Source organism: Streptomyces sp. NPDC102490 (genome assembly GCF_044765285.1).
Lineage (GTDB): Bacteria > Actinomycetota > Actinomycetes > Streptomycetales > Streptomycetaceae > Streptomyces.
In genome coordinates this window covers 1-54,590 of the sequence record NZ_JBIWJU010000022.1, presented here as the reverse complement: position 1 = coordinate 54,590, position 54,590 = coordinate 1, and the positions used below count along the sequence as shown (strand labels likewise).

54 protein-coding genes are annotated in these 54,590 nt (G+C 71.2%); 36 read left to right on the top strand and 18 right to left on the bottom strand.

Translation table 11 applies throughout. The features are described 5' to 3' along the window. Window positions 1-130: 130 nt before the first annotated feature. A complete protein-coding gene (locus tag ACIRGB_RS35185; RefSeq protein ID WP_403873615.1) occupies window positions 131-772 on the bottom strand; it encodes a DUF305 domain-containing protein in 642 nt (213 codons plus the stop codon). A 120-nt stretch (window positions 773-892) separates the two neighbouring features. After that, window positions 893-1,294, bottom strand: a complete 402-nt coding sequence (locus ACIRGB_RS35180) for a DUF6153 family protein (protein WP_361573897.1) — start codon at window positions 1,292-1,294, stop codon at window positions 893-895. Window positions 1,295-2,132: 838 nt separating this feature from the next. Here ACIRGB_RS35180 and ACIRGB_RS35175 point away from each other — a divergent pair. The 3 genes from ACIRGB_RS35175 to ACIRGB_RS35165 all read left to right on the top strand — a co-directional run bounded on the left by ACIRGB_RS35175 (window position 2,133) and on the right by ACIRGB_RS35165 (window position 5,202). Then, on the top strand, window positions 2,133-3,284 hold the full coding sequence (locus ACIRGB_RS35175; protein ID WP_403873612.1) for a PLP-dependent cysteine synthase family protein: 1,152 nt from the start codon (window positions 2,133-2,135) through the stop codon (window positions 3,282-3,284). Beyond that, window positions 3,281-4,534: an MFS transporter gene (locus ACIRGB_RS35170; protein WP_403873609.1), complete on the top strand. Its 1,254-nt coding sequence runs from the start codon at window positions 3,281-3,283 to the stop codon at window positions 4,532-4,534. The genes ACIRGB_RS35175 and ACIRGB_RS35170 overlap by 4 nt, the downstream gene beginning before the upstream one ends. A gap of 317 nt (window positions 4,535-4,851) precedes the next feature. Next, window positions 4,852-5,202 carry an NADH-quinone oxidoreductase subunit A gene (locus ACIRGB_RS35165; RefSeq protein ID WP_403873606.1) on the top strand — a complete coding sequence of 117 codons (351 nt, stop codon included), beginning with the start codon at window positions 4,852-4,854 and terminating at the stop codon, window positions 5,200-5,202. Between the two features lie 365 nt (window positions 5,203-5,567). Here ACIRGB_RS35165 and ACIRGB_RS35160 read toward each other — a convergent pair whose 3' ends face one another. Further along, a complete protein-coding gene (locus ACIRGB_RS35160; protein ID WP_403873603.1) occupies window positions 5,568-5,717 on the bottom strand; it encodes a hypothetical protein in 150 nt (49 codons plus the stop codon). A 6-nt stretch (window positions 5,718-5,723) separates the two neighbouring features. On the opposite strand from ACIRGB_RS35160, the gene ACIRGB_RS35155 reads away from it, so the two are divergent. The 7 genes from ACIRGB_RS35155 to ACIRGB_RS35125 are packed head-to-tail and all read left to right on the top strand — an operon-like array spanning window position 5,724 to window position 13,126. After that, a complete protein-coding gene (locus tag ACIRGB_RS35155; protein WP_403873601.1) occupies window positions 5,724-6,521 on the top strand; it encodes a hypothetical protein in 798 nt (265 codons plus the stop codon). Continuing rightward, window positions 6,514-7,443 carry an NADH-quinone oxidoreductase subunit H gene (locus ACIRGB_RS35150; protein ID WP_403873598.1) on the top strand — a complete coding sequence of 310 codons (930 nt, stop codon included), beginning with the start codon at window positions 6,514-6,516 and terminating at the stop codon, window positions 7,441-7,443. Before ACIRGB_RS35155 ends, ACIRGB_RS35150 begins: the two co-directional genes overlap by 8 nt. 14 nt (window positions 7,444-7,457) lie before the next feature. After that, complete coding sequence (locus ACIRGB_RS35145; RefSeq protein ID WP_403873595.1) at window positions 7,458-8,027, top strand: NADH-quinone oxidoreductase subunit J; 570 nt, start codon at window positions 7,458-7,460, stop codon at window positions 8,025-8,027. Further along, complete coding sequence (locus tag ACIRGB_RS35140) at window positions 8,024-8,329, top strand: NADH-quinone oxidoreductase subunit K (protein WP_030871961.1); 306 nt, start codon at window positions 8,024-8,026, stop codon at window positions 8,327-8,329. The genes ACIRGB_RS35145 and ACIRGB_RS35140 overlap by 4 nt, the downstream gene beginning before the upstream one ends. Next, window positions 8,326-10,197 (top strand): NADH-quinone oxidoreductase subunit L, encoded by a 1,872-nt coding sequence (locus ACIRGB_RS35135; protein ID WP_403873592.1) that lies wholly within the window; start codon window positions 8,326-8,328, stop codon window positions 10,195-10,197. Before ACIRGB_RS35140 ends, ACIRGB_RS35135 begins: the two co-directional genes overlap by 4 nt. Window positions 10,198-10,202: 5 nt before the next feature. Next, window positions 10,203-11,708 carry a NuoM family protein gene (locus ACIRGB_RS35130; protein WP_403873589.1) on the top strand — a complete coding sequence of 502 codons (1,506 nt, stop codon included), beginning with the start codon at window positions 10,203-10,205 and terminating at the stop codon, window positions 11,706-11,708. Next, window positions 11,705-13,126 carry an NADH-quinone oxidoreductase subunit N gene (locus ACIRGB_RS35125; protein WP_403873587.1) on the top strand — a complete coding sequence of 474 codons (1,422 nt, stop codon included), beginning with the start codon at window positions 11,705-11,707 and terminating at the stop codon, window positions 13,124-13,126. Before ACIRGB_RS35130 ends, ACIRGB_RS35125 begins: the two co-directional genes overlap by 4 nt. Window positions 13,127-13,529: 403 nt before the next feature. Here the strand turns inward: ACIRGB_RS35125 and ACIRGB_RS35120 are convergent, their stop codons facing one another. The 3 genes from ACIRGB_RS35120 to ACIRGB_RS35110 all read right to left on the bottom strand — a co-directional run bounded on the left by ACIRGB_RS35120 (window position 13,530) and on the right by ACIRGB_RS35110 (window position 16,192). After that, window positions 13,530-14,828 carry a helix-turn-helix domain-containing protein gene (locus tag ACIRGB_RS35120; RefSeq protein WP_403873585.1) on the bottom strand — a complete coding sequence of 433 codons (1,299 nt, stop codon included), beginning with the start codon at window positions 14,826-14,828 and terminating at the stop codon, window positions 13,530-13,532. A gap of 258 nt (window positions 14,829-15,086) precedes the next feature. After that, window positions 15,087-15,314, bottom strand: coding sequence for a DUF397 domain-containing protein (locus tag ACIRGB_RS35115; RefSeq protein WP_361573919.1), 228 nt, complete (start codon window positions 15,312-15,314; stop codon window positions 15,087-15,089). Beyond that, window positions 15,311-16,192 carry a helix-turn-helix transcriptional regulator gene (locus ACIRGB_RS35110; RefSeq protein WP_361573921.1) on the bottom strand — a complete coding sequence of 294 codons (882 nt, stop codon included), beginning with the start codon at window positions 16,190-16,192 and terminating at the stop codon, window positions 15,311-15,313. The genes ACIRGB_RS35115 and ACIRGB_RS35110 overlap by 4 nt, the downstream gene beginning before the upstream one ends. Window positions 16,193-16,530: 338 nt before the next feature. Between ACIRGB_RS35110 and ACIRGB_RS35105 the strand changes: the two genes are divergently transcribed. The 7 genes from ACIRGB_RS35105 (at window position 16,531) to ACIRGB_RS35075 (ending at window position 23,643) form a co-directional block, all read left to right on the top strand. Then, a complete protein-coding gene (locus ACIRGB_RS35105) occupies window positions 16,531-17,442 on the top strand; it encodes an ATP-binding protein (protein ID WP_403873581.1) in 912 nt (303 codons plus the stop codon). Window positions 17,443-18,104: 662 nt separating this feature from the next. Next, complete coding sequence (locus tag ACIRGB_RS35100) at window positions 18,105-19,217, top strand: glycosyltransferase family 4 protein (RefSeq protein ID WP_403873578.1); 1,113 nt, start codon at window positions 18,105-18,107, stop codon at window positions 19,215-19,217. Further along, window positions 19,214-19,903 (top strand): hypothetical protein, encoded by a 690-nt coding sequence (locus ACIRGB_RS35095; protein WP_403873576.1) that lies wholly within the window; start codon window positions 19,214-19,216, stop codon window positions 19,901-19,903. Before ACIRGB_RS35100 ends, ACIRGB_RS35095 begins: the two co-directional genes overlap by 4 nt. Window positions 19,904-19,915: 12 nt before the next feature. Next, window positions 19,916-20,707 (top strand): class II aldolase/adducin family protein, encoded by a 792-nt coding sequence (locus ACIRGB_RS35090; RefSeq protein ID WP_403873573.1) that lies wholly within the window; start codon window positions 19,916-19,918, stop codon window positions 20,705-20,707. Window positions 20,708-20,796: 89 nt separating this feature from the next. Next, entirely contained in the window at window positions 20,797-22,116 is a 1,320-nt protein-coding gene (gene murA, locus ACIRGB_RS35085; protein ID WP_403873571.1) for a UDP-N-acetylglucosamine 1-carboxyvinyltransferase, read from the top strand. Window positions 22,117-22,184: 68 nt separating this feature from the next. Beyond that, window positions 22,185-23,336, top strand: coding sequence for a hypothetical protein (locus tag ACIRGB_RS35080; protein ID WP_403873568.1), 1,152 nt, complete (start codon window positions 22,185-22,187; stop codon window positions 23,334-23,336). After that, window positions 23,218-23,643: a helix-turn-helix domain-containing protein gene (locus ACIRGB_RS35075; protein ID WP_403873566.1), complete on the top strand. Its 426-nt coding sequence runs from the start codon at window positions 23,218-23,220 to the stop codon at window positions 23,641-23,643. The genes ACIRGB_RS35080 and ACIRGB_RS35075 overlap by 119 nt, the downstream gene beginning before the upstream one ends. Window positions 23,644-23,689: 46 nt before the next feature. On the opposite strand, the gene ACIRGB_RS35070 is transcribed toward ACIRGB_RS35075, so the two are convergent. The 5 genes from ACIRGB_RS35070 to ACIRGB_RS35050 all read right to left on the bottom strand — a co-directional run bounded on the left by ACIRGB_RS35070 (window position 23,690) and on the right by ACIRGB_RS35050 (window position 28,823). Then, a complete protein-coding gene (locus tag ACIRGB_RS35070) occupies window positions 23,690-25,432 on the bottom strand; it encodes a relaxase/mobilization nuclease domain-containing protein (protein ID WP_403873564.1) in 1,743 nt (580 codons plus the stop codon). A 15-nt stretch (window positions 25,433-25,447) separates the two neighbouring features. After that, on the bottom strand, window positions 25,448-26,014 hold the full coding sequence (locus ACIRGB_RS35065; RefSeq protein WP_403873627.1) for a plasmid mobilization protein: 567 nt from the start codon (window positions 26,012-26,014) through the stop codon (window positions 25,448-25,450). Between the two features lie 156 nt (window positions 26,015-26,170). After that, window positions 26,171-26,977, bottom strand: coding sequence for a DUF2637 domain-containing protein (locus tag ACIRGB_RS35060; protein ID WP_403873561.1), 807 nt, complete (start codon window positions 26,975-26,977; stop codon window positions 26,171-26,173). 207 nt (window positions 26,978-27,184) lie between these two features. Continuing rightward, window positions 27,185-28,441, bottom strand: coding sequence for a DUF3631 domain-containing protein (locus ACIRGB_RS35055; RefSeq protein WP_403873558.1), 1,257 nt, complete (start codon window positions 28,439-28,441; stop codon window positions 27,185-27,187). Window positions 28,442-28,586: 145 nt separating this feature from the next. Further along, window positions 28,587-28,823 (bottom strand): AlpA family transcriptional regulator, encoded by a 237-nt coding sequence (locus ACIRGB_RS35050; protein WP_224301088.1) that lies wholly within the window; start codon window positions 28,821-28,823, stop codon window positions 28,587-28,589. A gap of 420 nt (window positions 28,824-29,243) precedes the next feature. Here ACIRGB_RS35050 and ACIRGB_RS35045 point away from each other — a divergent pair, with 420 nt between their 5' ends. Both ACIRGB_RS35045 and ACIRGB_RS35040 read left to right on the top strand, forming a co-directional pair. Next, complete coding sequence (locus ACIRGB_RS35045; protein ID WP_403873554.1) at window positions 29,244-29,525, top strand: helix-turn-helix domain-containing protein; 282 nt, start codon at window positions 29,244-29,246, stop codon at window positions 29,523-29,525. A gap of 1 nt (window position 29,526) precedes the next feature. Next, window positions 29,527-30,849: a tyrosine-type recombinase/integrase gene (locus tag ACIRGB_RS35040; protein WP_403873624.1), complete on the top strand. Its 1,323-nt coding sequence runs from the start codon at window positions 29,527-29,529 to the stop codon at window positions 30,847-30,849. Between the two features lie 67 nt (window positions 30,850-30,916). Here the strand turns inward: ACIRGB_RS35040 and ACIRGB_RS35035 are convergent, their stop codons facing one another. Beyond that, on the bottom strand, window positions 30,917-31,543 hold the full coding sequence (locus ACIRGB_RS35035) for a hypothetical protein (protein WP_171987336.1): 627 nt from the start codon (window positions 31,541-31,543) through the stop codon (window positions 30,917-30,919). Between the two features lie 306 nt (window positions 31,544-31,849). On the opposite strand from ACIRGB_RS35035, the gene hemL reads away from it, so the two are divergent. The 7 genes from hemL to ccsB all read left to right on the top strand — a co-directional run bounded on the left by hemL (window position 31,850) and on the right by ccsB (window position 39,711). After that, window positions 31,850-33,166 (top strand): glutamate-1-semialdehyde 2,1-aminomutase, encoded by a 1,317-nt coding sequence (gene hemL, locus ACIRGB_RS35030; protein ID WP_403873550.1) that lies wholly within the window; start codon window positions 31,850-31,852, stop codon window positions 33,164-33,166. Next, window positions 33,163-33,852, top strand: a complete 690-nt coding sequence (locus ACIRGB_RS35025) for a histidine phosphatase family protein (RefSeq protein ID WP_403873547.1) — start codon at window positions 33,163-33,165, stop codon at window positions 33,850-33,852. Before hemL ends, ACIRGB_RS35025 begins: the two co-directional genes overlap by 4 nt. 153 nt (window positions 33,853-34,005) lie before the next feature. Further along, window positions 34,006-35,307: a hypothetical protein gene (locus ACIRGB_RS35020; protein ID WP_403873544.1), complete on the top strand. Its 1,302-nt coding sequence runs from the start codon at window positions 34,006-34,008 to the stop codon at window positions 35,305-35,307. A 66-nt stretch (window positions 35,308-35,373) separates the two neighbouring features. Further along, the gene (locus ACIRGB_RS35015; protein ID WP_403873541.1) at window positions 35,374-36,054 is read left to right on the top strand and encodes a TlpA family protein disulfide reductase; all 681 of its coding nucleotides are present in this window, start codon (window positions 35,374-35,376) and stop codon (window positions 36,052-36,054) included. A gap of 1 nt (window position 36,055) precedes the next feature. Further along, a complete protein-coding gene (locus ACIRGB_RS35010; protein ID WP_052839381.1) occupies window positions 36,056-36,826 on the top strand; it encodes a cytochrome c biogenesis CcdA family protein in 771 nt (256 codons plus the stop codon). 3 nt (window positions 36,827-36,829) lie between these two features. Then, entirely contained in the window at window positions 36,830-38,572 is a 1,743-nt protein-coding gene (locus tag ACIRGB_RS35005; RefSeq protein WP_403873538.1) for a cytochrome c biogenesis protein ResB, read from the top strand. Next, window positions 38,569-39,711, top strand: coding sequence for a c-type cytochrome biogenesis protein CcsB (ccsB, locus tag ACIRGB_RS35000; RefSeq protein WP_403873535.1), 1,143 nt, complete (start codon window positions 38,569-38,571; stop codon window positions 39,709-39,711). Before ACIRGB_RS35005 ends, ccsB begins: the two co-directional genes overlap by 4 nt. Here ccsB and ACIRGB_RS34995 read toward each other — a convergent pair. Continuing rightward, window positions 39,693-41,096, bottom strand: coding sequence for a condensation domain-containing protein (locus tag ACIRGB_RS34995; protein WP_403873532.1), 1,404 nt, complete (start codon window positions 41,094-41,096; stop codon window positions 39,693-39,695). The genes ccsB and ACIRGB_RS34995 overlap by 19 nt on opposite strands. A 167-nt stretch (window positions 41,097-41,263) precedes the next feature. After that, on the bottom strand, window positions 41,264-41,983 hold the full coding sequence (locus ACIRGB_RS34990) for a TioE family transcriptional regulator (protein ID WP_403873529.1): 720 nt from the start codon (window positions 41,981-41,983) through the stop codon (window positions 41,264-41,266). Window positions 41,984-42,025: 42 nt separating this feature from the next. Here ACIRGB_RS34990 and ACIRGB_RS34985 point away from each other — a divergent pair, with 42 nt between their 5' ends. Then, window positions 42,026-42,628 carry an O-methyltransferase gene (locus tag ACIRGB_RS34985; protein WP_403873526.1) on the top strand — a complete coding sequence of 201 codons (603 nt, stop codon included), beginning with the start codon at window positions 42,026-42,028 and terminating at the stop codon, window positions 42,626-42,628. A gap of 69 nt (window positions 42,629-42,697) precedes the next feature. On the opposite strand, the gene ACIRGB_RS34980 is transcribed toward ACIRGB_RS34985, so the two are convergent. Both ACIRGB_RS34980 and ACIRGB_RS34975 read right to left on the bottom strand, forming a co-directional pair. Beyond that, window positions 42,698-43,603 carry an alpha/beta fold hydrolase gene (locus ACIRGB_RS34980; protein WP_403873524.1) on the bottom strand — a complete coding sequence of 302 codons (906 nt, stop codon included), beginning with the start codon at window positions 43,601-43,603 and terminating at the stop codon, window positions 42,698-42,700. A gap of 348 nt (window positions 43,604-43,951) precedes the next feature. After that, window positions 43,952-44,815 (bottom strand): LysR family transcriptional regulator, encoded by an 864-nt coding sequence (locus tag ACIRGB_RS34975; RefSeq protein WP_403873521.1) that lies wholly within the window; start codon window positions 44,813-44,815, stop codon window positions 43,952-43,954. A gap of 80 nt (window positions 44,816-44,895) precedes the next feature. Between ACIRGB_RS34975 and ACIRGB_RS34970 the strand changes: the two genes are divergently transcribed. Both ACIRGB_RS34970 and ACIRGB_RS34965 read left to right on the top strand, forming a co-directional pair. Beyond that, window positions 44,896-45,420 carry a cupin domain-containing protein gene (locus ACIRGB_RS34970; protein ID WP_403873518.1) on the top strand — a complete coding sequence of 175 codons (525 nt, stop codon included), beginning with the start codon at window positions 44,896-44,898 and terminating at the stop codon, window positions 45,418-45,420. Then, on the top strand, window positions 45,417-45,779 hold the full coding sequence (locus ACIRGB_RS34965) for a DoxX family protein (protein ID WP_403873515.1): 363 nt from the start codon (window positions 45,417-45,419) through the stop codon (window positions 45,777-45,779). The genes ACIRGB_RS34970 and ACIRGB_RS34965 overlap by 4 nt, the downstream gene beginning before the upstream one ends. A 7-nt stretch (window positions 45,780-45,786) precedes the next feature. Here the strand turns inward: ACIRGB_RS34965 and ACIRGB_RS34960 are convergent, their stop codons facing one another. After that, complete coding sequence (locus tag ACIRGB_RS34960) at window positions 45,787-46,776, bottom strand: helix-turn-helix transcriptional regulator (RefSeq protein ID WP_403873513.1); 990 nt, start codon at window positions 46,774-46,776, stop codon at window positions 45,787-45,789. 102 nt (window positions 46,777-46,878) lie between these two features. Here ACIRGB_RS34960 and ACIRGB_RS34955 point away from each other — a divergent pair, with 102 nt between their 5' ends. Further along, window positions 46,879-47,286 (top strand): VOC family protein, encoded by a 408-nt coding sequence (locus ACIRGB_RS34955; RefSeq protein WP_403873510.1) that lies wholly within the window; start codon window positions 46,879-46,881, stop codon window positions 47,284-47,286. A 68-nt stretch (window positions 47,287-47,354) separates the two neighbouring features. Continuing rightward, on the top strand, window positions 47,355-49,142 hold the full coding sequence (locus tag ACIRGB_RS34950; RefSeq protein ID WP_403873507.1) for a LamG-like jellyroll fold domain-containing protein: 1,788 nt from the start codon (window positions 47,355-47,357) through the stop codon (window positions 49,140-49,142). A 32-nt stretch (window positions 49,143-49,174) separates the two neighbouring features. On the opposite strand, the gene ACIRGB_RS34945 is transcribed toward ACIRGB_RS34950, so the two are convergent. After that, on the bottom strand, window positions 49,175-49,489 hold the full coding sequence (locus ACIRGB_RS34945) for a PLD nuclease N-terminal domain-containing protein (protein WP_403873504.1): 315 nt from the start codon (window positions 49,487-49,489) through the stop codon (window positions 49,175-49,177). An 87-nt stretch (window positions 49,490-49,576) separates the two neighbouring features. Here ACIRGB_RS34945 and ACIRGB_RS34940 point away from each other — a divergent pair, with 87 nt between their 5' ends. The 5 genes from ACIRGB_RS34940 (at window position 49,577) to mqnE (ending at window position 54,376) form a co-directional block, all read left to right on the top strand. After that, window positions 49,577-51,034, top strand: coding sequence for a menaquinone biosynthesis decarboxylase (locus ACIRGB_RS34940; protein ID WP_403873501.1), 1,458 nt, complete (start codon window positions 49,577-49,579; stop codon window positions 51,032-51,034). Further along, window positions 51,031-51,936, top strand: a complete 906-nt coding sequence (gene mqnP, locus ACIRGB_RS34935) for a menaquinone biosynthesis prenyltransferase MqnP (RefSeq protein ID WP_403873498.1) — start codon at window positions 51,031-51,033, stop codon at window positions 51,934-51,936. Before ACIRGB_RS34940 ends, mqnP begins: the two co-directional genes overlap by 4 nt. Window positions 51,937-51,991: 55 nt before the next feature. Next, window positions 51,992-52,642: a UbiX family flavin prenyltransferase gene (locus tag ACIRGB_RS34930; RefSeq protein WP_403873621.1), complete on the top strand. Its 651-nt coding sequence runs from the start codon at window positions 51,992-51,994 to the stop codon at window positions 52,640-52,642. A gap of 67 nt (window positions 52,643-52,709) precedes the next feature. Beyond that, window positions 52,710-53,168 (top strand): Lrp/AsnC family transcriptional regulator, encoded by a 459-nt coding sequence (locus ACIRGB_RS34925; RefSeq protein WP_403873618.1) that lies wholly within the window; start codon window positions 52,710-52,712, stop codon window positions 53,166-53,168. A 44-nt stretch (window positions 53,169-53,212) separates the two neighbouring features. Further along, window positions 53,213-54,376 carry an aminofutalosine synthase MqnE gene (mqnE, locus tag ACIRGB_RS34920; protein ID WP_087789939.1) on the top strand — a complete coding sequence of 388 codons (1,164 nt, stop codon included), beginning with the start codon at window positions 53,213-53,215 and terminating at the stop codon, window positions 54,374-54,376. Window positions 54,377-54,590: the final 214 nt, after the last annotated feature.

Sequence of the window (54,590 nt, the reverse complement as noted above, 5' to 3'; positions counted from 1 at the left end):
CGCCGCCCGCGGCGGCCCTCTTTTCTGTGTGGTGGGGGGCGCGGGGGGGGGGGGGGGGGGGGGGGGGGGGGGGGGGGGGGGGGGGGGGGCGCCGCCCGCCCCCCCCCCCCCCCCCCACCGACGTGAGCGATCAGCCCTTGCCGAGCAGTCCGTTCATCTGCTCGATCTCCGCGCTCTGCGAGCTGATGATCTCGCCGGCCATCTTGGTGGCCGGTCCGTAGGTGCCGTCGGCCTGCTCGGTCTTCGCCATGTCGACCGCGCCCTCGTGATGCTTGATCATCATCTCCATGAAGGCGGTGTCGAACGCCTTGCCCGAGGTGTTCTCGAGTTCGGTCATCTCCTCGGCCGTCATCATCCCGCCCATGTCGTGCATGGAGTGGTCCACGGCACCCTCGGCGGGCACTTCCTCGCCCCAGGAGGTCAGCCACCCGGAGAGCGTCTTGATCTCCGGGTCCTGGGCCTTCTTGATGTCTGCGGCGAGCTTCTTCACCTCGGCCGACTGCGCGCGGTCGGGCGCGAGGTCGGCCATTTCGATGGCCTGGCGGTGGTGGGGGATCATCCCCTTCGCGAAGGCGACGTCGGCGGCGTTGTGCTGCCCCTGCGACGCCGATGCCGACGCCGGGGCGGACGAGGAGGTGGTGGCGTTGTGGCCGTTGTGTCCGGCCGGGCTGTCGCCGTCGCTGTTGCCACCGCAGGCGGCCAGGACGAGTGCTGCCGCACCCGCGGCAGCAACGGCGGCGGTACGGCGGACGAGGGAACGCTTGCGGATCATGGTGGTGCAACTCCTTGGCGCGCCGTCGTCGGCGCGCGGTGGGAAGAGATGTCAGGGCGTGCGAAAGCACGGCACCCGTCACCGGAAGACACCGGCTACAGGGGTACCGAGCGAGCCGCTCTATATCCGCAGGAGTTGCAGCTCGGAAAGATCGGGTGGGGCCCGGCCGTCATGCGGCGACCCGGAGAACGTCGCGGCGGGCGCAGGGGTGGGCGGCGCGTCCAGCAGGGCGCCGGTCAGAGCGGGCGGCGTGTACGCCGAACCCGTGCCGGCAGCCGCACATGTCCCGTCGGCGTGATCGAGATGGCTCGACCCGCCATCCGTGTGCGTACATCCCCCGTCCGCGTGTGGAACGCCGTCCGCCGCGGCCATCACCATGTCGTGGCCTGCGCCCTTCTGCGCAGCCGGCGCCGCCCCGGGGGCGAGGCCATGCATGCCCAGCACGCCGGCCAGCACCGCCATCACCAGCAGCACGAACAGCCGCCCGGCAGGGCGGCTGCTTGATCGGGGGCTCCTGGTCACGGCACCCATCGTACGGGCCCCTCGTGTAAGCGGCAGGTGTGACGGTGCGATCGGGGGCTGCCCCTGCCGGCGTCTCCGGGCACGCCCTTCGCCCAGGTGGCGAGGGGACTCACCCGATCCGGTGATCGGCAGCACTCGTATGTGCCGTGAAGCCGAGGCCGCCTTGAGCCACATATGCGGACGTCCCAGCCCGCGCCCAACCCGGAGAGCGCGTCACCCGGACCTCAGGCGGCCGCTCGGCACGTAACGACCGCATGCATACAAGCCGTTACAGTCCGTATTGATGTCTGTCTGGTCGGTATTGCCGTGCACTCGGCCCGTGGCGCGCACCGCGGCGCCGCTGGTCGTGCTGCTTGCTGTGCTGGTGCACCTGCTGGCCTGCGCGCATGGACCGGCCACGACCGGGATGGCACGGGCGGAAACCGCGCACAGCGCAGGAGCGTTCCGTGGGCACGCACCGGAACCGGCCGACGCGGAGACCGCTCTGCTGCAGAGCGCGCCGACGCATGATCACCAGCCGCAGTGTTGTGATCTGGACGAACCCACGGTGCAGCCCTCGCGCGACATTCCCCTCGCCGACGGCCCAGCCCTCCATGTCCTCCGCGTTGAACACCCCGGCACCCAGCCGTCGGCCCCACGGGCCGGCGAGCACCCACCGGCTTCCCGCCCAAGTGGCTCGTCCAAGGGACATACGCGGTCCCGTCTCGGCGTGTGGCGGACCTGATCGACCAAGTCCCGCGGTCCTTCACCCGGCTGCGGCCCACCAGTCGATCACCTCCACCTCCCTCTACAAGCGGCCTGTCGCTGTTCACGGCACCGGCTGCCGGAGAACCACGCCATGAAACACCTGACCTGCACGTCTGTCCTGGCTGCGCCGACGCAGCCGCTCCCCGAAGCCAAGCGCCCGACGCACACTCCCGCCGGCCTGGTCGGCAACACGCCCGTCCTCCACATCGGTGCTCCCTTCACCACGCCGGGGCACGGCTTCTGGGCCAAGATCGAGGGCCACAACCCGGGCGGCATCAAGGACCGCACCGCACTGCACATGGTGCGAGCCGCCCGCGAGCGCGGACAGCTCCTGCCCGGCGCCCGCATCGTCGAGTCTTCCTCCGGCACGCTCGGTCTCGGCCTGGCTCTCGCCGGCGCGACCTACGGTCATCCGGTCACCGTCGTCACCGATCCGGGCATGGAGCCCTTGATGACGGGACTCCTCACGGCCTACGGGGCCGTCGTGGACGTCGTCGACACCCCGCTCGCCTGTGGAGGCTGGCAGGGCGCACGTCGTCAGCGCGTCGAAGAACTCCTCGCCGTCCATCCCGACGCCTGGTGTCCTGATCAGTACAACAACCCGGAGAACGTGGCCGCGTACGCTCCGCTCGCCCACGAACTCGTCGCCCAGCTCGGCCGGATCGACACGCTTGTCGTGTCCGTCGGCACGGGCGGCCACTCCGCCGGGGTCGCCTCCGTCCTGCGTGGGTTCTTCCCCCGCCTGCGGGTCGTGGGGGTGGACACCTGCGGCTCGACCATCTTCGGACAGCCCGCGGCACCCCGTCTGATGCGGGGTCTGGGCAGCAGCATCCATCCGCGCAACGTCGCCTACGACCTGTTCGACGAGGTCCACTGGGTTGCCGCGCCGGAAGCGGTGTGGTCGGCACGCAGGCTGGCCCGTGACCACTACGCCACCGGGGGCTGGAGCGTCGGCGCGGTCGCGCTCGTCGCCCGGTGGGCGGCGCACACCCTGCCGGTCGAGAACCGGATCGTCGCGATCTTCCCCGACGGCCCGCAGCGGTACGTCGGCACGGTCTTCGACGACGCCTACTGCCGTGAGCACGGCCTGCTCGACGACCCACCCGCCGACGAACCCGAGGAAGTCGTCCGTCCGGGAGATCGGGTGGTGACCCGCTGGACGCGCTGCACCCACGTCACCGATCCCCTGGCTCCCGCCGGCGCACAGGATGTGGGAGACAGGACTGTAGGAGTCGCGCGATGAAGCACCTGTGGCAGCAGTCCCGCTCGTTCCCTGCCCCGATCCGGCTCTTGATGGCCAACCAGTTCGCCATCAACCTCGCCTTCTACATGCTGATGCCCTACCTGGCGGCTCACCTGGCCGGCGGGCTCGGGCTGGCGGCCTGGGCCGTCGGACTCGTCCTGGGCGTCCGCAACTTCTCCCAGCAGGGCATGTTCCTCATCGGAGGCACGATCGCCGACCGATACGGCTGCAAAGCCCCGATCATGGCGGGCTGCCTGCTCCGCACCGTCGGCTTCGGCCTGCTCGGCTGGGTCGACAACCTGCCCGCCCTTGTCGCCGCTTCGGCGGCCACCGGCTTCGCCGGTGCCCTGTTCAATCCCGCCGTACGGGCCTACCTCGCTGCCGAAGCCGGCGAGCGGCGGGTGGACGCCTTCGCGACCTTCAACGTCTACTACCAGGCCGGCATGCTTCTCGGCCCCCTGGTGGGCCTGGCTCTGCTGGCCGTCGACTTCCGGCTCGTCTGCACGGTCGCAGCCGCGATCTTCACCCTGCTGACCGTCCTGCAGTGGCGTGCCCTGCCCGCCCGCCGCGGCGATGCCCCCGGCGCGACGCCGGGCAACGTCCTGACGCAGTGGCGCACGGTCGTGGCCAACCGGCCCTTTCTCCTCTTCGCCCTCGCGATGATCGGCTCCTACGTCCTCACCTTCCAGGTCTACCTGGCGCTGCCCCTGGCTGCGGCCGACGTCCTCGGTGCGAAGGGCACCTGGGCGACCAGCGGACTCTTCGTCATCTCCGCCGCGGTCGCCGTGATCGGGCAACTCCGGCTCACCGGCTGGGCGAAGCGACGCTGGACCCCCGCTCAGGCCCTCGTCCGCGGACTCACCGCCATGGGAATGGCCTTCGTGCCGCTCGCACTCGCACCACCCGAAGCTCCCGCCGCCGTACTCACCGCTCTGGTTCTGGCCGTGGCTCTCCTGGCCGTCGGCGGTGCCATCGTCTATCCGTTCGAAATGGACACCGTCGTCACGCTCTCGGGCAACCGGCTCGTGGCCACCCACTACGGGCTGTACAACACCGTTTCGGGCCTCGGCATCACCCTCGGCAACCTCGTCACCGGAGTCTTGTGGGACTTCGCCGCGCGCGCGGACGCCTTCTGGCTGACGTGGTGTTCCCTGGCCGCGACCGGACTGGCCTGCGCGGCGTCCGTCGCCGCCCTGGAACGTAGCGGGCGCCTGGTCGCGCGAGCAGAGGCACCGCTTGCCCCCGCATGACGCGCCGGCACACCCGCGGGGCACCGATGGACTCGGTCGCCTCGCGGGGTGTGCGCGCGTCGGGCACCGTGGCTGTAGCACTCGACGCCGGGTGACTGGGCGCACCGACTGCCGTCTCCGGGTCTGCGCCCCGTTGCGGCTCGTGCCCTTCGGGACTGCGCATGCCTCCCCGGGGTACCCCCCACGCTTCCGGTACGGGCGGGAAGGGAGCGGCAGATGTGTACGACGCGGAGGGCGGGCGGGAGAGCGCCCGCCAACGGACGTCCCGGCGCGCGGGTGACGGGGCGTGAGAGGGGCCTCCCGAGTGGTGGCATCCGGTGAGCGGCTTCACCGCCGCACTGTCCTTGCTGGGCCTGGCTCTCCTGGCGGTGGCCGGAGCGTACGGCGCGGCCTGGGCGCTGCGGATCTCCTCCGATCCGCTGCCCGCTCAGCCGTTCGGGTCGGGACTGGAGCCGACGGAACACGCGGTCAGCCGTTTCCACGTGCGCTGGTACACGGTGACGATGCTCTTCCTCGCCTTCGACATGGAGATGGTCTTCATGTACCCGTGGACGCTCGTGATCTCCGCGATGGGGCCCAGCGCGGTGATCGAGATGTTCGTCTTCCTTGCCGTCCTGCTCACCGGCGTGATCTACGCCTGGCGGGAAGGAGCGCTGCGGTGGGCCTGACCGCCGTACTGACCCACGCGGCGGCCCTCCGGCCACGCGTCCTGCTGGTGACCATGCCGGGCGGCACGCCGGTGCGACTGGCCGCCGAGGAACAACTGCGTGCGCGGGACTGGCCGTCGGCGCCGACCCCGGCTGGAGCCGACCTGATGCTGGTGGCAGGTCCGGACTGCTCCCGGCTCGGCCCGGCGCTGGACAGGCTGTGGCAGGACATGCCCCGGCCATGTGTGCGCGTGCGGGCGGTGGCGGCGGACGAAGTGGCGCCGGTTCTCGACGCTGGTCGCACCCGGCTCGGTGCACCGGGCGGAGAACCCGGCGAGACCGACCGCGGCGTGGGGACGAACGGGCACGGATCCGCTGAGCCCGGGTCAGCGGGAGGGCCGGACGGAGAACCCGCGCGGGCCCATCGGGAGGAGCACACAGAGGGAGAGCACGACGTTCGCGGCGTCACGGGTCACGAGGAAGGCGAGCACGACCACGCCGGTCATCCCGATCACGGTCACCCCGGTCACGGTCATGGCGACATGGAGATGCCGGGCGGACTGGCCATGGCCGAGCCGGGGGAGGACCGCGACGGTCTGACGCTGGACCGCCTGCACGTGGCATTGGGCCCGTTTCTGGCCGACTGGCCCGCCGGGCTGACCCTCCGTGTGGTGCTTCAGGGCGACGTCATCCAACGGGCCGACCTCGACGAGCCGGCAGTCGGCAGGCCGGGCGACCCCTTCTGGAGCCGGCCGTGGATCCGAGCCGCCACGGGTGAGCCGGTGGGCGTGGGGGAGGCCGCCCGGCTGCGGGCGGCGGCGCACCTGGACAGTCTGGGCCGACTGCTGTCGGTGGCGGGCTGGCCCGCCGAGGCGGTGACGGCCCGGCGACTGCGCGACGATCTGCTGGACGGGGCGCCCGCCTCCGCGGTCCTGCCACGCGTGGAGCGCTTCGCCCGGCGGGTCGGTCGGTCACGGACCCTGTACTGGCTGACGCGAGGCATCGGCCCGCTCAGCGTGGCCGACGCCCGAGCCGTCGGCGTCACCGGTCCCGCCGTACGGGCGGCAGGCGGAGACGTACCGGCCCGCTACCGGCAGTGGCTCGCCGATGTCGTGGTCGACGTACGGCGGATGAACGCAACTGCCCGCCTCGATCCGGTGGCGCAGGAGAGCCCGCGCGGACGGTGGGACGCCGAACACCCGCCGTCGGCCGCCCTGGCGACGCTGCTTCCCCACCTGCTGGTGGGAGCCGAGTTGGGCGCGGCCCGTCTCGTCGTCGCCAGCCTCGACCCGGACCCGGACGAACTGGCCGTCGGCCGGCTGGAGGCGGCCGGTGGCTGAGACGGGGACGTGGTGGGCGCTGCTGGTCGCTCCGGCGATGCTGCTCGGCTTCGCGGTGGCGGCCGTGTCAGCCGATGCGCTACTGGACGCCCGAAACGCGGGCCGCCCGATCACCGTCAGCACCGTCGTTCGGCCGCTTCTCGCTGTGCCGCGTGCGGTGTTGGCGCAGCCCCGGCGGTTGCCCGCGTCGGACCGGTTGCTGTGGCGGGCGGGCCTGATCACCGTGCCGGTGGCCGCGGTGCTGTCCACGCTGGTCATCCCCTTCGGTGACCACGTTGTCGCCGACCTGTCGGTCGGAGTGGTGTGGTTCAACGCCATGGAGGTGCTGACCTGGGCCGGGCTGTGGTTGGCGGGTTGGGGTCCGAACGCCGCGTTCTCCCTGGTCGGCGGCTACCGCTTCCTCGCCCAGGGCCTGGCCTACGAGCTGCCGCTGATGTTCGCGCTGATCTCGGCGGCCACGGGCGCCCAGTCCCTGCGGGTGACCGACATCGCCGGCGCCCAGCACGGCCTGTGGTACGCGGTGTGGATGCCGTTCGCCTTCGTCGTCTACCTGGCGGGCGTGCTGGCCTTCAGCTTTCTGGGCCCGTTCGCGTATCCGGCCGGACGCGATGTCACCGAGGGCGTACTGGGGGAGACGAGCGGGGTGGACCGGCTGCTGCTGGAGGCGGGACGGTGGCTGTGGCTGGCGGCGGGGGCGGCGATGGCGGTGCCGCTGTTCCTGGGCGGTGGCGCCGGGCCGGGGCTGCCGCCATGGGCGTGGTCACTGGTCAAGACGCTGCTCGTACTGGCGGTGCTGATCTGGCTGCTGCGGCGGCTGCCCATGGTCCGTGCCGACCGGTACGTGGAACTGGCCTGGGTGGTGCTCCTCCCTCTGTCCGTCCTTCAGACCCTGGTCCCGGCCTTGGTCGATCTCAGCCTCTAGGAAAGGAGCGCGGCATGGACACGGCGGGCATGGTGCTGCTGTGGGTACTGGGCGTGCTCGCCCTCGTCGGCGGGGTCCTGGTGTTCACCCTGAATTCCATGGCCCGGGTCACCTTCGCGCTCCTGGGCTCCCTGGTGTGCGTCGGCGGGGTCGTGACCGTGCTGCGGCTGCCGTATCTCGGCGTGGTGATCGTGCTGATGATGGTCATGGAGATGGTGATCATGGCGGTTTTCATGATCGCGTACATGATGAACCCGGCCGGTCTGATGCCGATGTCGATGCTCCACAACAAACGCGGCTCACTGGTCGTCAGCGGTCTCGTGTTCGCCGCCTTGGTCGCCGGGATCTTCCTGGTTCCGTGGCCCGACCGCGTGGGAGCGTGGCCCAGGGACACCACGTTCCAGGTCGGCATGTCGTTGATGGGCGACCAGATGCTCACCATGGTCACTCTTGGATTCGTTCTCCTGGCCACCATGGTGGGCGCCACCGTCCTCGCCACCCACCGCGGACGGTACGACCGCTTCGGCGACGACCTCGACCAGCGGCCCGCGAACGACCCGGCCGACGGGGGAGTGGGCCGATGACGTTCGAACTCCTCCTGGTCCTCGCCGCCGGCCTGTTCTCCACCGGCCTGTACGGTGCCCTCTCTCAGCAGTCCATCGTGATGATCATGATGGGCGTCGAGCTGATGATCGGCGGGGTCATCGTCGCCGCCGCCGACTTCTGGTACTTCCTCGCGCCCGCTGCCGGCAGTGGCCAGGTGGTGATCGTGGCGGCTGTGGTGGCGATGGCCGTGGAGATGGCCATGGGCTTCGCCGTCACCACCGCGATCTACCGCGCCCGGCAGGTCGACATGACCGACATGGCCGAGGACCTGAAGGGATGAGCGCGGTGCTCTGGCTGCTGATCGCTCTCCCCATCGGGGCGGGAGCGGTGCTCGTCCTGACGGGACCCCGCCGCAACCGACTGGTCCCTGGCATCGCTGCTGCGGTCGCCGCGGTCACGCTCGGTGCCGCGATCGCCGCCGCGGTGACCCGGCCGGCCGCGAGCGCGCCGCTGTTCGCAGGGATGGAGGCGGGGCTGGCGGTGGACGGCCTGTCCGCGGTGATGGTGGTGACCGTCGCTGCGGTCACCCTCGCCGTCCTGGTTTTCGCGACGGGAGAGTTCGCCGCCGGCGAGAACCGGGGGCGGTTCTTCGGGCTGATGCTGCTCTTCGCCGGTGCCATGCTCGTGACCGTCACCGCGACCACCCTGCCGCTCCTGCTGATGGCCTGGGAGGTGATGGGCGCCGCCAGCTGGGCCCTGATCGGCTACTGGTGGCAGCGACCCGAACGTGCGGAAGCCGCCGACGTCGCGTTCCTCACCACCCGCGCCGCCGACCTCGGCCTGTACCTGTCGGCCGGCGCCGCCGTGGCCGGCGGGGTCGGCTCCCTGCGCCTGGACGCCCTGCCGCACGCCGCGTCGCCGTGGCTGCACGTCGTATCCGCGGGCATCGTCGTGGCCGCCCTGGGGAAATCCGCACAGCTTCCTTTCTCCTTCTGGCTTTCGCGTGCCATGCAGGGCCCGAGCCCGGTGTCCGCACTGCTCCACTCGGCGACCATGGTCGCCGCCGGGGCCTACCTGCTGCTGCGGCTGGTCCCGCTGCTGGACACCACGGAATGGGCCGGTCCGGTGGTCGCCTGGGCCGGCGCGGTCACCGCCCTGACCCTGGGCCTGGTCGCGGTCGCCCAGACCGACCTCAAACAGCTCCTCGCGGCCTCCACGTCGGCGCAGATCGGCTTCATGGTGCTGGCTGCGGGCAGCGGCGGCGTCGCCGGGGGCACCACGCAGCTCGTCGCACACGCAGCCACCAAGTCGGGTCTGTTCCTCGCCACCGGGGCGTGGCTGACAGCGCTGGGCACCAAACAACTCCCGGCGCTGCGCGGTGCGGCCCGCGCGCACCGGCTGGTCGGTGCGGCCTTCACCGTCGGCGCGCTCACTCTGGCCGGGCTGCCGCCCCTGTCCCTGTGGGCGGCCAAGGACGAGGTCCTCGCCGCCGCCCGCACCGGGGGAACCGGGCTGTACGCGGTGGGCCTCGCGGCAGCCGCCGTCGCTGCCGTCTACAGCATCAAGGCCGTCTGGTACGTCACCCGTCCCCTCCCGGAGAGTCCGCAGGCCGGCTACGACACCGAGCAGCGCGGCACCCGCGGCGTCGCCCGTACGGCATCGGCTCCCCTCCTCGCCCTCACCCTTGCCGCGGCGGTGCTGGGCGTGCTGGCCCTGCCGGGACCGGCGTCCTGGCTGAAGGGGCTGGTCGGCGCCCGGGTCGAGCCGTCCCCCGCGCCGTGGGAGCTCGGGCTGTCCGCCGGTGTGGCGTTCGCCGCCGCCGGCCTGGCCTGGTGGTGCGCGTCCCGCCCGGCGCCCGTACCGCGCGCCGCCGCATGTGCGGCTCACGGTTGGCTGTACCTGGAGCAGGCCGCGCGGACCGTCGTGGCGCGTCCGGTGCTGGGCCTGGCCCGGACGCTGGCCGTCTTCGACGACCGCGTCGTCGACGGCGCCGTACGGCAGACCGCCCGCGGCGGCCTGGCGACGGCCCGGCTCGCGCGCCGCCTGGACGACGGCGGAATCGACGGCGCCGTCCGCACGGTCGCCGCGAGTGCGCGGCGCCTGGGCCGTTGGGCCCGCCGCCCGCAGACCGGGCTGCTGCATCAGTACTACGCCCAGGCCGTCGTCGGCTTCCTCGTGCTCGTCCTGATCATCCTGTTGGTGAGGTAACCCCTGTGCTGAGCGTCGTCACGTTCCTGCCGCTGCTGGCGTGCGCGGTGCTGTCGCTCCTGCCGCGCACGCTCCCCGACCGGTCGTACGTCTGGCTGTGGATCGTCACGTCCGCCGCCGACCTGGCCTTGGTCATCGCCCTGTGGGTCGGCTACGACACCCGTGGCGGGACGCAGTACGAGCAGCGGGCGCGCTGGATCCCGAGTGCCGGCGTCGGCTACCACCTGGGAGTCGACGGCCTGTCCCTCCCCCTGGTCGCCCTGACCTGCCTGCTCTTCCTGGCCGTCGCCGTCCACTCCCTGCGCGAGAAGCGGCGGGTGCGCTCCTACGCCTGCCTCTTCCTTTTCCTGCAGTCCGTCAGCATCGGCCTGTTCGTCGCCCTCGACCTCATCCTCTTCTTCGTCTTCTTCGACCTCTCCATCGTCGGCATGTTCTTCGTCATCGCGGGCTGGGGACACGGCGAACGCGCCCGCGCCGCGGCGCTGAGGTTCTTCCTCTACACCTTCGTCGGCTCCCTCGCCCTCCTGCTCGGCTTCATCGGCCTCTACCTGGCCGCCGACCCGCACACCTTCGACATCGTCGACCTCACCCGCGTCAACCCGCTGGCCGGACACGGGTTGTACGCCGGTCTGGTACTCCTTGCCATCGGCGTCGGACTCGCGGTCAAGACCCCGACCGTGCCGTTCCACACCTGGCTGCCGCCCGCGCACACGGATGCACCGGCCGCCGGCTCAGCGATCCTCGCCGGAGTCCTGCTGAAGATGGGCACATACGGTTTCGTACGCATCGCCATGCCGCTGTTGCCCGGTAGTTGGCGCCACTACGCCCTCGTCATCGTGGTCGTCGGCGCCGTGTCCGTCGTCTACGGAGCGCTGGTGGCGTTGGCGCAGACGGACTTCAAACGCATGATCGCCTACACATCGGTCAACCACATGGGCTACATCGTCCTCGCGGTCGGCGCCGCCGGGACGCTCGCCGGTACCGACGCCCAGGCCCGCTCCCTCGCGGTGACCGGAGCGGTCACCCAGATGGTCAGCCACGGCCTGATCACCGGAGCCCTGTTCCTGCTCAGCGGCGTGCTCCACGACCGAGGCCGGACGTACGAGATGGACGCCTACTCCGGCCTGGCCGCCCACACCCCGCGGTTCGCGGCAGTCACCGCTGTCGCCGCGTTCGCCAGTCTCGGCATTCCCGGCTTCTCCGGCTTCATCGCCGAATTCCAGATCTTCACCGGCAGCCTGGCCTCCCAGGCCGTCGCAACCGCCCTCTCCGTGACCGGCATCCTGATCACCGCGGCCCTCTTCCTGATCGCGCTGCGGCGCATGTTCCTCGGCCCCGCGCGCCTGCCCGAGACCATTCCCGCCGGCGGCATCCGGGACCTCAGAACCACCGAGGCGCTGTCCACGGTGCCGCTGCTGGCGGTCGCCCTGGTGATCGGTGTCGCACCGCGTTGGCTGCTGGACGTCATCGAGCCGGCCGGGCGCACCCTGACCGGCCTGGTGGCACGGTGAACGAGAACCTGGCCGCACTCGTCCCCGAACTCGCCCTCCTCGGCGCCGCCGTCATCGGCCTTCTCGCCGGCTCCTGGCTACCCCGGCGCCGCCAGTGGATCGTCGCCGCCCTCGCGGCCGTCGCTTGTGCGACGGGACTGGTGGCCACCGCTGTCACCATGGCCACGGACCGGGCACAGACCGTCTTCTCCGCCGCGTTCGCCGTCGACACCGCCACCAACGTCGGTCGGCTCATCGTCCTCACCGCCCTGCTGCTGATCATCGGCATGTCCGTGGAAACCGTGAGGAACCACCCACGCGAGACCGAGTACTGGGTACTGCTCCTGATGACCGGCGCGGGCACCCTGGCCCTCCTCGGCGCGAACGACCTGCTGATGCTGTTCGCCGCCTACCTGCTGGCCAGCGTTCCTGCCTACGCACTCGCCGGTTTCGCGAAGGACGCACCCGGCACCGAAGCAGCCCTGAAGTACTACCTGATGGGCGCGCTGCTGGGCATCACCATGCTCGCCGGCACCGCGCTCCTGTACGCCGCCGGTCACGCCACCCACTACGGCAGGCTCGCCACGACCCTGCCTTCCGCCCCCTACGGGCTCGTCGCCGTCGGACTTGTCGGTGTCCTGGCCGGCCTGCTCTTCAAGATCGGCGGGGTGCCGGCCCACTTCTGGGTGCCCGACGTCACCGACGGAGCTCCGGCACCCGTCGCCGCGTACGTCACCACGCTGCCCAAAGTCGGCGGTCTGATCGCCGGTTACCGACTGCTGCACCAGGCCCTCGCCGACAGCGACGTCAACTGGTCGCTAATGATCGCGATCCTGGCCGCGGTCACCATGACCTTGGGAAACCTCGCGGCGTTCTTCCAGACCTCGGTCAAACGCCTGCTCGCCCACTCCACGATCAGCCAGGTCGGGTACCTCCTAATGGCGTTGGCCGTCACTACCCGCGGCGACCTCGCCCAGCGGAGCCTGCTGCTCTACCTGGCCGCCTACGCCGTCACCAACCTCGGCGCCTTCGCCGTCGTCACGACACTCCCGCAGGCCCGTACCCTCGACGACTACCGTGGCCTCGCCCGCTGCCACCCCGGCCTCGCGGCCGTGCTCGTCGTCTGTCTGCTGGGCCTGGTCGGCACGCCGCCCACCGGCGTCTTCCTCGGCAAGCTGGAGATCTTCAGCGCGACCATCGACGGCGGCTACACCTGGCTCGCCGCCCTGGCGGTCGCCAACACCGTAGCGTCGCTCTTCTACTACCTGCGCTGGCTCGGCCCGCTGTTCCTCCCCACCGACACGGCAGCCGTCGGCTCGGCTGCGGGCTGGGGAGGCTGGTCTGCCGTCACCGCTCACCTGGCAGGCGTCCTCTCCCTCACGCTCGGCATTGCCGGACAGGCAGTTCTCACCGTCGCCGAGGGCCCGCTGCTGTCCTGAAGTACTGCGCGTCGTCGAGCTGGCAAGAGCAGAAGGCCGGAGACGCATGCGGGTCGAGGCCGTTGCCTACGTGGATGCCGGACGGCGTTCGGGGTCGGGTTCGTTGCTGCGGACAAACGCCGCAGCTTCACCGAGGACCAGTCCGCGATGATCAGGGTCAAAGCCCCGGTGACCACGGGGTGGAAAGCCTGTCCCGAAAAGGGACAAGAGGTTTGTCCCGAGTCGGGACACGACGCCCGTCCCGAAAAGGGACACACAGCCAGAGACCTCGCGGACAGTTCGAAGCCACACGCGCGTACTCAGCCGTGGTCCACTGGACTCGGCTTCCGAGACCCCGCCCTCCGTCAATGCCTCGCCCCCTGGCATGGCAGCGACGCGACTCGCTCATTCGCGCTCGACTGGGTCAGTAGGCCACGGCCCGCGTCAAGTCTCGGACGCCGGATGTGCGGGGATGTCGCGAGCCCAAGACGGTCACGATGTCTCTGATTGCGGGCCGGTCGCGAACTTCTCCGGGGCTGACCCGTAGCGCTGCCAGTAGCTCCTGGGCGGTCTGCTCGGGCTTGCCCCACTGCCACCACGCACGAGCCAGGTCGGTGTGCATCCGGCCCTTACGCTCTGCCGTGGGAAAGTGTTCCGCTCGAAGTCCTCGCCCGGCTTCGAGTGCCGCACCGGCGTCACCCAAGGCCCAGTGCACTCCCACCGCGTAGAGGTCGACCGCCGGCGGCGAGATCCGGAACAGCCGGTCTGCGGGCGGCGATGAGGGGAGCCGACGTGCGGCGGTCCGGGCCTCGGAAATCATGTCCAGGGCGTGGCCGCGGTCACCCGCTCGTGCGGCCGTGTACGACGTCGTGCAGAGCAGCTGGGTGTAGGCCGCCGCCTGGGCCTCGGTGAAGAGCCCCGTGGCTTCGACGTCGGAGGCGGCCCGCAGGACGAGGCGTTGTGCGGTGGCTGTCTGATCCTGGTGCCGCAGGACGACCGCCAGCTCCTTGGCTGCTGCAGCGGCTGCCAGAGGTGAACCGGACAGTGAGGCGTACGTCGTGGCCCGGTCGGCCGTGATCCGAGCCCGGTCGTATCGGCCGATCTTCACCAGGGCTTGGGTGGCCAGGGTGTAGCAGGCGGACAGGCGGGCGTGGTCCAGGTCGGAGCGGGAGCGTGCGGCGTTATGGGCGTCGCCCAGGAGGCTCGGGAGTTCACGGAGCAGGGCGGCATGCTGCCCTGCCTCGAACAGTCGGCGTGCGCGGGCGAGCCGGGCATCGGTGGGCACCGTGCTCCCGGAGGGTGCGGGGGTGTCGGCGAGGGCGTCGTCGACGGCCAGGAGCAGAGAGGCCGGCACGGCCGTCCCCGCGGCGGCGAGTAGCGTACGGCGGCGCATCGGGTCCTCCTCGGCGTCACGGGGAACGTCCGCCGTCACTCTAGTGCGGGTGGGCACACCTGCGGTGACGAAACCGCAGGCAGCCGCCAAGAGGGCTGAGGGCAGACCGACCGCTGAGGCGGCGGCCCGGAGCAGGCGCACGTCGGCGATGTGCTTGCTGCCTTCCAGCCGGGACACGGTGGAGGCCGAACAGCCGATTCGGGAGCCGAGGTCGGCCTGACGCCACCCTCGGTGCCGTCGGCCGAGACGGATGAGCCCGCCGGGATCGTGTTGCTCGACCAGGCTCCGGGCCTCCGGGGAGGACCAGACACCTGACTCGGTGATGAGCATCAGCCCTCCCGAACGGTCATTGATCGGGGCCCCAACCGTACGAATCGGGCGGGTATGTCGTCCATGCCGTGTGCAGCATCTGCACACGGCATCAGTGGAGTCTCCGGGCAGGCCCCCGTCGGCCGCGGCACGGCACCTGCACCGCACTCCGTCCCTGTGCCCGGCCGTGTTGGAGACCGGTGTATGCCGATGGTGGCCCGCCTCGTTCCGTCCGAGGAGAGCCACCATGCACTTCGCCGCACCTCGCGGGTCAGGCGCTCAGCGTGCCCGAAGTGCGTCGGCGCGGACGCCGGCCGTGAAGGCGGCCCACGACGTCTTCGGGAACACGAGGCCAGGGCCCTTCTTGTTCTTCGAGTCGCGTATGGCGATGTCGGTCGTCAGGTCTGCCGCTTCGAGGCAGTTGCCTTCCGCGCCGCTGCTGTAGGAGGACTTGAACCAGGCGCACTCGGAGGCCAGGTCGGCAGCCTTCGCGTGGGTAGTGGTCACGGTGTCAACTTTCTTTCGAGATCCCGTTGGACTTCATCGAGGAAGCGCGGCGTCTCGTGGGGTGCGAGCGCTGCGGCCCGCAGGGCGTCGAACCTGCGGGAGTATTTGCCGACGTCGGGCCTCTTGTCAGTGATGTTCGCCTGCCCGCCGGGCTGGTCCGCCTGGACGATCCGTCCCAGCGGCTCGCCCATGTCCAGGACCGCGAAGTTCTGACTGGCCCGGTAGCCGGTGGAGGCCGCGGGCAGGATCTGCACGGTGACGTGGTCCGACGAGGCAAGGTGTTTGATCTCTTCGTACTGCTCGGCCATCACCTCCCGGCTGCCGATCGTGCTGCGTACGGCGTCCTCGCCCATGATGACCCACAGGTCCCGGGGCTCGGCCTTGGTGATGAGTGCCTTGCGCTCCATGCGCAGGGACACGTTGGCGTCGATGAACTCGGTGGTCGTCTCGTCCACGGCCTTGGCGGACAGGAGTAGTTCGCGGGCGTAGCTCTCCGTCTGGAGAAGGCCGAAGACCAGTGAGGGCTGCCAGGCCGCGATGGATACCGCGTCGGTCTCCATTCCGACGTACTCGCGCATGCCTTTGGTCAGGTGCGGTGTGTACGGCACCCACCAGCCCTCTTGCAGGGATTCCCGGTGGATGACCAGGAGGCTGTCGACGACCTCGTGGTCGTCCACGCCGTAGTGGGCGAGAAGGTCCTTGAGGTCCTTCGGATTCGGGAGGCTGGTCCTGCCCCTCTCGACACGCCACAGCTTCTCGGCGGAGAAGCCGAGGGCGGAGGCGACGTCCTCTCGGCGCATGCCGAGGTCTTCTCGCATCTTGGCGAGCACCTTGCCCATGTGCACCCGCCGGCTGGTCGGTCCCTTCGGTGCGGCCACTGGCTTTCCTCTCCTGTCATGCCGAGGGCACGCTCCGGTCGCGCTGGGTTCGACCGTCCCCGAGTCCGGTTCGAGCTTCCCCCAGCCCGGCCCAGGCGGCCCCAAGTGCCCCTTGCCCATGCCCAGGTCGGGAGTCTGCCACCCCCGGTTCTGCTTGCACAGACAAGAGTCCGTTCCATCGCATATGCCATCTGCCGTGAAAATTGCATGCGCCATTGCATGGCAACTCTTCCGTGCAACAGAGTAGTTGAGTCGCAGCGCAGCGTGACTGGCCCAGGTGGAATCCGCTGCGCTGCCGTGCTCTCGCACGATCCCCGTGAGCTCCCGGAGGTACAGGTATGTCTTCGACCGCGACGCACACGCACGCTGATGCCGCCAGGCCGCTCGGGGCGCGGGCGGGGCATGAACTCTGCATCGCCCGAGACCCGGCCTCGGTGCCTGGCGGCATCACCGAAAGAGACGCCCTGTGGCCCGGCCGTCTCCGCCGGGTCGTGCGGGCGGCCCTGCACCGCTGGGAGCGGGCCGACCTGGTGACGGCCGAGGAGCTACTGACGACTGAACTGGTCACCAACGCCCTCCGGCACGGGCAGGCGGCGGAGATCCGCTACCGCCTCTATCTCACCGCTGCCGACCTGGTGACCGAGGTGCGGGACGGTTCCGCGAATCTCGCAGTGCTTCGCCATGCCGCTCCACACGAGGAGGCCGGCCGTGGCCTCTTCCTCGTCCATGCCGTAGCTGACGCCTGGGGAGTCAGTTCCGACGGTGCGACGACCTGGTGCACCCTCTCGCTCCACCAAGGATGCGACATCCGTTCGGCAACCAACCCTCCACCTGTGCCGGTAGCGAGGCGGTACCCCACCATCAGCCTGCCGGGTGACGGCAGCGCCGCGATCCGAGCACGGACGATCGCTCGCACCGGACTCACGGTCATGGGCTGGCAGGGTTCGGTCCACGCAGCCTCGGACGTGGTCGGCCGACTCGTGCAGAACGGCGTCGAGCACGGCGTTGGTGACCGCTTCGACCAGCAGATCACGGTCGATCTCCGGCTCGACGAGGCCGAGCATCTCGTCATCGACGTACATGATCCCAACCCGTCGTTTCCCGACTTCGACAGGGCACAGGCGGGCGGCGTAGGGCGCGGTCTGTGGGAGGTGCGGCGGCTCGGTGCGGTGGTGACCTGGTTCCTCTCGCCGGAGCGCAAAGGCAAGATCGTGCGCGCCACGATGGCGCCCGGGCCGGTGCAACCGTGACCACCGACCGCTCGGCGTTCTGGCTTGTTCCGAAGCTGGTCGACGTGAGGGTTCCCGCGGGCCCCGTGCCTGAAGACATGGCGGATCTCGCCGCTCGCGTCCGCGCTCTACTCGACCTCGATACGGGGCGAGGCACTCGGGTCCCGCTCGGAGGCGACCTCTTCGATGTCGTGATCACAGGAAGCGGGGTAGAGGGGCGCGCCGTGGCCGTGTTGATGGACGAGGTCCAGCGAGGCTGCGGGCCGGTCATCGACGATCCGGGCGGCGGCTGGCTCTGCTGGCTGGTCCCGCCCGGTTCGGCGGAGGCGTGGGAGCCGCATGACCGCGCGGTATGCGTCGGCGCCCCGCACACGATCACGCTGCCAGATCTCAGCAGTCGCACGTCCCCAGGCCCGTACTGGCTCCGTCAGTGCGCAAGTGACCGGCTCGTTCCCACGGAGCCGCTGCGCCGGGCGGTGGATCGGTGCCGACCCGTGCTGCCTCCTCTCTCGGCGCTCAGCCCCCATCGGGGCTCTCCCACCCAGTAGGCCCGTGTGCAGAAGCTGCACACCGACTGCGCGTACTGACAGTCGATCTCCACGCTCGCCCGAGCGTGGTGCCGTCATGTCAGCAGCTAGGCACATCTCATCCCGTTGCAGAGCTTCCCCCTGAAGGAGGCAGTCGTGATTCCGCACGTCGTCCTTACCTGGGTGACCACCGCCCGCGGAGGAGCGGAGAACTCCGTCGTCGAGCTGGCGGACAACCTGTCCCGGCTGGTGCCCAGTGTCGAGCTGGTGTGGTGGCGCCGGGGCGGCCCGGCCGCCGGCCGCTGCTCCCCCGCCCGCGTGCACGAGGTATCGGACTGGGGCAGTTATCAGCAGGCGTTCGTCCGTGCCTGCGCGCCGGCCGACGACCGTCCCGTAGTAGTGATCTCCAACCACCGCACCGTAGCCGCGGACGTGGCTCTGGCGCCCCATGCCCGTGTCATCCCGGTCATCCGACACGTGGTCAACGCCGACCAAGTGCTCCGGGTGATCGACCCGGGCACCGGCTCCATGGTCGAACGAACCGTCGGCGACCTGCCCTGGGACCTGTTGTCCTCCGTGCCCGTGTGGGTGGGCATCTCCCATGCGTCGTCTGCCGCGTTCCGCGTCCACGCCCCGCGAGCCCGGTATGTGAGCACCATCCACAACGGCGTCGCCATCCCGGCCACCGTTCCCGACGGCACCCGACCAGCCACGGGGCGACTCCTCATCGCGTCCGTTGCCCGTACCGTGCCGTGGAAGCGGACGGACCACCTCGTGCGCGCGGTCGCCGACCCACGCCTGTCCACCGCGGTGCGGCTCGACGTCTTCGGCGACGCGGGCTCTCACCAAGCCGAGCTGGAGACCCTGGCGCGGGAACTCGCGGCTCCCGTCCGCTTCGTGGGCTACGCCGACGATCTGCCTCAGCGGCTCACCGGATACGACCTGCTGGCCACCGCTGCCATCCAGGAGGGATTCGGCCGCGCCGTCATCGACGCGGCCGGGGCAGCGATCCCGGCGTTGGTGCCCCAGGCCGGGGCCAGCCCCGAACTCGTCCTGGACGGCTTGACCGGCATGGTCTACGACCCCGACGACCCGTGGGATCTCGTGGCCGCCCTCACCGACGCACTGCTCGACCGCGAGGCACTGGCCAGGATGGGCAGAGCGGCCCGAGCGCTGGCGGAAGCCTGGTACACCCCGGGGCGTTGTGCCGCCCAGTATCTGACGCTGGTGATGGGTCAGGCTCCGCGCTCTCTGGCAGGAGCACCGTGACAGCCTTCGGCCCGCTTCTCGGGGAGGTCCTGCGCCTGGGCGACGACCCGCTCCTCAAGGACTGGGGTGTCGACGCTCTGGACAGCAGGCCCATCGTCGAGATCGGCGACGTCGCCGGAGCGGTCTACGACCTCGTCGAAAAGGCCCTGGATGGACGACCGCGCATTCATCCGAGCTCCTACATCTCGCCGCTGGCCAATGTGCACGACGATGTGGTGATCGGCCCCGGAGCCCGGGTCCACGAGTACTCGACCGTGCGCGGCCGGACGGTCGTCTCGTCGGACGTGCACATCGGGTACGGCTGCGAGATCTCCCGCAGCGTCCTGGCCCGGGGCAGCGTCCTGTCGCACCGGGCGACCATCGGATGCGCCGTCATCGGGTGCGACGCCTACTTCGCCTCCGGCCTCGTCATCGGCGTCTGCGTGCTGTCCAACCCCGACATGCTCCGGCCCTCGCGGACCGTCCACTTCGCCCTGCCGGACGGCCGCCGGATGGACACCGGCGAGCCGAAGTGGGGAGCGATCGTCGCCAGCGGAGTCCGCGCCGGTGTTCGCGTCACTCTCGGCCCCGGAGCTGTTGTCGGTGCCGGGGCCGTCCTGCACGCGGGAGTCACCGTACCCACCGCGTGGATTCCCCCGCACAGCACCGTGCGCCTACCGGGCGCCGGCTTCCAGCTCGATACGTGAAGGAGTCACGTCATGCTCTACGAACCCGCGCGTCAGCACCTCGCACGCATCGTGGACGACCTGCTCGCCTGGGAAGTGCTCAACCCGGCCGGCGGCGCGGTGTCGGTGCGTCTGCCGGACGGGAACGTACTCATGTCCTGCACCCGGCTCGCCTTTGACCGCTGGAAGGTGAGCGTCCGCGACTTCGTCGTCCTCGCACCCGATGGAGCGATCGTCGAGCAGACCGGCGGGCTGGGCGCGTCCGGCACTCCCACCCACCTGGACCTGTACCGGATGCTGCCCCGCGCCGGGGCGATCGTGCACGCCCACGCTCCGTACACCCTGGCCTTCGCGTCCCTGGGGCTGCCCGTGCCGAGCGTGACGAACCGCGCAGACACCTTCGGCGAAATCCCCTGCCTGCACGCCGACGACAGCACGGTGAAGGCCGAGTTCCTGGCTGACCCGGTGCCGCTGGACCTGCCTGAGGGCATGGTGCAGCGCCCGGACGTGGCCGCCGTCAACCTGCTGGCGTACCGCCCGCAACTGGAGGAGGTTGTTGCCCCGCGCGCCGACGAACTGAAGCGCCATGGGCTCGCCTTCACCCTCTACCGCCACGGCGCGTTCACCGTCGGCCGGCACCTGGAGGAGACCGTCGACCTGATGCTGCGCCTGGAAGAGACCTCGCGCATCGCCCTGCTCCAGGCGCAACTGACGGGCGGAACCATCTACCCCAATCGCCTCTATCGGACCGAACGGCGGAGTCACGACGGTGCAACCATGACCACACCAGTATCGTCGTATCTCACGAGACGGGATTCGATCTAGGTTAGGCAGTGTCTTCCGTCTCCTAACACCCGACTTAGCGAGACAGGAAACATCACGAGATGGATAGCGCGACCTCCAAGGGGCGTCCGATGGCCACTGACCGCCACGCGTACCGCATCACCGGCGGAGTACCGCTGCGCGGCACTGTCGAGGCATCGGGAGCGAAGAACGCCGTAACCAAGGAACTCGTCGCCACGCTCCTGACCAACGAACCCTGTGTGCTGCACGGCGTACCACGCATTCTGGAGGTGGACATCGTCCTCGGCATGCTTGCCGAGCTGGGCACCGAGGTGACCTGGCTCGGCGAGCACACGGTGCGGGTCCACACGCCGAAGGCCATGAGCACGTCGTTGTCGTCCATGTACTCGGGCGTCAACCGGATCCCCATCCTGATGATGGGACCGCTGCTGCACCGCCGTGGCGAGGCGGTCGTGCCGCTGCCGGGCGGCTGCACCATCGGGAAGCGCCCCATCGACTTCCACCTCCAAGGACTGCATCAGATGGGCGCCGACACCGTGGACCGCCCCGGCTCCGTGAAGGTCAGCGCGAACCGGCTCACCGGCGCGCACGTCCAGCTGCCGTTCCCCTCGGTGGGTGCCACGGAGAACCTGCTCCTGGCAGCGGTCCTCGCCAAAGGGACGACGGTGATCTCCAACGCGGCCGTCGAACCCGAGATCGTCGACCTGGTGCTGATGCTCCAGAAGATGGGCGCCCTCATCACCATCGACACCGACCGCACACTCACCGTCGTCGGCGTCGACGCGCTCCGCGGCGTCGAGCACCGCACCGTGGCCGACCGCATCGAGATCGCCTCGTTCGCGGCAGCGGCTGTGGCGACGGACGGGCGCATCGAAGTACGCGGCGCCCGGCAGGACCACCTGATCACCTTCCTCAACGTCCTGCGCCACATCGGCGGCGACTTCACCGAAACCGAACACGGCCTGGAGTTCTTCCGGGGCGGGGAGCTGAGGGCCACCGACATCGAGACCGGAGTCCACCCCGGGTTCATGACCGACTGGCAGCAGCCCATCACCGTCCTGCTCACGCAGGCGAACGGCACCTCCGTCGTCCACGAGACCATCTACGAGGACCGCTTCGGCTACGCCGAACAGCTCCGCCGGGCCATGGGAGCCGAGATCGAGCTGACCACCCGGTGCCTGGGGGCTTCCGCCTGCCGCTGGCACAACCGGGACTTCCTGCACACCGCCAAGATCAGCGGACCGAGCAAGCTCAAGGCCGCCGACCTGACCATCCCCGACCTGCGCGCGGGCTTCGGCTACGTCCTCGCCGCCCTAGTCGCCGACGGCACCAGCACGATCAGTGGCACCCGCTACCTGGAACGCGGCTACGAGGAGCCCGTCGCCAAGCTGGCCGCTGTCGGCGCGCGCATCACCACCCAACCCGTCTGACCATCCGCACCGTCCGCCGGTCCACAGCCAGGCGGTCGGCGTGGATCCGGCCCGAGAGGACCCAGCCCGTGCGCACTCCCGTACCGAGCCTGCCTACGCAACGCATCTGGGAACCCGTCATCGACCAGCACGAAACCTGGCTGGCGGTCAATCCGGTCCAGGGGTGCCCGAAGGCGTGCGGCTACTGCTACCTGCGCGACCGCGAGCAGACCCTCGTCAAACCGACCGAGCTGGCGACCCCGCGACAGACGGCCGAGTTGCTCAAGGCCAGCCCCTTCTTCCACCCGCAGGCCGTGCTCGCCCTCTACACCTGCACCGACGCCTTGTCGACGCCGCGTACCCGAGCGCACCTCGTCGCCCTGCTCGACGAACTGGTCGGCATGGGCTTACGCAACCCGGTGTGCCTGATCACGAAGTGCGCCGTCACGGACGAGGTCGCCGACGCCATCTCCGACGCACGGGCGGCCGGTGTCCCCGTCATCGTGTACCTCAGCTACTCGGGCCTGGGGCCCGACATCGAGCGCGGCATCGACCACGAGGCGCTCCGCGCCACGTTCCGGCGCCTGCACGTGCGCGGCATCCCTGTCATCCACTACTGGCGCCCACTGATGCCGGCGAACGCCGCCCCTGAAATCATCACCCGTGTCCTGGACTGGGCTGCCCGGTACTCGATCTGCACCGTCGCGGTGGGCCTGAAGGTCAAACGCGGTGCCCGCGGGCAGATGACCGAACTGTGGCCCGCACTCGGCTCCGAGGATCTCCCCCTCGAATCGGCGGATGCCGTGTGGCCCCGACAGACCTGGGACCTTCTGGAGACGCTCCCCACCCGCTACCCCGCCCACCCCATCTTCCAGACCAACTCCTGCGCATTGGCTCACGTACTGCGGCGCTCAGACATCCACGGGGTTCACGCCAGCCCGACGTGCGCCGCCAACCACTGCCCGGCCGACCAGCGCGCACGGTGTGCCTCCGCCGTTCCGCCGCCGGTCACCAACGACGACGTTCGAAGCAGCCTCGTATGGCTCGGCGTGCCCGCGATCGGCTCCGTCGACTGGAACGCCGAGCATCGGACCGCCACCGTCCAGGGAGCCCTCAGCATCCGTGACCGCAACAACGTCTCCCAGCGGCTCGTCATCTCGGTCCGGGCCTCGCGCGACAACGCCGACCGCTACTGGTCCGGCCGCCTCGAAGGAAGCCAGCCACTCGTCATCGACTCATAGCAACTGCGGCGGATCGCTGAAGCATCCGGGCGCACCAGCCACATCTCCGGGACAGGAATCCGCCCCCGCGGGCGGCTCCACGTGCATCAAGACAGAGCTGGCCCGCCTGCTCCTCGCCCTGCGGACCGAACGTGGTTGGTCCGTGTACGACGTCGAACAGCGCAGCGGTGTCAGCCGTTCGACGCTGTCACGGATGGAACGGGCGGTGACCGACCCGACGGTGACCATGCTCGCTGCGGTGAGCCGAGCGTACGGCTACCCTGCCTCGCGCCTCCTCGCAGAAGCCGAGGATCGCGGTTGGCCGTGATTCTTTGCGTGGTCCTGCCCGTGATGCGTGCCGGTACCCGTCGCACTCACCGGTACGTACGCGTTGCCTCCTCCCCGCTGTGGCGCTTGCCGGGCACGGAGGGCTCGATCGTCGTCCTGCCCGGGGTGGAGCGGCTCCCTGCCGCGCTGGTCTCGGGCAGGTGGGAGGCGTCGGCGGGCAGGTCGGCTGTTCGCCGTATCCGCCACACGAGCACATCGCTGATGGAGCCCGCGCTGCCGAGTTCGCGGCGCTCGGTAACGTCGGAGAGGAGGGCGGCTGGGTCGTGGCCGGCGGCTTCGGCCTCCGTGATGGTCGCGGCCAAGGCGTACCAGCCGGGCTCGGCGAGGATCTGCTCGACCAGCTCCGGCAACGTCTCGCGCAGCAGCACGGTCTGCCGCTGGAGCATCGGCCGGCTCAGGCGCCGACCTCGTTGGTAGAGCACACCGAGGGGTTGCGCGGAGGCGGTCTGGTAGGCGGTGCGCAGGTGTTCGGCGGCCCGGGTGGCGGCCCCGACCTGCTGAACGTGTCCCTTTCTGGCGTGCCAGCGCGCGGCGGCGGTGATGAGGAAAATCAGCATGTCGATCGCCATCGCCGTGGTGGCGCCGTCTTCACCGCGGCCGAGGGCCGGCCCGCCGTGGACGAGGTCCCGTGCGGCCTGCCGCAGTGCTTGGTCGTGCCCGCGTACGGCGCGGACGTGGGAGCGGGAGGCCCGCTCGAAGGCCGCCGCGGCGTCACGCAGGTTGCGGCGGGTGTGGGCAGCGGACGTCTTCGCGAGGGCGTCCAGGACTTCGCCAGCCGCAGCGATGTGGGCGGCAGCGACCGCATCGTCGCCGTGCTCGACGACGAGTACGGCCTGCCACGTGGCCGATGCCGTCCTGCGGCGGGCGGAGGCCGGGGCGCCCGGCGCCGTACGGGGTGCTTCCTCTTGCCGGGTAGCAGGCGTTTCCTGGGCGTCGCCGGACCAGCGCTCCCGGATGCGGGGCAGGGAGAGATCGGGGGCGAGGCGCGCGCCTGGGTAGAAGACCGGTTCGCCGTCCCTGTTGAGGTCGTCCGGCAGAGCGACCTTGTAGCCGATTAGGTCTCCAGAGGGCGCGGCCCGCTTGCGGATCAGAAGGCCGGCGGCGGCGAGCCGGTCGAAGAACTCCTCGTCGCTCCTCGCGCCAGTCACCGCGCGGCGTACCGCTTCCCGCAGTTCCTCACGGGCGGTGCGTTCGCGGCCCTGGCGCTTGGCCTTGTGGCGCTCGGCGCTGGTGGGCCGCTTCGCGCCGGTGCCGTCACCCTTGTTCAAGCGGCGCAGGCCGAGTTCCGCTTCGAGCGCGCGGGCCTGGGCCTGGACGCGGAGGGCATCGTGATCGAGGTCGGGGTTGAACCCGTCCTCGCGTACGAGGGTGGCGATGATGTGGATGTGGTCGTCAGCGTGCCGGACCGCGGCCCATCGGCATCCGGCACCTTGCTGGGGGTCGTCGATGCCGGCGGCGGCCACCATGCGTCGGGCGACCTCGCCCCATTCCTCGTCGCTCAGAAGTCGGTCTTCTTTGGCATTGCGGACCGATAGGTGCCAGACATGCTTCTTGGGCCGATCAGCCTGTTCGACGTTCTCGACGGGTTGGTCGAGGAGGTTCTGGAGCTGTTTGAGTGTGGCGGACGGGTCGCGGCCGGGGTCGGGGGCGTTGTCATCCCAGGAGGCGACCAGGTGCGGGTCGGTGTGCTCTTCGAACTTGCCGGGTCCATAGAGGTAATAGAGAAGGCCGATGGTGCGCTGTCCGCGCTTTTGGATCCTGGGGATCATGCGGGTGATGGGGTCCTAGTCCTGGTGGAGGAGCCGGTCGGTGGCGTGCTGGACGCGCTGGACGGCGCGGTCGGTGGCCGCGATGACCACGTCGAGTTCGGCCGGGTGCCCTCCGGCGTTGATCGCTCGGGCGATCTGGTTCAAGTTGCTGCCGACGTGGCCGAGGTGCCGGCGGGCGGCGAAGAACTCGGCGATGACCTCGCGCTCGCCGGCGACGGCACTCGAGGTCCGTTCGAGGTCGCGAGAGGCCGAGAGGGCAGCGCGGGCGAGGAAGCCTGCGAGGGTGAGGCCGGCGGCCTTCGCGCCGGCAGTCACGAGGGCGAGTTCGTCGTCGCTGAAGCGGGTGTTGCGGACGTGCGGACGCTGGCGACGCTGGTACTTGCGGCGGCGCGTACGCGGCTGCTCGGGTCTGTCCTGTGTCCCCTGTGGCTGCGATCCGCCCTCGGTCGCAGCCTCCTCGTCTGGCGTCCCCCGGCGCCGGACGAGCCCCTGCCCCTCAGAGGCAGGGGAGCCCTTGGATACTCCGCTCAAGGCGGAGTATCCAAGGGGATAACTTGCTGGCTGGGTGACGCTTGTGGTCATCTCCCGCTGTCCGAAGGGCAGCTCACGTCGGGCTTCGCGCATCGGGGCAGTCCTTACTAGGAGTCGGCGGACGGGAAGTTCCTGGGGCGGCTGGCTCCGCCCTTTGGCCACTCGCTGAGCAGCGCGATGTCGGGCGGTACCGACCGGTCAGCTGCGCTAGGGGACGCGCTCGGGCGTACGGTCGAGTTCGGCCTGCAGGCGGCGTGTGATCTCGGTGAGTCGGTCTTTGCCGACGGGGTGACCCTGGGCTCGGATCGCCGCTTCGACGTGGCGGCGGGAGATACGTCCTTGGCGGCCCAGAGGCGCGGCGCGGCCGAGAGCCAGGAGCGTTTCCGTGGAGACGCTGGGCTGCCGGCCCTTGATCGGGCTGTGCGGCTGACGCGTCTCCGCCACTTCGGCCGGAGGGTCCGCCACGTCCGCGATGTCTTCCGCCACAACTCCGGGCCGTGCTTGTGCCGCGCCCTTCGAGGCATCGGCCGTGTCGCTGTTCAGAGCGGGCCGCAGCACGTTCTCGACGTGAGTGTGGCGCTGAGCGCTGACCGGTTCAGCCGAGTGCCGTCCGGTGGGATGACGGCGTATGACGAGATCCAGGTGGACGGCTCCGGCGAGCGCGAGCGGGGCGATGGCCGACAGGGCGCCGACGGTGACGTCGTCCAGGTGGAGCCCGGCGGCGTCGCTCTCCTGGTTCAGACGGACGGCGTGCAGGGCGTTCGCCCAGATGCTCGTGATGGTGGCGATGCCAACCAGGGCCCAGACGTAGAGGCGAGATCGCCAGGGCGCGGCTCGCAGGATGAGCAGGGCCGCGACGCCGATGGCGATGAACCCGTCGATCACGAGCGGGAAGGCGTACGTCAGCACTCCGCGGATGTGGATGGCCACTGCCATCTGCCGCAGGGCGTCGTACGAGAGGGCGAAGCCGATCGTGCCGACCAGAGCGACCCCCAGGCGGATCGCGGCGGTCATCATCGGTACTGGGCTCGCGGTGGTGCGCACAGGCAAGCGGGTGCTCCAAGCGGGGAGGGCTGGTGGGCAGAGAGGTGGCGGACCCGTCGCACCCGTCGCACGGCTGGTCAGAGCAGGTACGGGTGATCGTCGTGGTACGAGACGACTCGTCGCAGCGACGACACCCGTCACGGGGTTGACCTGCGATGCGACGGGTGCGACGAGTCTTTACGGGTGCGGGTCCGGGCCTGTCGGGGCGCTCTCGTCACCGTTCTCGGAGGCGGACTCCTCCGGGCAGTACCGCGCCCAGGCGTCGGTGAAGCGGAGGCGTGCGAAGCCCTTGGCCTGCCTGCCGCCCTCGAAGCGGAGGGTGGCGGCCTTGATGTCGAAGTCCTTCAAGAGGAGCCCAAGGTGGCGTGGGCTGAGGCCGGTGGTGCCGTACTCGGCCCACGGAGCCTCTTGGTCCTTGAGAAGCTCCTCCAGCAAATCCCGGGTGCGCATGATGTCCGGGTCGCCGCAGCGGGCGAAGGCGCGCCGGATGTCCTGCAGCAGGCGGGTCTTGAGATTGGACTCGTCGTCCTTGTCCGCCTCGGCTGCGCACATGGCCGCGCAGGCTGCGCGCACGTCCTCGGGCCAGGTGCCTCCCGCCAGCTCCGCGACGATCACGAGCGGTTCCCAGGTGTCCGCCGCGCGGTCCTGTACCGGCATCCGCGGTACCAGGTCCTCGGCGGTGTCCAGGAGCGGACGGAGCCATGCCTCCAAGCGGTCCCGCAGAGCGTGCAAGGCTGGGATGTCGCGGCGGGAGCGGAACTGTTCGACGCGCTCTCCGTCCTTGCGGCGCTGCATGCGGATCACCACCGCCCGGTCCATGACGGTGTCCGGCAGGGCGCCGATGCCGGCCAGCGCGGCCATGGCGAAGGTGGGGAACTTCCGCGTCTTGTGCTCGGGACCGGAGATCCGCAGGGCGGGCCGGTTGCGCTGATGCCCGGCGTTGAGCAGGCCGCGCAGTTCCTCGTTCTTCTCTGCGGCCTTGACGCTGCCGAAGATGGTGTCGGCCTCGTCCACCAGCAGAGTGGGCGGGTCGTCACCGATGGCGCGGAAGACGACAGCCGGGCTGGTGTTCACGGTGATCAACGGGTCGTGCGCCGTCTCCGTGATCACGTCCAGCAGGCGGGACTTGCCACACCGCTTCGCCGGTCCGACCACCGCCAGGCGCGGTGCGTGCTGCAGTGCCGGCTGGATGTGCGTGGCCGCCACCCACAGCGTGACGGCGGTCAGCGCGTCACCGCTGGGCAGGATCACGTATCGGGCGATCGCCGCCCGGAGCTCGTCCAGCAGCGCTGCGCCCTCGTTGGCGCTGTACGGCTGGTCACCCCCGGAGGACGGGGGATCGGTCGTATCGCCCTGGCCGGGGACGGCCACGGGTGGCCAAGGCAGAGGGCTGGCGGGTGCGGTGGGGGTCGGAGAGGTCGTAGATTCGTCCACAGGCGTTCCTCCCTGGTGGGCCGGACGGGCAAGGTCCGGACTCACCGAGACAGATCGTTTTCTGGCAAGGGGCGATGAGGGCAGGGACCGCGCGGCTCCCGGCGGTGGCTCGCCGGGAGCCGCTTCGCTTTCCCGTGTGGTGGCCTCAGACGGCGAGGTCGTACGCGGCCTGGGCGTTCAGCCAGGCGTCCACCTCGGCCCAGCGGTAGCGCAGGTGGCGGCCGACCTTGTGCACGTTCGGGCCGATGCCCCGGTACTTCCACTGGTAGAGCGTCTTGACCGGCACTCCGAGGTACTCGGCGACTTCCGCCGGGGCGGCCAGGGGGCCGCGTCGGTTGGCGTCGGCAGCGGTGTGGGCAGGACGGGGGGAAAGGCTCGGCATAGGGCTCCCTTTTCGGTTTCGGACAACTGCGTGGACAACACAGCCACACCCTGGGCGGAGAAGTCCAGAGTTGGTTCTAGAAGGCTCCAGAAGTCCCCGTCGGTGAGTACGGGAGGCAATACCGTAAGGGCGAATTGGCGGTTGACCAAAAAATCGGTGCCAGGGTGACGGGCTGTTCGTAAGCCCAGGTGGCGACCCATCGGCGATGGGTGCAGTCAGCTACACTGCGCTCGCTTCCGGCGCGTGGAATCGGTGGCGCAGCCTTCCGGTGCCGTGTGTCAGGAATTGGTCGGGAGGATTATTGATCCGGCGGGACGCGACTTCTGTAGAGTTTAAGAACCAACTCTTGCCAAAGGCTTCGGCTGCAAGTTACAGCTACCTGTTATGGCAACTCGACCTCTCGAAATAGGCCCCGCCGGCTTGCATACCGCCCGCGCCATCGAGCGCACGCGGCTGGCGCTCGGCCTCACCCAGCATCAACTGGCTGCCCGCTGCACGGCGATGGGCCGCCCGATGACCAACACCGTGCTCAGCCGCACCGAGCGTGCCCATCGACGTTGCGACATCGACGACCTCGTCGTGATCGCCGAAGCCCTCGGTGTTCGTGCGACGGCTCTGCTGCCTGCCGGGGTCTGCCCCGCCCACCCTCGCCACACCGAAGTGGACCTCTGCTGCCGTGCCCAGGGGGTCCTCCTTGGCTGACGTGTACGACCGCTGGCATAAGTCCCATCCCAAGCCGGACGAGACCCAGTGCAGCGAGCACAAGAGCCGCACCCGGCGGATGGTCCCGACCTCTGACCACGGGACCGGGAAGCGCTGGCAGGTCCGGTACCGGGACCTGGAAAGCCACCAGCGCAAGGAGAACTTCCACACGAGGGCAGAAGCCGACAAGCGTGCGGCCGAGGTCGACGTCGAGATCCGGAGCGGCAGCTACGTCGTTCCCGCCGAGACGAAGCAGACGCTCGGCGCCTACGCCCAGAAGTGGCTCGACGCGAACTCGGTCGGCCCGACCACGGCCCTCCGCTACGAGGCCACCGTCCGCAATCACATCGTCGCCCATCTTGGCCGGCGAGAGCTGCGGTCCCTGAACAAGCCCTCGGTCGTTCAGGGCTGGATTCGCACGCTGCAGGACGGCGGCTTCGAGGTGTCGACGATCGAGGGCATCTTCGACATCCTCTCCAGCATCCTCGGCATGGCCGTGGAGGACGGGCTGCTGCCGAAGAACCCGTGCAAGTCGAAGTCGGTCAAGCTGCCGACCGCGACCAAGAAGAAGATCGTCCCTTGGTCCCTGGAGCGTGTGCGTGCCGTCATCGCCGGGTTGCCCGAGCGCTTCCAGGCAGGCGGCAAGATCGCCTTCGGGTGCGGTCTGCGCCAAGGGGAGGTCTTCGGGTTCGCCGTCGAGGACATTGACTTCAAGGGCGGCTGGATCCACGTCAACCGGCAGGTGCGGCTCGTCGGCACAAAGCCGGTGTTCGCTCTGCCCAAGGGCAACCGGATCCGGTCAGTGCCGCTGCCAGCTCAGCTGGCCGCAGCCCTCAAGGCCCACATGGCGCGATTCCCGCCCACGGCGGTCACGCTGCCCTGGGCGAAGCCCGACGGCGAGCCCAAGACCTTCCGGCTGCTTTTCGCCGACGAGAAGGGCCGGGCGTACAACCGCAGCGTCTTCAACATGGGTGCCTGGAAGCGAGCCCTGGTCGCCGCCGGCGTGATTCCTCCCCGCGGGCGCGGGGCGAGGTACCTCCAGGCGGCCCGGGAGGACGGCATGCACGCCCTCCGGCACGCGTACGCTTCCGTGCTCCTGGACGCGGGGGAGAGCATCAAGGCACTTTCCGAGTACCTGGGCCACTCAGACCCGGGCTTCACGCTCCGGACGTACACACACCTGCTGCCGTCCAGCGAGAGCCGGACCCGCAAGGCGATAGACGACGCCTTCACCGGCGCGGAGCCGTCGGAAACCGGAGAGCCGCAGGGCACATCACCACCCCCAGCAAAACCAATGTGCCCTCAATGTGCCCTGGCCGCCTGACGGCCCCTCCTCGGCACGAAAATGGGCGAGGCCCGAAGACCCCGCCCGAACTCCACGAAATCCCAGCTCAGGGCCACACCAGGCAGTACGGCTGATGCCCCGCCTCGTGCAGTCGGTGCGAGAAGTCCTGCCACTCGTGCAGCAGTTGGTACACGTTGAACGCGTCGCGCGGGCCGCCTCGGTCCGGGACCGTGGACCATATGAAGGCCGCCGCGCCGACCGCCTCCTCGCCGATGCCGCGCAGGGGGTCGACCACGGTCATCGGGAGCTTCACGACCGCGTAGTCGGGGTGCAGGACGACCAGCTCCAGCGGGGGGACCTTGTGCAGGGGGACGCCCTCGATGCCGGTGAGGACCATGGCGGCCATGGTCTCCGGCTTGATCTTGGTGAACATGCCGTTCATCCCGAGCTCGTCGCCGCCCAGCTCCTCGGGGCGCATCGAGATCGGGACGCGGGCCGCGGTCGCGCCGTCGGGCGCGCCGAAGTACTTGTAGGTCACCCCCACCCGACCACCATTCCTGCTCCCCGCCCCCAGTCGGCCGGCCCGCCCGTCGAGCCGGTCGGGCTCGCCCGGTGTGCCGTGTGTCTGACGTGCTTCGGACGCTTCCTCCGCCTCGCGTCGGTGCCTTCCCCGCCGGGCACGTCGAGGACCCAGGTCGTCGGTCCCCTCGCCCAGTCCGCCACCGCGATGCATATCTCCACCCGACTGCTTTTCTAGGACGCGTGGCCCCCGCCGCGCAACCCGATCATCGTGTCAGTGACCTCCCCCACGGCCGCTCGCCGAAACGTGCGCTGAAACATATGTCCGTCATGTGTGTGCGGGACGGCCGGGAGCCGCGCCCGCGCGCCCGGATGAGCTGCGTGGATGGGCTCCAGTCTGGCAGACGGCACGGCGTTCGGGGCGGTTGTCTACCCTTGTCGAAGTCACCCTGGGCAACCTGACGCCGCGCAGGGTCCGATACGTCGGAGAAGGTCGAGAAGGTCGGAGAAGTCGCAGGTCATGAGCGAACTGGCATATCCATACGAAGCACCGGCCTCGCAGGCTCTGTTCGACCGCGCGGCGGCCGTCACGCCCGGCGGCGTGAACTCCCCGGTGCGCGCCTTCCGCGCCGTCGGCGGCACGCCCCGGTTCATGGTGTCCGGCACGGGGCCGTACCTGACGGACGCGGACGGGCGTGAGTACGTCGACCTCGTGTGCTCCTGGGGGCCGATGATCCTCGGGCACGCGCACCCCGAGGTGATCGCCGCCGTGCAGGAGGCCGTGGCCCGCGGCACGTCCTTCGGTACGCCCGCCGAGGGCGAGGTCGCGCTCGCCGAGGCGATGGTCGAGCGGGTCGCGCCGCTGGAGGAGGTCCGGCTCGTGTCCAGCGGGACCGAGGCCACCATGTCCGCCATCCGGCTCGCCCGCGGGTTCACGCAGCGCACCAAGGTGATCAAGTTCGCCGGGTGCTACCACGGGCACGTCGACTCGCTGCTCGCCGCCGCGGGCTCCGGCGTCGCCACCTTCGCGCTGCCCGACACCCCCGGCGTCACCGGCGCCCAGGCGAGCGACACGATCGTGCTGCCGTACAACGACCTGGAGGCCGTGCACGCCGCCTTCGCCGCCCACCCCGGCGAGATCGCCTGCGTGATCACGGAGGCGTCGCCCGGCAACATGGGCGTCGTGCCGCCGCTGCCCGGGTTCAACCAGGGGCTCAAGGACGCCTGCGCCGCGAACGGCGCGCTGTTCGTGTCCGACGAGGTCATGACCGGGTTCCGGACCAGCCGCGCCGGGTGGTACGGCGTCGAGGGCGTCGTACCCGATCTGATGACCTTCGGGAAGGTCATGGGCGGTGGGTTCCCCGCCGCCGCGTTCGGCGGGCGCGCCGACGTCATGGCGCACCTCGCCCCGGCCGGGCCCGTCTACCAGGCCGGCACCCTCTCCGGGAACCCGGTCGCCACCGCCGCCGGGCTCGCCCAGCTGAGGCTCCTCGACGACGCGGCCTACGAGAAGGTCGACGCCGTGTCCGCGCAGATCCAGTCGCTCGTGACCGAGGCGCTCGCCAAGGAGGGTGTCGCGCACCGGGTGCAGACCGCCTCCAACATGTTCTCCGTGTTCTTCACCGACCGGCCGGTCCGCGACTACGAGGACGCGAAGGCGCAGGAGTCCTTCCGGTTCACCGCCTTCTTCCACTCCCTCCTCGCCAACGGCGTCTACCTGCCGCCGTCCTCCTTCGAGTCCTGGTTCGTGTCCACCGCCCACGACGAGCGGGCCGTCCAGCGCATCGCCGACGCCCTCCCGGCGGCGGCCCGCGCGGCTGCGGAGGCGACGGCATGAGCCACGAGAACAACGAGGAGCTGACCGTCGTCCACGTCATGCGGCACGGCGAGGTCGAGAACCCCACCGGCGTCCTGTACGGGCGGCTCCCCGGCTACCACCTCTCCGAGCTGGGCCGGCGCATGGCCGAGCGGGTCGCCGAGCACCTCGCGCCCCGCGACGTGACCTACGTCGTCGCCTCCCCGCTGGAGCGGGCGCAGGAGACGGCCACCCCGATCGCCAAGACGCACGGGCTCGACCTCGACACCGACGCGCGCCTGATCGAGGCCGCCAACGTCTTCCAGGGCAAGACCTTCGGCATCGGCGACGGCGCCCTGCGCCGGCCCGCCAACTGGAAGCACGTGGTCAACCCGTTCAAGCCGTCCTGGGGCGAGCCCTACGTCGACCAGGTCGTGCGGATGAAGGGCGCGATCGACGCCGCCCGCGACCGGGCCCGCGGGCACGAGGCCGTGGTCGTCAGCCACCAGCTGCCGATCTGGACCCTGCGGTCGTACGTCGAGCGGCGGCGGCTGTGGCACGACCCGCGCAAGCGGCAGTGCACGCTGGCGTCCCTGACGACGTTCACCTACCGGGGCGACCGGATCGTGTCCGTCGGCTACACCGAGCCCGCCCGCGACCTGGTCCCGGCCCACCTCCTCGCGGGGGCCAAGCCCGCGAAGGGGCAGGGGAAGGCGTACGGGGCCTGAGGGGCCCGAGGGGCTGAGGGACCCGAGGGGCTGACGGCCACCGCGCCCGAGCCCACTCCGGCTGTTACTCAACTCGCACATGTTTCCGGAACCCGCACGTTCGTCGCGTCCTCTGACCTAGTGACCACCAAGGACGCGACGAACGAGGTTGCGATGCGCACTTCCAACCGCACTCTCACCCGCAGGGGGATACTCGGACTCGGCGCGGGAGCCGCGGCGGCGGCCGGGCTCGCGGGCTGCGGCACCGGTTCCCACTCCGCGTCGGGCGGCTCGCACCAGGCCGGGGACGCCGGGAAACCGTCGCCCTCCGGCAGCAGCAAGGCCCCGGCGAAGCCCATCGGCGACGGCTCCACGTCGTACACCGGCAAGCAGCCGCACCAGCCGGACGCCCCCGTGCCGCTGGAGCCCGGCCAGACGCCGCCGCAGTTCGTCGTCTTCTCCTGGGACGGGGCGGGGGAGGTCGGCAACGGGCTCTTCCCGCGCTTCCTCGACCTCGCCCAGGAGCACGGCGCGCACATGACGTTCTTCCTCTCGGGCCTGTACCTGCTGCCCGAGTCGAAGAAGCGCCTCTACGACCCGCCGAACAACCCGCGCGGCGCCTCCGACATCGGGTACCTCACCGACGAGCACATCAAGGCGACGCTGAAGAACGTCCACCGGGCCTGGCTGGACGGGCACGAGATCGGCACCCATTTCAACGGCCACTTCTGCGGGGGCGGCGGCAGCGTCGGCAACTGGACGTCCGCGCAGTGGCGCAGCGAGATCGACCAGGCGAAATCCTTCGTCAAGGAGTGGAAGACCAACAGCGGCTGGACCGACCTGCCCGCCCTGCCCTTCGACTACGACAAGGAACTCGTCGGCGGCCGCACGCCCTGTCTGCTCGGCCAGGACCACCTGCTGCCCACCGCCCGCGAGCTGGGCTGGCGCTACGACGCCTCCTCGCCCGGCGGGCGTCAGGTGTGGCCGGTGAAGAAGGACGGCATCTGGGACTTCCCGTTGCAGCAGATACCTTTCCCCGGCCACTCCTTCGAGGTCCTCTCGATGGACTACAACATCCTCGCCAACCAGTCGGTGAACTCCACCAAGGCCCCCGCCCACAACTACCCCGGCTGGCGCGACCAGGCCACGAAGGCGTACATATCCGGCTTCAAGCGGGCGTACGAGACGAACCGGGCGCCCTTCTTCATCGGCAACCACTTCGAGGAGTGGAACGGCGGCATCTACATGGACGCCGTGGAGAACGCCCTCAAGCACATCGCGCGGGAGAAGGAGAAGGGCGAGGACATCCGGCTGGTCTCCTTCCGCCAGTTCACCGACTGGCTGGACGTGCAGAAGCCGGAGGTGCTCGCCAAGCTGCGGACCGTCGAGGTGGGGCAGCAGCCGGCCGGCGGCTGGAACGCCTTCCTCAAGGACAGCTCCTCCGCGGGCTCGACACCCCCCGGGAACGCCGCCTGAAATGCGGGTTTCCGGCCGCGAGGGGGGTGCGCAAGATCCTCGGAACGGACATGCGAAACTTTTCACATGAGTGCCGCCAGCCGCGCCCCCCTGCGCTCGAACCGCACGAACCGCACCGCCGACCGCACCGCCGACGCCCGCGTCCGCACCCGTAGCCGGGCCGTCCGGGCCGCCGTCGGGGCGGCCGCCGCGGCACTGCTGGTGTCCGCGTGCGGCTCCGGCGGCACCTCGGGCGGCGGCGGCCAGACCGGCTTCATCACCGGCTCGGACGGCATCGCCACCGCGAAGCAGGGCGAGCGCGCCGACGCCCCCGAACTGTCCGGCAAGACCGTCGACGGCGGACAGCTCGACGTCGCCGACTACAAGGGCAAGGTCGTCGTCCTCAACGTCTGGGGCTCGTGGTGCCCGCCCTGCCGCGCCGAGGCCAAGAACTTCGAGAAGGTGTACCAGGACGTCAAGGACCAGGGCGTCCAGTTCGTCGGCATCAACACCCGCGACACCTCCACCGGCCCGGCCCGCGCCTTCGAGAAGGACTACGGGGTCACCTACCCGAGCCTGTACGACCCGGCGGGCAGGCTGATGCTCCGCTTCGAGAAGGGCACCCTCAACCCCCAGGCCGTCCCCTCCACGCTCATCATCGACCGGGACGGCAAGGTCGCCGCGCGCACCCTCCAGGCGCTCAGCGAGGAGAAGCTGCGCACGATGCTCGCGCCGTACCTCGCCGACGACGGCAAGCCGGAGAAGTGACGTGTCCGCAGTGACCACCCTCGCCGCCGAGGGCTACAACGGCACGGTGCTGAACGGCGCCCTCCTCGTGGCCCTCCCCATCGCGCTGCTCGGCGGCCTGGTCTCCTTCTTCTCGCCCTGCGTCCTGCCGCTCGTCCCCGGCTACCTCTCCTACGTGACCGGCGTCACCGGCACGGACCTCGGCGAGGCCCGGCGCGGCCGGATGGTCGCCGGAGCCTCCCTCTTCGTCCTCGGCTTCACCGCCGTCTTCGTCTCCAGCGGTGCGCTCTTCGGCTACTTCGGCTCCACGCTCCAGGAGGAACGCGGCACCCTGACCAAGGTGCTCGGCGTGCTCATGATCCTCATGGGCGTCTTCTTCGTCGGCCTCATGCCCTGGTTCACCCAGCGCGAGTTCCGCTTCCACAAGCGCCCCGTGACCGGCCTGGTCGGCGCGCCACTGCTGGGCGCGCTGTTCGGCATCGGCTGGACGCCCTGCATCGGCCCGACCCTCGCGTCCGTCCTCGCGCTCTCCGCCGACCAGGGCACCGCAGGGCGCGGCGCCATACTGACCGTCGCGTACTGCGTCGGCCTCGGCGTGCCCTTCGTGCTCGCCGCGATCGCCTTCCGCAAGGCGCTCGGCGCCTTCGGCTGGATCAAGCGCCACTATGTCTGGGTGATGCGGATCGGCGGCGCCATGATGATCGCGACCGGCGTGCTGCTGCTGACCGGCGCGTGGGACAGCATCGTGCAGGACATGCAGACCTGGTCCAACGGCTTCACTGTAGGGATCTGACCGATGAGCAACGCCACCGCGGGCAAGACCCCGACGACCGACGAGGAACAGAGCCTCGGCGCGGCCGGCTCCCAGCTGTCCACCGCCCCCGCGGAGGAGGCCCCGAACCTCCCCTCGCTCGGCGTGATCGGCTGGGCCCGCTGGTTCTGGCGCCAGCTCACCTCGATGCGCGTCGCGCTGATCCTGCTCCTGCTGGTGTCGCTGGGCGCGATCCCGGGCTCGCTGATCCCGCAGGACGGCATCGACGCCGTGAAGGTCGAGGAGTTCCGCCGCAACCACGACATCCTGGCGCCGGTCTACGACAAGCTCGGCCTCTTCCACGTCTACAGCTCGGTGTGGTTCTCCGCGATCTACATCCTGCTGTTCGTCTCCCTCATCGGCTGCATCGTCCCGCGCACCTGGCAGTTCGTCGGCCAGCTCCGCGGCCGCCCGCCCCGCGCCCCCCGGCGCCTAGACCGGCTGCCCGCCTACACCACCTGGCGCACCGCCGCCGAGCCCGAGGAGGTCCGCGAGGCCGCGCTGAAGCTGCTGAAGAAGCGCCGCTTCCGTGCGGACGCGGACCCCGCCGGTGACGCCGTCGCGGCCGAGAAGGGCTACCTGCGGGAGGTCGGCAACCTCGCCTTCCACATCGCGCTGATCGTGCTGCTGACCGCCTTCGCCTGGGGCCAGCTGTTCAAGTACGAGGGCAACAAGCTGGTCCTGGAGGGTGACGGCTTCTCCAACACCCTCACCCAGTACGACGACTTCAAGTCCGGGAACCTCTTCGACGCGGACCACGACCTGGCACCCTTCAGCTTCACCCTGAAGGACTTCCACGGCACCTACGAGGCGACCGGCCCCAACCGCGGCACCCCGCGCGTCTACGAGGCCAAGGTCACCTACAGCGAGGGCGCCGGCGGCACCGAGAAGACGAAGACCGTCGAGGTCAACAAGCCGCTGCACGTCGACGGCTCCAAGGTGTACCTCGTCAGCCACGGCTACGCCCCCATCCTCACCGTCAAGGACGCCAAGGGCGACGTGGTGATGGACAAGCAGGCTGTGGCGCTGCTGCCGCTGGACGGCAACGTCACCTCCTCCGGCGCCGTCAAGGTCATGGACGGCTACCGCAACGCCAAGGGCGAGAAGGAGCAGCTCGGCTTCAACGCGTTCTTCCTGCCGACCTACGGCGGCAAGGGCAGCACGATGCTCTCCACCTTCCCGGCACTGATGAACCCGATGCTCGCGCTCTCCGCCTACCACGGCGACCTCGGCGTCGACGCGGGCATCCCGCAGAGCGTCTACCAGCTCGACAAGACCAACCTGGAGGAGTTCAAGGACTCCGACGGCAAGCTGTTCAAGCAGCAGCTCAAGGTCGGCGACACCATGACCCTCCCGAACGGTGCCGGCTCGGTCACCTTCAACGGCGTGCAGGAGTGGGCCGGCTTCCAGGTCACGCAGCAGCCCGGCAGCGGCTGGGCGCTCGGCGGTGCCGTCGTCGCCATCCTCGGCCTGGCCGGCTCCCTGTTCATCCAGCGCCGCCGCGTCTGGGTGCGGGCCGTGCGCGGCGCCGACGGCGTCACCGTCGTGGAGATGGCCGGGCTCGGCCGCAGCGAGTCCGCGAAGGTCCCCGAGGAACTGGGCGACCTCGCCGCCGTCCTGTACGAGCGGGCACCCGCCGCGCCCGACTCCTCCGCCGCGCCCGACAACGACGACACCCCCGATTCCCCCGACACCCACGTCGTACCTGCCGAAGGGGCTGAGAAGTGACTCTCGCCGCCGCAACCGAGTTGGCCGCCGCGACCAACGAGCATCTCGCGAACGTCAGCAACACGCTGATCTACTCCTCGATGGCCGTCTACACACTGGCCTTCTTCGCGCACATCGCCGAGTGGCTCTTCGGCAGCCGCAGCAAGGTCGGCCGCACCGCCGCCGCGCTCACCGACGGCACGGCCGCGGCCAAGGCGGGCGCCAAGGCCGGTCCGGCCGTCACCGTGAAGAAGGCCGGCGGCACCGCCGTACTGGAGCGCCCCGCGGTCGTCGTACGGTCCGCGACCGGCACCCGCGACGTGCCCGACGGTCCCGGCGCGCACGGCGGCACCGAGAAGGGCGACCTGTACGGGCGGGTCGCCATCTCGCTCACGGTGCTCGCCTTCGCCATCGAGGCGGGCGGCGTCCTCACTCGCGCCCTGTCGGTGGAGCGGGCGCCGTGGGGCAACATGTACGAGTTCAACATCACGTTCACGACGGTCGCCGTCGGCGTGTACCTCGCGCTGCTCGCCCTGAAGAAGAACGTCCGCTGGCTGGGCCTGCCCCTGACCACCACGGTCCTGCTCGACCTCGGCCTCGCCGTCACGGTCCTCTACACCGCCAGCGACCAGCTCGTCCCGGCCCTGCACTCGTACTGGCTGTACATCCACGTCTCCACGGCGATCTTCTGCGGCGCGGTCTTCTACGTCGGCGCCGTCGCCACGATCCTGTACCTCTTCAAGGACAGCTTCGAGAACAAGCTCGCCTCCGGCGGCACCCCCGGCCGCTTCGCCAACTCGGTCCTGGACCGGCTGCCCGCCGCCGCCACCCTCGACAAGTTCGCCTACCGCGTCAACGCCGCCGTCTTCCCGCTGTGGACCTTCACGATCATCGCGGGCGCCATCTGGGCGGGCGACGCCTGGGGCCGCTACTGGGGCTGGGACCCCAAGGAGACCTGGTCCTTCATCACCTGGGTCGCCTACGCCGGCTACCTGCACGCCCGCGCCACCGCCGGCTGGAAGGGCCGCAAGGCCGCCTACCTGGCCCTGGTCGCCTTCGGCTGCTGGCTGTTCAACTACTACGGCGTCAACATCTTCGTCTCCGGCAAGCACTCCTACGCCGACGTGGGCCTCGGCGCCCTTCAGTCGGTCGGCTTCTGACCGACGCTCCTGACGACGTCCCGCAGCCGCTCGACGTACAGCCGCAGGTTCTTGTGGGCGACATCGGTGTCCGGGTAGCGGCTGGCGAACCACAGGCCCTCCGGGAGCCGGGTCACCCAGGCGCACACCTGGTCGCCGTAGGAGACCCGGAGCAGCGCGTACGCCGACCGGTCCGGCCAGCTGTCCGCGCCCGGGACGTCCCGGGCGTCGACGTACGACACGATCGAGTACAGGTCGGGTGAGGTCGGCCGGAAGTCCGTGCCGAGCAGGCGCAGCACCCGGTCGATCGGCATGCGGGACATCCGCCGGTTGGCCTGGAGCTCGGCGCGGACGGCGCGCAGGGCGCCGGGGAAGTCGTGGGCCCTCTCCGCCGGGACCTCGATCGGCGCCCCGCCCACGTACCAGCCGACGGACTCCGCCCACTGCGAGCGCGACCGGGTGTGGAAGGGCACGACGGTGCGGTAGACCGGCTCGCCGCCGATCTCGTGGACGATCAGCGCGGTCGCGGCCAGCACGCCGACCAGGCTGCCGCCGTAGGGACGGCAGTACGCCTCGAACGCGGCGGCGTCGGCCGCGTCCACCAGCGGCTCCCGCAGCAGCCGCTGCTCGGGCAGCGCGCCGCCGGGCCGGACGCCGAGGTCGACGGGGAAGGACGGCAGCCGCCCGTCGCAGCGCCGGATGAACTCCCGCCAGCGGGCGACGATGTCGTGGTCGCCGTCGATCCGGTCCGCGTCCGCCCGCTCGGCCTCGCAGAAGTCGACGTACGAGCCGACCCGGGGCGGCGGCACGGTCCGCCCCGCGACGCCCGCGGAGTACAGCTCGCCGACCTCGGCGGGGATGCGGTAGATGGAGTACGCGTCGACGTTGCTGTGGTCGAAGGCCATGTAGACGCTGACGCCGTCGTCGCGGACCACCGCCGTGTAGATGAGGTTCGGCCAGCGCAGCGCGTCCGCGACCCGGTCGAAGCGGTCCTGGAGGTGCCGGGCGAGGTCCGCCGCGTCCGGGAAGTCGCCGACGTCCTCGCGGTGCAGGGCCACGGCGTCCGCGTCCAGCGTGAACCGGCGCATCGTGTCCCCGCCCTCGCCGCCCCACCGGAACCCGCTGCGCAGCGTCTCGTGCCGCAGGGTCCAGGCGCGCAGCGCCTCCTGGAGCACGTCGAGGTCGACCGGGCCCGGGATGTCGAAGGCCGCGCCGAGCCAGGTCGGCACGAACAGGCCGTCCTCGCGCACCGACCGTGCCGTCCGGATGTGCGACTCCTGGATGTACGCGGGTGGTCGCGTGTCCTCGGGCAGCGCCGCCGCGATGTCGAGCGTCGCGGGACTGAGCGTCCACTCGACGAGGCGCCCGGGCCGGATCTCGCAGCGCTGGATGTCGGTCATTCGCACGAGGGGGTCTCCGTTCGCAGATGTACAGACCCGACCAAGGGAATGCCGTATATACGGCCGCGCACCTGGTGTGTCGGCACTGTTCAACGGAACGGATGGCCTCTCGAACGCCGATCCGGCCCCGGGGCGGCGGCCTCTTCACCCTTCCCCCGTGCCGCCTTCACCCGTCACCCCAGGTACGCGTGCAGGGCCGCCGCGCCCGCCAGCATCGCCCGGGTCCGCGCGGTGAGGGCCCGCCCGCGTGCCTCGACCGCCGCCCGCAGGGCCTCGCTGCTCCCCTCCCGCCGCAGGTCCTCCAGGACGGGCCGGATCCGGTCGAAGAGGTGGTGACTGCGGCGCAGCGCGCGCACCACCCGCGCGTCCCGCACGTCGGCGGGCCCGTACACGCGGTACCCGGTGCCGTGCTCCCGCCCGGGCACGAGCAGCCCCGCCTCCTCCCACACCCGCAGCGCGGACGTCCGTACGCCGATCAGCGCGGCCACCTCGCCGATGCGCAGCCCGCGCTGTCCGTCGCCGGGACGGGGTGGGGGCGGGGCGGTCTCCCGGCCGGTCAGCGCCTCCAGCGCCTCGCCGGCGGCCCGCAGCGACGCCCGCTCCTCGTACAGCCCCGCGTGCGCGGCGTCCACCAGGGCGAGGGCGGCGGCCACGTCCCCGTCGTGCACCGCCCGCATGACCCGCGTCGCCGTCACCGTCCCGTAGCCCGGCTGCAACGCCCGGTACGTCAGCAGCGCGTCCCGGTGCCGCTCGCCGAAGACCCGGTACCCGGCGTCGGTCCGCCCGGCCGGGGGCAGGACACCGGCGTCCTCGTAGTTGCGGATCTGCTGCGTCGACAGCCCGGCCGCACGGGCCAGGTCGACGGTACGCAGGCGCCGCTCGCCGTTCCTCATCCGGCGCAGCCTATGCGGGGACGGCGGGCCCATAATGCGGGCATGTCGCTTCAGGGGACGGACGCCTACCGGGACGGCGACGGCACCCTGCCGGCGCTGGTCGCCCGGGCCGTGGCGGCGGCCCGGGCGCACGGCTTCGCCCACTCGTGCCGCCCCGAACAGGGCCGCCTGCTCCACCTGCTGGCCGCGGGAGCACCGCGGGCCATCGCCGAGACGGGCACGGGCTGCGGCGTGGGCCTGGCCTGGCTGGCCTCCGGCGCCCGCCCGGGAACCCGGCTGGTCGGCGTCGAACGCGACGCGGAGCGGGCCGGCGTCGCCGGGGAGGTCTTCCGGGACCACCCGGAGGTGGAGATCCTCCACGGTGACTGGCGGCGCGTCGCGGAACGCGGCCCGTACGACCTGCTGGTGCTGGACGGTGGCGGCCAGGCGAAGGGCGACGGCGCCGCCGACCCGGCCCGTCTGCTGGCCCCCGGCGGCACTCTGGTGGTCGACGACTTCACCCCTGCCGCCACCTGGCCGCCCCGCTTCGAGGGCGCTCCCGACCGGGCCCGGCTGCACTGGCTGGAGCACCCGGCCCTGCACACCACCGAACTCCGCCTCGCCCCGGACCTGGCCGCGATCGTCGGCACCCGGCTGCGGGGCTGACGGGAGGAGGCCCTGGGCCGCGGCGGGGGAAGCCACGGCCCAGGGCCGGTCTGCGGGGCGGCGCGGGGGTCAGTGGGCCTCGGCGGCGCGGGCGGTGACGCTCCGGACGGCCTTGAGGGCGAGGTCGGGGCGGTCGGTGTGGATGTAGTGGCCGCTGCCCTTCGCGATGGTGAGCTGTGCGGCGGTGGAGATCCGCTGCCACTCCCGCTGCCCCTCGGCCCACATCTTCTCCAGCGCGGGCCCGTAGTCGGGGACCTCGGCGTACTGGGACTCGTGCCTGAGGATCTCGACGGGGAGGTCCCCGGCGGAGTGGACCGGGCCGTCGGCGATGACGAACCGCTCCGGGTTCTGGCCCTCGTTGACCGCGATCGCGCCGTCCCGGAGCTGGGCCGCCGTGCCGCCCGCGTCGGCGGGAACGGTGCGGTGCATGTCGCGGGTGAGGTGGGGGACGGTGGCGTCCAGGAGCACCAGGCCCTTGACGCGGTCGGTGTGGTCGGGGGTGTAGCGGGCGGCGAGGTAGCCGCCCAGGGAGTGTCCGGCCAGGACGACCGGGCGGTCGCCCGCGAGCCGGTCGAGGAGCCTGGTGAGCAGGACGCCGGCGTCGTTGACGGTCTGCAGGGTGCCGGGGGCGGGCTTGTCGCTGCCGCCCTCGCCGAGGCGGTCGTAGGAGCAGACCCGGTCCGCCTTGCCCAGCGTCTTCTGCAAGGGGGCCATGTTGGCCAGGCCCTCGCCGCCACCGGGCATCAGCAGCACCAGGGGCCGGTCGGCGTCCGAGCGGCCGGAGCAGGAGACGTTGACCGAGTGGCCGTCGACGCGGAGTTTCTTCGTACCGGTGAAGGAGGCCCCCGCGGACGCGGTGGTGTCCTGCGCGCCGGAGTCGTCGTCCCCGTACTCCTCGTGGAGGACGAGTCCCGCGCCGGCCACGGTGCAGACGACGGCGACCACGGCGATCGCCTTGGCGAGGGTGCGGAACATGGGGGCCTCCAGCGGGCAAGGGCGGGGCAGGGACGCGGCGTTGGGGAGGGAAGTCTTTTCGGTCGGCCTGTCGTGCTCGGCGACTGAGAAGGACTCTAGGGAGCCGCCGGTCCCGGATCGTCACCCCGCGGTGGACACCTGTCCGTAGCTCCCCCGGGGGACAACCGCCCCCGCCCTGCGCCCCGTTCGCGCTGATCGACCGCCAGATCCGCTCCGGCAGGATGCGCGCGGCCTCGTCCAGATCGACGTCACTCACCCCGGACAGGCGGCGCCGGGCGACGGCCCGAGCGGCACCGGTGTGCGCAACGCGGCCTGCGACCAGTCGGCGGCCCAGCGCTCGACGCGCGCCTAGGGGGTGGCGTACGCCGCGATCGCGGTTCGGACGAAGGAGCGGATCAGCGGGTTCGGGTCGGAGCGTGGCCAGGCCAGTACCACCGGGCTCGGCGGCAGGCCCGTCAGCGGGACCACGGTGAGCCCCTCGGCGGGGACGTGCCCGACGAGGGTCATGCCGACCGTGCCGTTCCACAGGACGGCCTGCCGGCACTCGTGGACGGTACGCACCACGGGCCCGGTGCGCGGCTCCCCGCCGTGCCAGTACGCCTGCCACCGGGGGTCCGTGCCCTCCGGGAACCGGAACCAGCGGCGGTCGGCCAGCTCGGCCGGGGTCAGGCTCGCGCGGCCGGCCAGCGGATCGTCGGCCCGCAGCAGGGCGCCCACCGGGTCGGCACGCAAGGTGCGCGTGGTCAGACCGGTCGGGTCGAAGGGGCCGCGGGTGAGGGCAACGTCGACCAGCCCGGCGTGCAGCCCGCAGGTCGGGTCGGTCAGGTCGGTCTCGCGGATGGTGACCTCGGCGTGCGGGTGGCGCCGGCGGTAGGCGTCGGCCAGCCGGACCACGTCCGGGTCGGCGCTGTCGCCGAGGATGCCGACGGTGAGGGTCGCGGCACCCGCCGCGGTGGCCACGCGCGCGCGTACCCGGTCGGCCCGGTCCAGCAGGGCGCGCGCCTCGTCGAGCAGCACCGACCCGGCCCCGGTGAGGGTGACGCCGGTGGAGGCGCGGTGGAACAGCGTGGCGCCGAGTTCCGTCTCCAGGGCCCTGATCGCCCGGCTCAGCGGCGGCTGGCTCATGTGCAGCCGGACGGCCGCCCGGCCGAAGTGGAGTTCCTCGGCGACCGCCACGAAGTAGCGCAGCGTACGCAGCTCCAACCGGTCCATCCTGCGACGATACCCGTGCGGTATCGGGTGCGCGGAACGGGTCTTGGACGCTCCCGGTGCTCCGGCGGTGGAATCGGGCCATGACCGACGCACCGCTCAACAGTGAGCCCCAGCCGCCCCGTCCGGGCGCGGACCCGGCCGTCTCCGTGGTGGGACCGGACGACGGTGAGACGATCCTGCTGGGTACCACCCGCATGCGCGTCCTGGAGGACGGCGGCCACACCGGCCACCGCCTCGGCATGGCCGAGTCCGTGCTCGCCCCGCACACCCCCGGGCCGCCCCAGCACCGCCACGCCCGGCACGACGAGGGCTTCTACGTCATCTCCGGCACGGTGCGGTTCACCGTGGGGGACGAGGACATCGACGCGACGGCGGGCACGCTGGTGATGGTCCCGCCCGGCGCGCCGCACACCTTCGCCAACACCACCGATGAGCCGGCCCGCATGCTCAGCACCTTCACGCCGGACCTGTACGTCCAGTACTTCCGCGACCTGAGGGAGCTGTACGCCGACGGCCGGACCCCGACCCGGCGGGAGAGCCTGCGGACGATGAGCCGCTACGCGACCGAGCCCGCCACCGACGTCGCCCCGGGCGTGGAGTCGTGACCGTCGCGTACTGGATCGCCGCCGGACTCCTGGCCGCCTTCTACCTCTACGGGGGCGCGGTGAAGGTGGTGCGCAGCCGGGAGGGGCTGCGGCCGATGATGGCCTGGGTGGACAGCACCCCGATGCCCGCCGTCCGTGCCGTCGGGGTGGTCGAGGTGCTCGGCGCGGCCGGGCTGGTCCTGCCGCCGCTGACCGGCGTCGCACCCTGGCTCGCCCTGGCCGCGGCCGTCGGGTTCGTCGTCCTGCAAATCGGTGCGACCGCGGTCCACCTGCGCCTCGGGGACCGCCAGGTCGCCCTCAACCTCACCCTCCTGGCTGCCGCCGCCCTCACCGCCTGGCTCGCCACGGCCTGGCTGTGACCCGGCGTCAGTCACCCGGCGGCGGGTGCCGGGCCGCCTCCAGGAGCCGGCCCGCGAGGTCCGCGACGAGCCCGCGCAGCTCGTCCGGCCGCTCGACGACGAACGGGCGGTCCAGCGAGGCGAGTACGCCCGGCACCCAGTCCAGCCGCTCGACCCGCATCTCGACCCGGCACCAGGACTCGCCCCCGGACCCACCGTCCTCCGCGGCCACGATCGCCACGGCGGCCGGCAGCCCGGCCCGGACCTCCTCGGCCGTCCCCTGGACCCGTACCGTCACCTCGTGCCGGTAGGGCGCGGTGGCCAGCGCGGTCAGGACGCGTTCCGCCGGGCCCGGGCCGGGCGGCGGTTCGAAGGTGCCGGGCAGGACCCTCGCGCCGCTGATGCGGTCGAGCCGGAACGTCCGTTCCGCACCGGCCGAGAGGTCCCGGCCCGTCACGTACCACCGGCCCGCGTGCGCGACCAGCCCGTAGGGATACACGGTGCGCTCGCCGTCCCCGCCCCGGCCGCCGGTGTACCGGATCGCCACCGGCCGGTGATGGCGCACCGCGTCGGCGACCGGGAGCAGCACGGCGGCCTCCGGGGCGGCGGACCCGGCCGGCGCGGACGTGAAGGTGAGGGAGTCGAGCACCGCGTCCAGGCGGTGGCGGAGCCGCTCCGGCAGCACCCGCCGGACCTTCGCCGCCGCCGTCTCGCCCGCCGTGCCCGCCGCCGCCGTGATCCCCGTCCGCCGCCCGGCGACCAGGCCCAGCAGCACGGCCAGCGCCTCGTCGTCGGTCAGCATCAGCGGGGGCATGCGGTGGCCGGGAGCGAGCCGGTAGCCGCCGTAGCGGCCGCGCACCGACTCCACGGGGATGTCGAGCTCGACGAGGTGGTCGACGTACCGGCGCACCGTGCGCTCGCCGACGCCGAGCCGGCCGGCGAGTTCGGCCACGGTGCGCACCCCGCCCGCCTGGAGCAGTTCGAGCAGGGTGAGCACACGGGACACGGGACGGGACATGCCCCAAGTCTGCCGCCGATACCGGCCGGAAAGTGACCGGTATCGCTCCTACCGTGCGAGGGACAGCACCGCAGCACCACCCACCGAACCGGAGTGAACCCGATGAACCTCGTCTCGATCCGCGTCATCACGGCCGACGTAGCCCGCCTCGTCGACTTCTACGAGCGCGCCACCGGCCTGCGCGCGACCCGGGCCACCGAGGACTTCGCGGAACTGCGCACCCCCTCGGGCACCCTCGCGATCGGCAGCACCCGCACCGTGCCGCTCTTCGCCCCCGGCTCCGCCCGCCCCGCCGACAACCGCAGCGTGATCATCGAGTTCCTGGTGGACGACGTGGACGCCGTGCACCGGAACCTGACCGGCTTCGTGGCGGAGTTCGTCAGGGAGCCCACGACCATGCCCTGGGGAAACCGCGCGCTCCTCTTCCGCGACCCCGACGGCAACCTGGTCAACTTCTTCACCCCGGTCGCCCCGGCCGCCGTCGAGAAGTTCGCCGACGTCGCCCGCTGACCGCCCCCCTATGCTGGACCCGCCCGCAGGGGCGAGGACCGCACGCGGGGAGCGACCGGGAGGGATCTGTGTCAGCGCTGGAGCCGGACGACCCGCGCTCCGTCGGGGAGTACCGGCTGCTGAGCCGGCTGGGAGTGGGCGGCATGGGCCGGGTCTTCCTCGGCCGGTCCCCGGGAGGCCGGCTCGTCGCGGTCAAGGTGGTGCACGCCGAGCTGCTGCGCCGACCGGAGTTCCGCGACCGCTTCCGGCGCGAGGTCCGGGCGGCCCGGGCGGTCAGCGGCGCCTTCACCGCCCCGGTCGTCGACGCCGACCCGGACGCGCCGCTGCCCTGGCTGGTCACCAGCTACATCGCCGGACCGTCGCTGGAGCAGGCGGTGGCCGAGCGGGGGCCGTTCGCACCGCAGGCGGTGCTCACGCTGGCCGCCGGGCTGGCCGAGGCGCTGGTGTCGATCCACGCCGCGCACCTCGTTCACCGCGACCTCAAGCCCTCCAACGTGCTGCTCGCCGAGGACGGGCCGCGCGTCATCGACTTCGGCATCGTGCGCAGCGTCGACGCCGACTCCCTCACCGGCACCGGACACCTGGCCGGCTCCCCTGGCTTCATGTCCCCGGAGCAGGTCAACGGGGACGAGGTCACCTGGGCCAGCGACGTGTTCTGCCTGGGCGCGGTGCTGGCCTTCGCCGCGACCGGCGCCAACCCCTTCGGCGCCGGACCGACGCCCGCGCTGCTCTACCGCGTCGTCCACAACGCCCCCGACGTGGACGCCGTCGCCGACCCGGCGCTGCGTTCCCTGATCGCCGACTGCCTCGCCAAGGACCCGGCCCACCGCCCCGCCCCGCGCGAGATCCTCGCCCGCATCGGCCCGCTGGGCGGCGAGAGCGCGACGGCCCTGCCGCACGCCCAGCAGTGGACGCCGGCCGTCCGTCCGACCCGCGCGGACACCGTGCCCACCCGGATCGTCCCGCCGCCCGCCGCACCCCCGGCGCATGCGCGGACCCGCGTCGACCCCACCCCTCCGCCGACGCACGCGGCGGCGCCCGCACCGGCCGGCGTACGCCCGACGGCACCCGGGGACGGCGGCCGTCCCGGTCGGCGGGCCTTCCTGCTGTCCGGCGCGGGCGCGCTCGCCGCCCTCGGTGCCGGGACCGGGTTCTGGCTCAACCGCCCGGCGGCCTCCGACGCGTCGGGCACACCGGACGGAGCCGCACCCCCGCCGTCGCCCTCCCCGGCGTCACCGCCGCCCCCGGGGCCGGTCGGGCTGTGGCCCCTCGACGAGACCTCCGGCCAGGTCGCGCGGGACACCGCGGGCGGCCACGACGGCACCGTGACCGGCGTCGCCTGGCAGGGCGCGGGGGAAGGCGCCGCCTTCGACGGGACCGGCAGCCAGATCGTGACCGACGGCCCGGTGCTGGAGACCGGCGCGGGCCGTAGCTTCACCGTCGCCGCCCGGGTCCGCCTCGCCGTCCTGCCGGGCACCTTCGCCACCGCCGTCAGCCAGGACAGCGCCGACGCCAGCGGCTTCTACCTCCAGTACTCCAGCGAGGACCGGGGCTGGGCGTTCTCCCGTCCCGGCCTGCGCGCCGTCGCCCGGACCGCGCCCGCCGCGCACGTCTGGACCCACCTGACCGGCGTCTGCGACGGCCGGGCCCGCACGCTGCGCCTGTACGTCAACGGCGTCGAGGAGGCGGTCGTCGAGGACACCGGCCCCGCGCCCGCCACCGGCGCCTTCATCATCGGCCGGGCCTCCTTCGACGGGCAGCCCCGGGACTTCTTCCCCGGGTCCATCCGCGACGTACGGGCCTTCGACCTGGCGCTGAGCCCGGCGCGGGTCGCGGAACTCGCCGGACCCGGCTGACGGGACCTCAGCCGCAGCCCGCGGTTCGCGTCCTAGTCCTTGTCTCCGTCCTTGTCCCTGTCCTTCTCGTCGTCCTTCTCCAGGGACTTCAGGAAGTCGGGGTTGTCGTCCGGGGCCACCCACTGCCGCCGCCCGCCGCCGACCTGCCAGGGCGAGGAGCCGGCCGGCTGCCGCTTCTTGCCGGCGATGATCCAGGAGATCGAGCCGACCAGCGGGAAGAGCAGCACGAGGATCGCCCACAGCGGCTTGGGCATGTGGCGGATGTCGGCGTCCTTCGTGCTGATGCAGTCGATGAACGCGTAGACGCTCAGTGCCAGTGGCACGAGGAACATCAGCACCCGGAGCATGGGCCTCTCCAGCTCAAGCGAGGGGTGGGGACGCGTCACGGCCCCCAGGTACAGGGCCAGGGTAGCCGCTCGGGGATACTGGACCGCATGGCTTACGACGATCTTCGCTCCCTGCTCCGGGCGCTGGAGCGCGAGGGCGACCTCAAGCGCATCAAGGCCGAGGTCGATCCGTACCTGGAGGTCGGGGAGATCGTCGACCGGGTGAACAAGGCCGGCGGCCCCGCCCTGCTCTTCGAGAACGTGAAGGGCTCCGACCTGCCCCTCGCGATGAACGTCTTCGGCACCGACCGGCGCCTGCTCAAGGCCCTCGGCCTGAAGGCGTACTCCGACATCTCGGACAAGATCGGCGGACTGCTCCGCCCCGAGCTGCCGCAGGGCTTCGTCGGCGTGCGCGAGGCCTTCGGGAAGCTCGGCGCGATGACGCACGTACCGCCGAAGAAGGTGAAGCCGGGCAGCGCCCCCGTCCAGGAGGTCGTCCTCACCGGCGACGACGTGGACCTCGACCGGCTCCCCGCCCTGTTCACCTGGCCCGACGACGGCGGCTCCTTCTTCAACCTGGGCCTCACCCACACCAAGGACCCGGAGACGGGCATCCGCAACCTGGGCCTGTACCGGCTCCAGCGCCACGACAAGCGCACCATCGGCATGCACTGGCAGATCCACAAGGACAGCCGCAACCACTACCAGGTCGCCGCCCGGCGCGGTGAGCGCCTGCCGGTCGCCATCGCCTTCGGCTGCCCGCCCGCCGTGACCTACGCCTCCACCGCCCCGCTCCCCGGCGACATCGACGAGTACCTGTTCGCCGGGTTCCTCCAGGGCAAGCGGATCGAGATGGTCGACTGCAAAACCGTCCCGCTCCAGGTCCCGGCGCAGGCGGAGGTCGTCATCGAGGGCTGGCTGGAGCCCGGCGAGATGCTCCCCGAGGGCCCCTTCGGCGACCACACCGGCTTCTACACCCCCCAGGAGCCCTTCCCCGCCCTGACGATCGACTGCGTGACGATGCGGAAGCGCCCGCTGCTCCAGTCGATCGTGGTCGGCCGCCCGCCGACGGAGGACGGCCCGCTGGGGAAGGCCACGGAGCGCTTCTTCCTCCCGCTCCTCAAGATCATCGTCCCGGACATCGTGGACTACCACCTCCCCGAGGCCGGCGGCTTCCACAACTGCGCGATCGTCTCGATCGACAAGAAGTACCCCAAGCACGCCCAGAAGGTCATGCACGCCATCTGGGGCGCGCACATGATGTCCCTGACCAAGCTGATCGTGGTGGTCGACTCCGACTGCGACGTCCACGACCTGCACGAGGTCGCCTGGCGGGCGCTCGGCAACACCGACTACGCCCGTGACCTCACCGTCGTGGAAGGCCCGGTCGACCACCTCGACCACGCCTCCTACCAGCAGTTCTGGGGCGGCAAGGCGGGCATCGACGCCACGAGGAAGCTGCCCGAGGAGGGGTACACGCGCGACGGGGGCTGGCCGGACATGGTGCTGTCCGACCCGGAGACGGCGGCGAAGGTCGACCGCCGCTGGAAGGAGTACGGACTGTGACGTCGGCTTCCGCCGCCCTGCCGCAGCAGCCGGGGCGCACCAAGGCGTTCCTGCGCCTGGTGATGATCGAGCACTCGGTGTTCGCGCTGCCCTTCGCCTACATCGCCGCGCTGACCGCGATGTACCGGTGGGACGAGAACATCCACTGGGGCCGGCTGCTCCTGGTCACCGTCGCCATGGTGGGCCTGCGCACCTTCGCGATGGCCGTCAACCGGATCATCGACCGCGAGATCGACGCCCGCAACCCGCGCACCGCCCACCGCGAGCTGGTCACCGGCGCCATGTCGGTCAAGCACGCCTGGACCGGCGCGCTGATCGCCCTGGTCGTCTTCCTCGGCGCGGCGGCCCTGCTCAACCCGCTCTGCCTGGCCCTGGCCCCCGTCGCGGTGATCCCGATGGTGGTCTACCCGTACGGCAAGCGGTTCACGAACTTCCCGCAGGCCATCCTCGGCCTCGCCCAGGCCATGGGCCCGATCGGCGGCTGGCTGGCGATCAGCGGCGAGTGGTCCTGGGAGGCCGTGATCCTCGGCCTCGCGGTCGGCATCTGGATCGGCGGCTTCGACCTGATCTACGCCTGCCAGGACGTCGAGACCGACCGCGAGGTCGGCGTGAAGTCCGTCCCGGCCCGCTTCGGCATCCCGGCCGCGATCTGGGGCGCCCGCGCCTGCCACACCGTTACCACGGGCCTCTTCATCTGGTACGCCCTCGCCACCGACGCCGGTGTCTTCTTCTGGCTGGGCCTGCTGATCGTCGCGGGTGCGTTCGTCTACGAGCACACCATCGTCCGCCCCACCGACCTGACCCGCCTCAACAGGGCGTTCTTCAGCGTCAACGGCTTCATCGGCATCGCGCTGTTCGGGTGCGCGCTGCTGGATCTGCTCGTACGGGGCCTCACGGTCTGAAAACCCTGAGCCTGCGACTAGGCTCGGCATCATGAAGCCAGGACATACGCAGCGCGTGCCTTGGATCGTGGGGGTGTCCGGGGCCTCCGGGACCCCGTACGCCGCCGCCGTGCTCCGTGCGCTGCTCGCCGCCGGCGAGAGTGTCGACCTGGTGGTCAGCCGGGCCTCGCGGCTCACCCTGCTCGACGAGACCGGCATCCCCTTCCGCGACGCCCACTGGCAGCAGGACCTGCGCGCGTGGCTGGCCCGCGGAGCCGACGGAAAGCCCGGCACGTTCGACGCGGACGTCTCCGGCGTACGGCACTGGAGCGCGGGCGACCTCGCGGCCGGGCCGTCCTCGGGGTCGTACCCGACGAAGGGCATGCTGATCGTGCCCGCGTCGACGGCCTGCGTGGCCGGTGTCGCGCTCGGGCTGTCGAAGGACCTGCTCCAGCGCACCGCGAGCGTGACCCTCAAGGAGCGCCGCAGGCTGGTCGTGGCCGTACGGGAGACCCCCCTGGACGGCCGGACGCTGCGGCACCTGGTGACCCTGGACGACGCCGGCGCGAGCGTGGTGCCCGCCTCCCCGGCCTTCTACGCGGGGGCGACGCACATCCAGGACCTGGTGGACTTCGTCGCCGGGCGCGTCCTCGACGCGGCGGGTGTCGGGCACGACCTGTACCGCCGCTGGAGCGGCGACCTCGGCGGGGCCCGCCCCACCACCTGAGCACCACCTCCCCCCACACGTTTGTTACCCACATCTTCAGAATTCTTCAGTGGAAGGCTTCGATCGCATGGACGCGGTGGACAGGCAGCTCATCCAGGCCCTGAGGGAGAACGGCCGGGCCTCCTACGCGGAGCTGGGGCGCCTGGTCGGACTCTCGGGACCCAGCGTCACCGACCGCATCAACCGGCTGGAGACGGCCGGTGTCATCACCGGCTACCGGGCCACCGTGGACGCCGCCTCGCTCGGCCTCGGCGTCACCGCCCTGATCGGCGTCTCGCTCTCCGACGCCGCCGACCACGAGGACGTGGCCCAGCGGCTCAGGGAGCTGCGGGAGATCGAGGACTGCTGGTTCATCGCCGGTGACGACTCCTACATGCTCAAGGTGCGCGCCGCCGACGTGGACGGCCTGGAGAGCATCATCCGGCGGCTGTCGGGCACCAAGGGCGTGTCCAGGACCCGCACCACCATCGTCCTCTCCACCAAGTGGGAGAACCGGGTGGGCGAGCTGCCGGAAGAGGTCCAGTAGCCGGGGCGTACCGTTGACCCGTCTGTCTCAGAAAGAGGTATCGCATGGACGCCGGGCTCAAGCGCGAGCTGGAGCAGAAGGTCCGCTCCGGTGAGCGGCTGACCCGCGAGGACGGCATCGCGCTGTACGAGTCGGACGATCTCGCCTGGCTCGGCGGCCTCGCGCACGAGGTGCGGACGCGGAAGAACGGCGACGTCGTCCACTTCAACGTCAACCGCCACCTCAACATGACCAACGTGTGCACCGCCTCCTGCGCGTACTGCTCCTTCCAGCGCAAGCCGGGGGAGAAGGACGCGTACACGATGCGCATCGAGGAGGCGGTCAAGCTCGCCAAGGCGATGGAGGGCGAGAACCTCACCGAGCTGCACATCGTCAACGGCCTGCACCCCAACCTGCCGTGGCGCTACTACCCGCGCTCGCTGCGTGAACTGAAGGCCGCGCTGCCGGACGTCTCGCTCAAGGCGTTCACGGCCACCGAGATCCACCACTTCGAGACCATCTCCGGGATGTCCGCCTCCGACATCCTGGACGAGCTGATCGACGCCGGTCTGGAGTCCCTCACCGGCGGCGGCGCGGAGATCTTCGACTGGGAGGTGCGGCAGCACATCGTCGACCACCGCACCCACTGGGAGGACTGGTCCCGCATCCACCGCCTGGCCCACGAGAAGGGCCTGAAGACCCCGTGCACCATGCTCTACGGCCACATCGAGGAGCCCCGCCACCGCGTGGACCACGTGCTGCGCCTGCGTGAGCTGCAGGACGAGACGGGCGGCTTCCAGGTCTTCATCCCACTGCGCTACCAGCACGACTTCGTGGACATGAAGGACGGCAAGGTCAGGAACCGCCTCCAGGCGCGTACGCAGATGGCGACCGGCGCGGAGGCCCTGAAGACCTTCGCCGTCTCGCGTCTCCTCTTCGACAACGTCCCGCACGTCAAGGTCTTCTGGGTCATGCACGGCGTCCAGACGGCCCAGCTGGCCCTCCAGCACGGCGCGGACGACATGGACGGCTCGGTCGTCGAGTACAAGATCACGCACGACGCGGACGACTTCGGCACGCCGAACAAGCTGACGCGGGAGGATCTGCTGGACCTCATCCGCGACGCGGGGTTCCGTCCGGTGGAGCGGAACACGCGGTACGAGATCCTCCGGGAGTACGAGGGCCCCGACCCGGCGCGCCGGGAGTCGCCGCAGCCGATGCGGGTCTGAATCTCCGGTTGTTCTTCGGGTGCGGGCCGGTGGGGGCCGTGGGGGGGGGGGGCCCCCCCCCCCCCCCGGGGGGGGGGGGGGGGCGCGCGCCCCCCCCCCCCCCCCCCCCCCCCCCCCCCGGCCCCCCCCCCCCCCCCCCCCCCCCCCCCCCCCCCCCCCCCCGCGCCGGCCCCCCGGCCCCCCCCCCCCCCCCCCCCCCCCCAGGGGGTGGGCC

Coding starts and splice junctions, on each gene's coding strand:
- ACIRGB_RS35070 (WP_403873564.1), bottom strand. CDS start 25,432: ATGATCCCCAGGATCCAAAAGCGCGGACAGCGCACCATCGGCCTTCTC.
- ACIRGB_RS35170 (WP_403873609.1), top strand. CDS start 3,281: ATGAAGCACCTGTGGCAGCAGTCCCGCTCGTTCCCTGCCCCGATCCGG.
- ACIRGB_RS35140 (WP_030871961.1), top strand. CDS start 8,024: ATGACGTTCGAACTCCTCCTGGTCCTCGCCGCCGGCCTGTTCTCCACC.
- ACIRGB_RS34940 (WP_403873501.1), top strand. CDS start 49,577: ATGGCTTACGACGATCTTCGCTCCCTGCTCCGGGCGCTGGAGCGCGAG.
- ACIRGB_RS35155 (WP_403873601.1), top strand. CDS start 5,724: ATGGAGATGCCGGGCGGACTGGCCATGGCCGAGCCGGGGGAGGACCGC.
- ACIRGB_RS35160 (WP_403873603.1), bottom strand. CDS start 5,717: ATGACCGTGACCGGGGTGACCGTGATCGGGATGACCGGCGTGGTCGTG.
- ACIRGB_RS35035 (WP_171987336.1), bottom strand. CDS start 31,543: ATGCATCGCGGTGGCGGACTGGGCGAGGGGACCGACGACCTGGGTCCT.
- ACIRGB_RS34960 (WP_403873513.1), bottom strand. CDS start 46,776: ATGTCCCGTCCCGTGTCCCGTGTGCTCACCCTGCTCGAACTGCTCCAG.
- ACIRGB_RS35050 (WP_224301088.1), bottom strand. CDS start 28,823: ATGCCGAGCCTTTCCCCCCGTCCTGCCCACACCGCTGCCGACGCCAAC.
- ACIRGB_RS34990 (WP_403873529.1), bottom strand. CDS start 41,983: ATGAGGAACGGCGAGCGGCGCCTGCGTACCGTCGACCTGGCCCGTGCG.
- ACIRGB_RS35005 (WP_403873538.1), top strand. CDS start 36,830: ATGAGCAACGCCACCGCGGGCAAGACCCCGACGACCGACGAGGAACAG.
- ACIRGB_RS35105 (WP_403873581.1), top strand. CDS start 16,531: ATGTCTTCGACCGCGACGCACACGCACGCTGATGCCGCCAGGCCGCTC.
- murA (WP_403873571.1), top strand. CDS start 20,797: ATGGCCACTGACCGCCACGCGTACCGCATCACCGGCGGAGTACCGCTG.
- ACIRGB_RS35020 (WP_403873544.1), top strand. CDS start 34,006: ATGCGCACTTCCAACCGCACTCTCACCCGCAGGGGGATACTCGGACTC.
- mqnE (WP_087789939.1), top strand. CDS start 53,213: ATGGACGCCGGGCTCAAGCGCGAGCTGGAGCAGAAGGTCCGCTCCGGT.
- ACIRGB_RS35015 (WP_403873541.1), top strand. CDS start 35,374: ATGAGTGCCGCCAGCCGCGCCCCCCTGCGCTCGAACCGCACGAACCGC.
- ACIRGB_RS34945 (WP_403873504.1), bottom strand. CDS start 49,489: ATGCTCCGGGTGCTGATGTTCCTCGTGCCACTGGCACTGAGCGTCTAC.
- ACIRGB_RS34975 (WP_403873521.1), bottom strand. CDS start 44,815: ATGGACCGGTTGGAGCTGCGTACGCTGCGCTACTTCGTGGCGGTCGCC.
- ACIRGB_RS35145 (WP_403873595.1), top strand. CDS start 7,458: ATGGACACGGCGGGCATGGTGCTGCTGTGGGTACTGGGCGTGCTCGCC.
- hemL (WP_403873550.1), top strand. CDS start 31,850: ATGAGCGAACTGGCATATCCATACGAAGCACCGGCCTCGCAGGCTCTG.
- ACIRGB_RS35025 (WP_403873547.1), top strand. CDS start 33,163: ATGAGCCACGAGAACAACGAGGAGCTGACCGTCGTCCACGTCATGCGG.
- ACIRGB_RS34970 (WP_403873518.1), top strand. CDS start 44,896: ATGACCGACGCACCGCTCAACAGTGAGCCCCAGCCGCCCCGTCCGGGC.
- ACIRGB_RS35185 (WP_403873615.1), bottom strand. CDS start 772: ATGATCCGCAAGCGTTCCCTCGTCCGCCGTACCGCCGCCGTTGCTGCC.
- ACIRGB_RS35175 (WP_403873612.1), top strand. CDS start 2,133: ATGAAACACCTGACCTGCACGTCTGTCCTGGCTGCGCCGACGCAGCCG.
- ACIRGB_RS35090 (WP_403873573.1), top strand. CDS start 19,916: ATGCTCTACGAACCCGCGCGTCAGCACCTCGCACGCATCGTGGACGAC.
- ACIRGB_RS35120 (WP_403873585.1), bottom strand. CDS start 14,828: ATGCTCATCACCGAGTCAGGTGTCTGGTCCTCCCCGGAGGCCCGGAGC.
- ACIRGB_RS34925 (WP_403873618.1), top strand. CDS start 52,710: ATGGACGCGGTGGACAGGCAGCTCATCCAGGCCCTGAGGGAGAACGGC.
- ACIRGB_RS35060 (WP_403873561.1), bottom strand. CDS start 26,977: ATGACCGCCGCGATCCGCCTGGGGGTCGCTCTGGTCGGCACGATCGGC.
- ACIRGB_RS34955 (WP_403873510.1), top strand. CDS start 46,879: ATGAACCTCGTCTCGATCCGCGTCATCACGGCCGACGTAGCCCGCCTC.
- ACIRGB_RS34985 (WP_403873526.1), top strand. CDS start 42,026: ATGTCGCTTCAGGGGACGGACGCCTACCGGGACGGCGACGGCACCCTG.
- ACIRGB_RS35065 (WP_403873627.1), bottom strand. CDS start 26,014: ATGACCACAAGCGTCACCCAGCCAGCAAGTTATCCCCTTGGATACTCC.
- ACIRGB_RS34980 (WP_403873524.1), bottom strand. CDS start 43,603: ATGTTCCGCACCCTCGCCAAGGCGATCGCCGTGGTCGCCGTCGTCTGC.
- ACIRGB_RS35135 (WP_403873592.1), top strand. CDS start 8,326: ATGAGCGCGGTGCTCTGGCTGCTGATCGCTCTCCCCATCGGGGCGGGA.